52 protein-coding genes and 1 pseudogene (1 of these 53 running past the window's edge) are annotated in these 57,671 nt (G+C 68.9%); 38 read left to right on the forward strand and 15 right to left on the reverse strand.

The window, feature by feature from the left end:
- Positions 1–207: pseudogene (locus ON23_RS07215) on the reverse strand (hypothetical protein); the annotation flags it as partial.
- Positions 208–392: 185 nt separating this feature from the next.
- Between ON23_RS07215 and hsaA the strand changes: the two are divergent.
- Together hsaA and ON23_RS07225 are read left to right on the forward strand one after the other, a co-directional pair.
- Positions 393–1,556 (forward strand): 3-hydroxy-9,10-secoandrosta-1,3,5(10)-triene-9,17-dione monooxygenase oxygenase subunit, encoded by a 1,164-nt coding sequence (gene hsaA / locus ON23_RS07220; RefSeq protein WP_039777073.1) that lies wholly within the window; start codon positions 393–395, stop codon positions 1,554–1,556.
- The gene (locus ON23_RS07225) at positions 1,556–2,410 is read left to right on the forward strand and encodes an alpha/beta fold hydrolase (RefSeq protein ID WP_039777074.1); all 855 of its coding nucleotides are present in this window, start codon (positions 1,556–1,558) and stop codon (positions 2,408–2,410) included. Before hsaA ends, ON23_RS07225 begins: the two co-directional genes overlap by 1 nt.
- A 105-nt stretch (positions 2,411–2,515) precedes the next feature.
- Here ON23_RS07225 and ON23_RS07230 read toward each other — a convergent pair whose 3' ends face one another.
- Entirely contained in the window at positions 2,516–4,798 is a 2,283-nt protein-coding gene (locus ON23_RS07230) for a LuxR C-terminal-related transcriptional regulator (RefSeq protein ID WP_039777075.1), read from the reverse strand.
- Positions 4,799–4,967: 169 nt separating this feature from the next.
- Here ON23_RS07230 and ON23_RS07235 point away from each other — a divergent pair, with 169 nt between their 5' ends.
- Positions 4,968–5,879, forward strand: a complete 912-nt coding sequence (locus ON23_RS07235; protein ID WP_039777076.1) for a TIGR03564 family F420-dependent LLM class oxidoreductase — start codon at positions 4,968–4,970, stop codon at positions 5,877–5,879.
- A 54-nt stretch (positions 5,880–5,933) separates the two neighbouring features.
- Positions 5,934–6,296 carry an MmcQ/YjbR family DNA-binding protein gene (locus tag ON23_RS07240; protein WP_051042200.1) on the forward strand — a complete coding sequence of 121 codons (363 nt, stop codon included), beginning with the start codon at positions 5,934–5,936 and terminating at the stop codon, positions 6,294–6,296.
- 32 nt (positions 6,297–6,328) lie between these two features.
- Here ON23_RS07240 and ON23_RS07245 read toward each other — a convergent pair whose 3' ends face one another.
- Positions 6,329–7,570 (reverse strand): bifunctional 3,4-dihydroxy-2-butanone-4-phosphate synthase/GTP cyclohydrolase II, encoded by a 1,242-nt coding sequence (locus ON23_RS07245; protein ID WP_039777077.1) that lies wholly within the window; start codon positions 7,568–7,570, stop codon positions 6,329–6,331.
- Positions 7,571–7,717: 147 nt separating this feature from the next.
- Here ON23_RS07245 and ON23_RS07250 point away from each other — a divergent pair, with 147 nt between their 5' ends.
- Complete coding sequence (locus ON23_RS07250) at positions 7,718–8,380, forward strand: class I SAM-dependent methyltransferase (RefSeq protein ID WP_039777078.1); 663 nt, start codon at positions 7,718–7,720, stop codon at positions 8,378–8,380.
- 31 nt (positions 8,381–8,411) lie between these two features.
- Here the strand turns inward: ON23_RS07250 and ON23_RS07255 are convergent, their stop codons facing one another.
- Together ON23_RS07255 and ON23_RS07260 are read right to left on the reverse strand one after the other, a co-directional pair.
- Entirely contained in the window at positions 8,412–9,038 is a 627-nt protein-coding gene (locus tag ON23_RS07255; RefSeq protein ID WP_063821230.1) for a PadR family transcriptional regulator, read from the reverse strand.
- A 38-nt stretch (positions 9,039–9,076) separates the two neighbouring features.
- A complete protein-coding gene (locus tag ON23_RS07260; RefSeq protein ID WP_039777079.1) occupies positions 9,077–9,919 on the reverse strand; it encodes an IclR family transcriptional regulator in 843 nt (280 codons plus the stop codon).
- A 233-nt stretch (positions 9,920–10,152) separates the two neighbouring features.
- On the opposite strand from ON23_RS07260, the gene ON23_RS07265 reads away from it, so the two are divergent.
- The 5 genes from ON23_RS07265 (at position 10,153) to ON23_RS07285 (ending at position 14,446) form a co-directional block, all read left to right on the forward strand.
- A complete protein-coding gene (locus tag ON23_RS07265; RefSeq protein WP_086006855.1) occupies positions 10,153–10,653 on the forward strand; it encodes a flavin reductase family protein in 501 nt (166 codons plus the stop codon).
- A gap of 335 nt (positions 10,654–10,988) precedes the next feature.
- Positions 10,989–12,131 carry a 3-ketosteroid-9-alpha-monooxygenase, oxygenase component gene (locus ON23_RS07270; protein WP_039777081.1) on the forward strand — a complete coding sequence of 381 codons (1,143 nt, stop codon included), beginning with the start codon at positions 10,989–10,991 and terminating at the stop codon, positions 12,129–12,131.
- Between the two features lie 11 nt (positions 12,132–12,142).
- On the forward strand, positions 12,143–12,382 hold the full coding sequence (locus ON23_RS07275) for a hypothetical protein (protein ID WP_039777082.1): 240 nt from the start codon (positions 12,143–12,145) through the stop codon (positions 12,380–12,382).
- A gap of 53 nt (positions 12,383–12,435) precedes the next feature.
- Positions 12,436–13,539 (forward strand): ferredoxin--NADP reductase, encoded by a 1,104-nt coding sequence (locus ON23_RS07280; protein WP_083903758.1) that lies wholly within the window; start codon positions 12,436–12,438, stop codon positions 13,537–13,539.
- Positions 13,540–13,567: 28 nt separating this feature from the next.
- Positions 13,568–14,446: a VOC family protein gene (locus tag ON23_RS07285; RefSeq protein WP_039777083.1), complete on the forward strand. Its 879-nt coding sequence runs from the start codon at positions 13,568–13,570 to the stop codon at positions 14,444–14,446.
- Positions 14,447–14,473: 27 nt separating this feature from the next.
- Here the strand turns inward: ON23_RS07285 and ON23_RS07290 are convergent, their stop codons facing one another.
- Positions 14,474–16,162 carry a nitroreductase family deazaflavin-dependent oxidoreductase gene (locus ON23_RS07290; RefSeq protein ID WP_039777084.1) on the reverse strand — a complete coding sequence of 563 codons (1,689 nt, stop codon included), beginning with the start codon at positions 16,160–16,162 and terminating at the stop codon, positions 14,474–14,476.
- 129 nt (positions 16,163–16,291) lie between these two features.
- Here ON23_RS07290 and ON23_RS07295 point away from each other — a divergent pair, with 129 nt between their 5' ends.
- Positions 16,292–16,855 (forward strand): TetR/AcrR family transcriptional regulator, encoded by a 564-nt coding sequence (locus ON23_RS07295; RefSeq protein ID WP_039777085.1) that lies wholly within the window; start codon positions 16,292–16,294, stop codon positions 16,853–16,855.
- Positions 16,856–16,981: 126 nt separating this feature from the next.
- On the opposite strand, the gene ON23_RS07300 is transcribed toward ON23_RS07295, so the two are convergent.
- The 3 genes from ON23_RS07300 to ON23_RS07310 all read right to left on the reverse strand — a co-directional run bounded on the left by ON23_RS07300 (position 16,982) and on the right by ON23_RS07310 (position 20,023).
- Entirely contained in the window at positions 16,982–17,836 is an 855-nt protein-coding gene (locus tag ON23_RS07300) for a ribokinase (protein WP_039777086.1), read from the reverse strand.
- A gap of 50 nt (positions 17,837–17,886) precedes the next feature.
- A complete protein-coding gene (locus tag ON23_RS07305; protein WP_039777087.1) occupies positions 17,887–18,345 on the reverse strand; it encodes an SRPBCC family protein in 459 nt (152 codons plus the stop codon).
- 82 nt (positions 18,346–18,427) lie between these two features.
- Positions 18,428–20,023: an MFS transporter gene (locus tag ON23_RS07310; protein WP_039777125.1), complete on the reverse strand. Its 1,596-nt coding sequence runs from the start codon at positions 20,021–20,023 to the stop codon at positions 18,428–18,430.
- A 91-nt stretch (positions 20,024–20,114) separates the two neighbouring features.
- Between ON23_RS07310 and ON23_RS07315 the strand changes: the two genes are divergently transcribed.
- The 13 genes from ON23_RS07315 to holA all read left to right on the forward strand — a co-directional run bounded on the left by ON23_RS07315 (position 20,115) and on the right by holA (position 33,213).
- Positions 20,115–21,383, forward strand: a complete 1,269-nt coding sequence (locus ON23_RS07315) for a glutamate-5-semialdehyde dehydrogenase (RefSeq protein ID WP_039777088.1) — start codon at positions 20,115–20,117, stop codon at positions 21,381–21,383.
- 147 nt (positions 21,384–21,530) lie between these two features.
- Positions 21,531–22,424, forward strand: a complete 894-nt coding sequence (locus ON23_RS07320) for an AAA family ATPase (protein ID WP_036499607.1) — start codon at positions 21,531–21,533, stop codon at positions 22,422–22,424.
- Positions 22,425–22,472: 48 nt separating this feature from the next.
- Complete coding sequence (locus tag ON23_RS07325; RefSeq protein ID WP_039777126.1) at positions 22,473–23,918, forward strand: vWA domain-containing protein; 1,446 nt, start codon at positions 22,473–22,475, stop codon at positions 23,916–23,918.
- A 15-nt stretch (positions 23,919–23,933) separates the two neighbouring features.
- Complete coding sequence (locus tag ON23_RS07330) at positions 23,934–24,269, forward strand: MmcQ/YjbR family DNA-binding protein (protein WP_039777089.1); 336 nt, start codon at positions 23,934–23,936, stop codon at positions 24,267–24,269.
- 69 nt (positions 24,270–24,338) lie between these two features.
- Positions 24,339–25,145: a hypothetical protein gene (locus tag ON23_RS07335; RefSeq protein ID WP_157170182.1), complete on the forward strand. Its 807-nt coding sequence runs from the start codon at positions 24,339–24,341 to the stop codon at positions 25,143–25,145.
- Positions 25,146–25,190: 45 nt separating this feature from the next.
- On the forward strand, positions 25,191–25,835 hold the full coding sequence (nadD, locus tag ON23_RS07340) for a nicotinate-nucleotide adenylyltransferase (RefSeq protein ID WP_083903759.1): 645 nt from the start codon (positions 25,191–25,193) through the stop codon (positions 25,833–25,835).
- A gap of 70 nt (positions 25,836–25,905) precedes the next feature.
- Entirely contained in the window at positions 25,906–26,310 is a 405-nt protein-coding gene (rsfS, locus tag ON23_RS07345; RefSeq protein WP_039777092.1) for a ribosome silencing factor, read from the forward strand.
- A gap of 131 nt (positions 26,311–26,441) precedes the next feature.
- On the forward strand, positions 26,442–27,083 hold the full coding sequence (locus ON23_RS07350; RefSeq protein WP_039777127.1) for a histidine phosphatase family protein: 642 nt from the start codon (positions 26,442–26,444) through the stop codon (positions 27,081–27,083).
- Between the two features lie 475 nt (positions 27,084–27,558).
- Positions 27,559–28,314, forward strand: coding sequence for a diglucosylglycerate octanoyltransferase (gene octT / locus ON23_RS39150; protein WP_051042204.1), 756 nt, complete (start codon positions 27,559–27,561; stop codon positions 28,312–28,314).
- Positions 28,315–28,331: 17 nt separating this feature from the next.
- On the forward strand, positions 28,332–29,174 hold the full coding sequence (locus ON23_RS07360; protein WP_039777093.1) for a DegV family protein: 843 nt from the start codon (positions 28,332–28,334) through the stop codon (positions 29,172–29,174).
- A gap of 135 nt (positions 29,175–29,309) precedes the next feature.
- The gene (locus ON23_RS07365; RefSeq protein WP_244969918.1) at positions 29,310–30,578 is read left to right on the forward strand and encodes a ComEA family DNA-binding protein; all 1,269 of its coding nucleotides are present in this window, start codon (positions 29,310–29,312) and stop codon (positions 30,576–30,578) included.
- A 77-nt stretch (positions 30,579–30,655) separates the two neighbouring features.
- The gene (locus tag ON23_RS07370) at positions 30,656–32,242 is read left to right on the forward strand and encodes a ComEC/Rec2 family competence protein (RefSeq protein ID WP_039777130.1); all 1,587 of its coding nucleotides are present in this window, start codon (positions 30,656–30,658) and stop codon (positions 32,240–32,242) included.
- On the forward strand, positions 32,239–33,213 hold the full coding sequence (gene holA, locus ON23_RS07375; protein WP_039777094.1) for a DNA polymerase III subunit delta: 975 nt from the start codon (positions 32,239–32,241) through the stop codon (positions 33,211–33,213). Before ON23_RS07370 ends, holA begins: the two co-directional genes overlap by 4 nt.
- A 105-nt stretch (positions 33,214–33,318) precedes the next feature.
- On the opposite strand, the gene ON23_RS07380 is transcribed toward holA, so the two are convergent.
- The 3 genes from ON23_RS07380 to ON23_RS07390 all read right to left on the reverse strand — a co-directional run bounded on the left by ON23_RS07380 (position 33,319) and on the right by ON23_RS07390 (position 35,568).
- A complete protein-coding gene (locus ON23_RS07380; protein ID WP_039777095.1) occupies positions 33,319–34,341 on the reverse strand; it encodes a phosphatidylinositol-specific phospholipase C in 1,023 nt (340 codons plus the stop codon).
- Positions 34,342–34,534: 193 nt separating this feature from the next.
- Entirely contained in the window at positions 34,535–34,798 is a 264-nt protein-coding gene (gene rpsT / locus ON23_RS07385) for a 30S ribosomal protein S20 (protein ID WP_039777096.1), read from the reverse strand.
- A gap of 176 nt (positions 34,799–34,974) precedes the next feature.
- Positions 34,975–35,568 carry a type II toxin-antitoxin system PemK/MazF family toxin gene (locus tag ON23_RS07390; protein WP_039777097.1) on the reverse strand — a complete coding sequence of 198 codons (594 nt, stop codon included), beginning with the start codon at positions 35,566–35,568 and terminating at the stop codon, positions 34,975–34,977.
- Positions 35,569–35,792: 224 nt separating this feature from the next.
- On the opposite strand from ON23_RS07390, the gene lepA reads away from it, so the two are divergent.
- The 3 genes from lepA to ON23_RS07405 all read left to right on the forward strand — a co-directional run bounded on the left by lepA (position 35,793) and on the right by ON23_RS07405 (position 42,053).
- Positions 35,793–37,634, forward strand: coding sequence for a translation elongation factor 4 (gene lepA / locus ON23_RS07395; RefSeq protein ID WP_083870661.1), 1,842 nt, complete (start codon positions 35,793–35,795; stop codon positions 37,632–37,634).
- 244 nt (positions 37,635–37,878) lie between these two features.
- Positions 37,879–40,272 (forward strand): hypothetical protein, encoded by a 2,394-nt coding sequence (locus ON23_RS07400; protein WP_039777098.1) that lies wholly within the window; start codon positions 37,879–37,881, stop codon positions 40,270–40,272.
- The gene (locus ON23_RS07405; protein ID WP_223273181.1) at positions 40,269–42,053 is read left to right on the forward strand and encodes a P-loop NTPase family protein; all 1,785 of its coding nucleotides are present in this window, start codon (positions 40,269–40,271) and stop codon (positions 42,051–42,053) included. Before ON23_RS07400 ends, ON23_RS07405 begins: the two co-directional genes overlap by 4 nt.
- A 62-nt stretch (positions 42,054–42,115) precedes the next feature.
- Here ON23_RS07405 and ON23_RS07410 read toward each other — a convergent pair whose 3' ends face one another.
- Positions 42,116–44,164 carry a glycoside hydrolase family 15 protein gene (locus ON23_RS07410; RefSeq protein ID WP_039777099.1) on the reverse strand — a complete coding sequence of 683 codons (2,049 nt, stop codon included), beginning with the start codon at positions 44,162–44,164 and terminating at the stop codon, positions 42,116–42,118.
- A gap of 111 nt (positions 44,165–44,275) precedes the next feature.
- Here ON23_RS07410 and ON23_RS38685 point away from each other — a divergent pair, with 111 nt between their 5' ends.
- The 8 genes from ON23_RS38685 to ON23_RS07450 all read left to right on the forward strand — a co-directional run bounded on the left by ON23_RS38685 (position 44,276) and on the right by ON23_RS07450 (position 50,929).
- The gene (locus ON23_RS38685; protein WP_157170184.1) at positions 44,276–44,590 is read left to right on the forward strand and encodes a hypothetical protein; all 315 of its coding nucleotides are present in this window, start codon (positions 44,276–44,278) and stop codon (positions 44,588–44,590) included.
- Positions 44,591–44,704: 114 nt separating this feature from the next.
- Positions 44,705–44,962, forward strand: a complete 258-nt coding sequence (locus tag ON23_RS07420) for a hypothetical protein (protein ID WP_051042185.1) — start codon at positions 44,705–44,707, stop codon at positions 44,960–44,962.
- A 236-nt stretch (positions 44,963–45,198) separates the two neighbouring features.
- The gene (locus ON23_RS39765) at positions 45,199–45,291 is read left to right on the forward strand and encodes an Ms4533A family Cys-rich leader peptide (RefSeq protein ID WP_310400397.1); all 93 of its coding nucleotides are present in this window, start codon (positions 45,199–45,201) and stop codon (positions 45,289–45,291) included.
- 191 nt (positions 45,292–45,482) lie between these two features.
- Complete coding sequence (locus ON23_RS07425) at positions 45,483–46,541, forward strand: sulfate ABC transporter substrate-binding protein (protein ID WP_051042187.1); 1,059 nt, start codon at positions 45,483–45,485, stop codon at positions 46,539–46,541.
- A 30-nt stretch (positions 46,542–46,571) separates the two neighbouring features.
- A complete protein-coding gene (gene cysT, locus ON23_RS07430) occupies positions 46,572–47,492 on the forward strand; it encodes a sulfate ABC transporter permease subunit CysT (protein ID WP_039777102.1) in 921 nt (306 codons plus the stop codon).
- A complete protein-coding gene (gene cysW / locus ON23_RS07435) occupies positions 47,489–48,298 on the forward strand; it encodes a sulfate ABC transporter permease subunit CysW (protein WP_039777103.1) in 810 nt (269 codons plus the stop codon). The genes cysT and cysW overlap by 4 nt, the downstream gene beginning before the upstream one ends.
- Positions 48,295–49,290 carry a sulfate/molybdate ABC transporter ATP-binding protein gene (locus tag ON23_RS07440; protein ID WP_039777104.1) on the forward strand — a complete coding sequence of 332 codons (996 nt, stop codon included), beginning with the start codon at positions 48,295–48,297 and terminating at the stop codon, positions 49,288–49,290. Before cysW ends, ON23_RS07440 begins: the two co-directional genes overlap by 4 nt.
- Positions 49,291–49,744: 454 nt before the next feature.
- The gene (locus tag ON23_RS07450) at positions 49,745–50,929 is read left to right on the forward strand and encodes an Hsp70 family protein (protein ID WP_176569429.1); all 1,185 of its coding nucleotides are present in this window, start codon (positions 49,745–49,747) and stop codon (positions 50,927–50,929) included.
- A gap of 195 nt (positions 50,930–51,124) precedes the next feature.
- Here ON23_RS07450 and ON23_RS07455 read toward each other — a convergent pair whose 3' ends face one another.
- Positions 51,125–52,390 (reverse strand): MFS transporter, encoded by a 1,266-nt coding sequence (locus ON23_RS07455; protein WP_051042190.1) that lies wholly within the window; start codon positions 52,388–52,390, stop codon positions 51,125–51,127.
- Entirely contained in the window at positions 52,390–53,049 is a 660-nt protein-coding gene (locus ON23_RS07460; RefSeq protein WP_039777107.1) for a GntR family transcriptional regulator, read from the reverse strand. The genes ON23_RS07455 and ON23_RS07460 overlap by 1 nt, the downstream gene beginning before the upstream one ends.
- Positions 53,050–53,332: 283 nt before the next feature.
- Between ON23_RS07460 and ON23_RS07465 the strand changes: the two genes are divergently transcribed.
- From ON23_RS07465 to ON23_RS35825, 3 genes are all read left to right on the forward strand, one after another.
- Positions 53,333–54,340 carry an AurF N-oxygenase family protein gene (locus tag ON23_RS07465; protein WP_086006852.1) on the forward strand — a complete coding sequence of 336 codons (1,008 nt, stop codon included), beginning with the start codon at positions 53,333–53,335 and terminating at the stop codon, positions 54,338–54,340.
- A gap of 14 nt (positions 54,341–54,354) precedes the next feature.
- Positions 54,355–55,938 (forward strand): FAD-dependent oxidoreductase, encoded by a 1,584-nt coding sequence (locus ON23_RS07470; protein WP_039777109.1) that lies wholly within the window; start codon positions 54,355–54,357, stop codon positions 55,936–55,938.
- Between the two features lie 422 nt (positions 55,939–56,360).
- Positions 56,361–57,671, forward strand: partial view of an Hsp70 family protein gene (locus ON23_RS35825; protein ID WP_051042194.1) — the 5' portion only. The gene runs 1,113 nt beyond the window's last position; only the first 1,311 of its 2,424 coding nucleotides appear in the window; it begins with the start codon at positions 56,361–56,363; its stop codon lies beyond the right edge, outside the window.

A 57,671-nucleotide genomic window follows, 5' to 3' on the forward strand; every position in this document is an offset into this window, starting at 1 on the left:
GCCGGCGCTGCCGGGATCGGCGATGTGCACCTCGATCCGCGGATCCACATACCGGTGCCGAACCCGGTCGGCTCCGACGACGTCGTGCCCGGCGGCCGCCAGCATGCGCGCCACCGCGCGACCGGTGGGTGTGGTGACTCCGGTGATCAGGACCCGCATCGACTCTTCCTCCTCGCGTGCGCCACCCACGAACGTGACGCCGTTCACACACCATGACGAGTGGATCGCGAGGTGCCTGCGCGAAGTCCCGGTCAGCGGTCGCGGCGTTTCGCTGAGTGAGCGGTAATCATTCCGATGATCGGGACTTCTCGGGCCCGGTCCTCGCACCCGCCCCTACCGTCGAGGCATCGACCCAGTGCGTGACAGCGCAGAGGCAGGGAGGAACACCGGTAATGGCGAACAAGGTGCTCGATCGGGTGCGGGACCTGCTCCCGGCGATCGGGGAACGGGCGGTGACGGCCGAGCAGGAGCGGCGGGTGCCCGCCGAGACGATCCGCGAGCTGACCGAGGCGGGCGTGTTCCGGATGTTGCAGCCGAGCCGCTTCGGTGGTGCGGAGGAGTCGCCGGTCGCCTTCTACGAGGTGATTCGCACGATCGCGACCGTCTGCCCGTCGACGGCGTGGGTGTCCTCCGTGCTGGGTGCGCATCCGTGGCAGCTGGCGTTGTTCGACCCGCGGGCCCAGCAGGATGTGTGGGGTGAGGACCCCGACACCCTGGTCTCCTCGTCGTACGCACCCACCGGCAAGCTGACTCCCGTCGACGGCGGCTTCGAGATGAGTGGCCGGTGGAGCTTCTCCTCCGGCTGCGACCACGCCGACTGGGCGTTCCTCGGCGCTGTGGTGCCGAACGACAAGGGCGGAGCCGATTACCTGACGGTGCTGGTTCCGCGCGCCGACTACCGCATCGAGGATGTCTGGCACGTGTCGGGCCTGTCGGGCACCGGAAGTAACGACATCATCGTCGAGAAGGCGTTCATCCCCGCCTATCGCACGTACAGCGCCGCCGATCAGTCCGCGCTGGTGGGTCCCGGTCAGGAGGTGAACACCGCCGCGCTGTACCGGATCTCGTTCGCCAGCGTGTTCTCCAACACCATCACCGCGCCGATCATCGGTGCCGCGCAGGGCGCCTACGAATCGCATCTGCGGCGCCAGCGCGAGCGCGTCCGGCTGTCCTACGGCGGGCAGAAGGTGGCCGATGATCCGTTCGCGCAGGTGCGGATCGCGCGTGCGGCCTCGGAGATCGACGCCGCCATCCTGCAGCAGGAACGCAATATCAGCGAGCAGTTGCGCTACGCCGAAGCGGGCGAGGAAATTCCGTACGAGCTGCGCTTGCGGACCCGTCGCGACCAGGTACGCGGTACCGAACGCGCGATCTACGCGATCGATCTGCTGTTCGAGAACTCCGGCGGCCACTCGATCCGCAAACCCAATGTGATCGAACGCAACTGGCGTGACGCCCACGCCGGCAACGCGCATGTGATCAACGACGTCGAGCGCGCGCTGGCGATGTACGGTCAGGGTGAGATGGGCGTCGAGGTCACAGAACGGATGGTCTGATGGGTTTCACGGTCGAGGACACCACCCGCTGGGTCACCGTCGACGGCGTGAAACTGCGCTATCACGAGGCGGGTTCCGGTGCGCCGCTGGTGCTCCTGCACGGTTCCGGCGCCGGCGTCTCGGGCTGGGCCAATTTCGGCGCCAACCTCGAAGCGCTGGCTCCGCACTTCCGCTGCCTGGTCCTCGACCAGCCCGGGTTCGGCGCCAGCGAACGGCCCGAAACCTACGACCGCAACTATCTGCGGATCGCCGTCGACGCGGTCCTGGGCCTGCTGGACGAGCTCGGCATCGGCAGCGCTCATCTGCTCGGCAATTCGATGGGCGGCGCGGTGGCGACCCTGCTGGCCGCCGAACATCCCGATCGCGCGGACCGGCTGGTGCTGATGGCGCCGGGCGGTGTGGGCGTCAACATTCTGGGACCCGAACCGTCGGAAGGGATTCGGCGTCTGCTGGACTTCAACGCCGACCCCACTCCGGAGCGGGCGGTCGACTGGTTGAAGACGATGGTCTTCGATCAGGCGGTACTCACCGAGGAGCTGATCGCGGCCCGTACCGCCGCGGCCTCGGATCCGCGCCGGACCAAGGCGCTCGCCGACGCCTACGCGACCTTCTACAACCCGGCCTTCGCCGACCCGGTTCCGCTGTGGGCGCGTTTGCGGGCGATCCAGCACGAGGTGCTGATGCTGTGGGGCCGCGACGACCGGGTGACCCCGGTGGAAGGCGCACTGCTGCCCGCCCGCCAGCTGCCGCGCGCCGATCTGCGGATCTTCTCCCGCTGCGGGCATTGGGTTCAGGTCGAGCGCAAGGATGCGTTCGAACGCGCCGTGATCGACTTCCTGCACAACGGATCGTGAACGCGCGCTGATCTTTTCGCGCGGACCACGCGGTGGCCGCCGCACCTCACGAGGGTGCGGCGGCCACCGCCGTTTCCGGCCCGTGCCTGCTCGAGCCCGTGTTCGTCACAGTCCGTGGTCGCGGGCCCATCCCGCGATCTGGGTCCGCGAGGTGAAGCCGAGTTTGGTCAGGATGTGCTCGACATGGGTCTCGGCCGTGCGCACCGAGATCACAAGATCGGCCGCGATGCGTTTGTTGCTGTGCCCGGCGGCGACCAGCCGGGCCACATCCTTCTCCCGGCGGGTGAGCAGCGACAGTGCCGCGGTGTCGACGGGCGTGGGGCGCGCGGACGGGGCCGACGGTTCCTCGGGGGCGGGGCCGCGGCCCAGCGCGTAATCGATCGCCGCGGGCAGCGTCATCGCCGCACCGGTGTCGTAGGCGGTGCGGAAACCGCCGTCGCCCAGCGCGTTGCGGACCTCGTCGCGCACCTTCTCACCCACCGCGCTGGTGATCGTATGGGCCAGCCGCACCGTACTGCGCTGCAGCGTCTCGGCCGCACCCATCAGCCGGGCCGACCGCTCCATATCACCGCGGGCGGCGGCCGACCACGCCATGCCGTCGAAGCCCGACGCGAGCCAGACACATCGGTCGAACAGCGCGAACTCCTCGATCGCGCGTCCGAGGTAGTCGTCGGCGGCGTCCTGATCACCCAGCCGCCACTGATCGATACCGAGTGTCCACAGCGCCAGCCCGCCCAGCATATGCGGCCCGTAGCGCTGCGTGAGCGCATGGAACTCCTGGGCCATCTCGGTGGCGCGCGGGTCCTCCAGCAGGATTGCGCACATGAAACCGAAAGCGAGACTGTCCATTTCGGTGGCATGATGGCCGTCGGCCCGCGCCTGCCGGATGGCCTCCTCGGAGCGGCGCAGCGCACCGGCGGTATCGGCATCGGTGAAATCGATCAGTGCCGCATCCAATTCCGCCTCGGCGAGGATGTCGGTGGCGCCCAGATCGGTGGCCACGGTGACGCATTCGCTCGCCAGCCGGGCCGCCGACTCCCGATCCGACAGCAGTGCCGCCAGCGAGGCCGCCGACGACAGCGCCCGCGCCCGCTCCCAGCTCGGTTCCAGGTTCCGGGCCAGCGCGTCGGTCAGCCACCGATACCCCTCGGACAGGAACCGGTAATGCTCCCAGAACGGCCGCAGCACGGTCGCGGTCTCCAGCGCCAGCTGCGGTGCGTCGAGCATCGAGAACTGCAGGGCCGAACGCAGATTGGCGTGTTCGCGAGCCAGTTCGCGAAACCACGCGAGATCGTCGGAACTCCAGTACGCGGTCTGTCCGCGCAATGCCAGCCCGCGGTAGTGGTCGCGGTGGCGGGCCCGCACCCGGCGTTCGTCACCGTGTTCGACGAGGCGGTCGTGACCGAATTGCCGGATCGGCTCCAGCATCGAATAGCGCGGCGCCACAGCGTCGTATCGCAACCGCAGCACCGACTTGTCGACCAGGCCGGTCAGCGCGTCGAGCAGTCCCTGCGGCCCCGGTGGCAGCCGGCACACCGCCTCGGCGGCCTCGATGTCGAACCCGCCGGCGAAGACCGACAGCTGTTGCCACAGCCGCTGTTCCGCGGGGGTGCACAGTTCGTAGCTCCAGCGGATCGCGCCCTCGATGGTCTGCTGACGCTGCGGTGCGGTGCGCGGTCCGGCGCTGAGCAGGTCCATGGTGTCGTCGAGCCGGTCGCGGATCTGCTCGGGTGTGAACACCCGGAACCGCAACGCCGCCAGTTCCAGCGCCAGCGGAATGCCGTCGAGGCGCTGGCAGATCGCGGCGAGGGTGTCGCGGTTGGCGGGGGTGTAGGTGAAATCCGGATTCGCCGCGGTGGCCCGCTCCACCAGCAGCAGCAGCGCGTCGCTGTCGTGTTCGGCGACCGGAAGCGGTGGAATCGGCATCACCTGTTCACCGGGGATGCCCAGCACCTCGCGGCTGGTCGCCAGCACCCGTACCTCCGGGGTGGCGGCGACGAGATGGGCGACCAGCGCCGCGCACGCGTCGATGAGATGTTCGCAGTTGTCCAGGATCAGCAGGAGCCGTTTGCTGGCGAGGAACTCGGTGAGCCGGTCGAGCGGCGCGGTGGTGTCGTCGCGCAGATTCAACGCCTCGGCGACGCTGAGGGTGACCAGATCGGGATCGTGCACATCGGCCAGTTCGACCAGCCACACCCCGTCCGGGAAGGCGCGCGCCATCGCCGCGCCGACCTGCCGCGACAGCCGCGTCTTGCCCACGCCGCCCGGGCCGAGCAGAGTCAGCACCCGGGTCGCGGGCAGCAGCCGTTTCGCGGTGGCCAGTTCGTCGCGGCGGCCGACGAAACTGGTGACCTCGGCGGGAAGATTCCCGGTGACACGCCGCGCCATGATCGCCAACCCTATCGTGATCGAAACGCGTTCGGACCACATCGGCGATGTCGGTCCCGCGTGCCCGCGGACGGTGAGAACGGGAATAGGCTGAGACCGCGAACCGAGACTCGCGCCGCGGTCCCGCGGGGCCGCGTACCCCCAGACCCCTCGTCCCCAGGAGGCCCCCGTGCGGATCGGCATCATGCTCAGCGAACAGACCGGACCGGATGCGCTGGTGCGCCTGACCGACGAACTGCAGCAGGTGGCCGGCGAGGGTTTCGAGTCGGCGTGGCTGTCGCACATCTTCGGTCTCGACGCGCTGACCGCGCTCGCCGTCGCCGGCAGCAAGGTGCCGAACATCGAACTCGGCACGGCCGTGGTGCCGACCTATCCGCGACACCCGGGCGCCCTGGCCCAGCAGGCGGCCACCACCGCGCTCGCCGTCGGACGCGGCCGGCTCACCCTGGGGATCGGACTGTCGCACCAGATCGTCATCGAGAACATGTTCGGCTACGACTTCGGCCGCCCGGCCCGGCACATGAAGGAGTACCTGTCGATTCTCGGGCCGCTGCTCGACGGGCAGCCGGTGTCGTATCAGGGCGAGACCCTGAGTGCGAACCTCGGCTTGACCGCGGGGGAGACCGGCCGGATCCCGGTGCTCGTGGCCGCGATGGGAACCCAGATGCTGAAACTGGCGGCGCGGCGCACCGACGGCACCGTGCTGTGGATGACCGGCCCCGCCACCATCGCCGACCACATCGCACCCACCATCACCGCCGCGGCCGCCGAGGCCGGCCGGCCCGCGCCGCGGGTGGTCTGCTCGCTGCCGGTGCTGGTCACCGACGATGTGGATCGCGGCCGGGAGCGGGCCGCCACCGTCTTCGCCGCCTACGGTTCGCTGCCCTCGTATCGGGCCATGATGGATCGCGAGGGCGCCGAAGGACCGGCCGATCTGGCGATCATCGGCACCGAGGAGCAGGTCGCCGCCCGCATCGAGAAGGTGTTCGCCGCCGGCGCCACGGAATTCGTGGCCGCCCCGTTCGTCGGCGGGCAGGCCGCCGAGCGCACCCGCAAGCTGCTCACCCAGCTGGCGGACTGAGCGACCGTGGCGCGCCGGGCGCGGATCGAGGACGTGGAAGAACTCGCCCTCGCGATGCCGCACGTCACGGTGGTGCGGGGGTCGAGCGGCAATCCGGTCTATCAGGTCGGGGGCAAGTCGTTCATCTTCTTCCGCACCCCGCGCCCGGACGCCGTCGACCCGGACACCGGCGAACGGTATCCCGATGTGATCGTCTTCTGGGTGCCGTCGGAATCGGACAAGCGTGCGCTCGTTCAGGATCCGGATTCGCCGTTCTTCACCACCGCTCATTTCGACGGGCATCTATCGGTACTGCTGCGTGGGGCCCACATCGGTGAACTCGATCTCGATGAACTGCGCGAGGTCGTCCAGGACGCCTGGCTCTCGCGCGCCTCGGCGACGCGGGCCCGGCGCTGGCTGGCCGAGCATCGGCTCTGAATCTCGTTGATTCTGTTGCGGCACAAAGAGTTTCAGTTCGCCGCGGCGGAGGCGACGTCGAGCCCGGCCAGTTGGTGACGCATCCGCTCCCGCTTGGTGCGCAGATAGCGGACGTTGTGCTCGGTCGGGTCGGTCTGCAGCGGAATCCGGCGCGTGACCGCGATGCCGTGTGCCTGCAGGCCCGCCTGCTTATCCGGATTGTTGCTGAGCAACCGCACCGATTCGACACCCAGATCGCTCAGGATCTGCGCGCCCGCGCCGTAGCGGCGGGCATCGATCGGCAGCCCGAGGCGCAGATTCGCGTCCACGGTGTCGGCGCCGGCGTCCTGTAGTTCGTAGGCGCGCAATTTGTTCAGCAGGCCGATGCCGCGCCCCTCCTGCCCCCGCAGATACACCACGACACCGCGGCCCTCGGCGGCCACCGCGCGCAGTGCGGCGTCGAGCTGTTCACCGCAGTCGCAGCGCAGCGAGCCGAACGCGTCGCCGGTCAGGCATTCCGAATGCAGGCGGGCCAGAACGTCGGTTCCGGACGGATCGCCGAAGACCAGCGCGAGATGTTCGACCGGCTCGGCGCCGGAGTCGGCGTCGCGGTAGCCGAAGACCTGGAAATCGCCGTAGCGCGTCGGCAGCCGGGTCTGCGCGAGGCGGGTGACGGTGTGCTCGCGATGCTTTCGGTATTCGATGAGGTCGGCGATGGAGATGATCGGCAGTCCGTGCTCGCGTGCGAAGACCAGCAGCTGCGGCAACCGTGCCATCGACCCGTCGTCGTTGACGACTTCCGCGATCACTCCCGCCGGCCGCAATCCGGCCGCGCGCAGCAGGTCGACGGTCGCCTCGGTGTGCCCGGCCCGGCCCAGTACGCCGCGCGGATGCGCCCGCAGCGGGAAGACGTGCCCGGGTCGGGTGAGGTCGGCCGGAGTGGTGCGCGGATCGGCCAGCAGTCGCATGGTGTGGGCGCGGTCGGCCGCCGAGATACCCGTGCTGACGCCGGCGGCCGCGTCGACCGATACGGTGTAGGCGGTGCCCTTGGGGTCCTCGTTGATCGCCGTCATCGGGGGCAGCGAGAGCCGGTCGAGGTCGGCGCCGGGCATCGGCACGCACAGCACGCCGCTGGTGTGGCGGATCAGGAATCCGATGGTCTGCGCGGTCGCGAATTCCGCGGCCAGGACGAGATCGCCTTCGTTCTCCCGATCCTCGTCGTCGACCACCACGACGGGCCGGCCGGCGGCCAGGGCGTCGAGTGCGTTCTGGATGGAATCGAGTTCACCGGTCATCGTGCACCTCCTGTATGCCTAATAGAAATATTCCGAAACGCTCCTCGCTAGGAAGGGTTCCGCTCAGTGAGATTCTGGGGACGACGAATTCCGGGGGCCCGGCGCCGGCGTTGACCTCGAGTGCGGTTGAGGATGCACGCTGGGGTCATGACACAGGCCGCAGAGTTCTGGAACACCGTCTACGACGACGACACCGCCCCCTGGGTGATCGGTGAGCCGCAGCCGGCGATCGTGGAGGTGGAGCGCCAGGGGCTGATTCGAGGACGGGTGCTCGACGTCGGAACGGGTGCGGGGGAGCACACCATCGCGCTCACCGCCCTCGGCTACGACGTGCTGGGTATCGACCTGTCGCCGAGCGCCGTCGAGTACGCACGGCGCAACGCCGACGCGAAGGGGGTGCCCGCGGCGCGCTTCCGGGTCGCCGACGCGGTCCGGCTCGGTGCCGATCCCGCGGCGGCCGCCGAACTCGGCGTCTTCGACACGATCGTCGACAGCGCCCTGTTCCACATCTTCCGCGAGGACCCCGGCAACCGCGCCGACTACGTCCGGTCGCTGCACACCCTGTGTGCTCCGGGTGGTCTGGTGCATGTGCTGGCACTCTCCGATGCCGATCCGGGTTTCGGGCCGCGCATCAGTGATCGGCTGTTGCGTGAATCATTCGACGCGGGTTGGGAATTGGAGGATCTGCGACCCGCGTCCTATCGCGGCCGGGTCACCCCGGTGGTCGCCGATCAGGTCGCCGGGCTGGACGTGGCCGAGGACGGGACCGTGGATACCGCCGCCTGGCTGGCCCGGATCCGGCGAGTGTAGCGACGGATCCGGTGCGTGCCGATCCTGTGCTCTAGCGCGGAGGAGCCTTCGACTTCGGTGGTGCGAGCGGCGCCTCGCGATTGCGGGGCAGCCGCCCGCGCTTGTTCAATGCCTCCAGGTCGTCGAGCAGATCCTCGGCCAGTTGCCGCTCCGCCTCGTAGTGCCGGATGCACCAGCGCAGCACCGCGCTGGGGAAGGCCCAATCCGGGTTGGCGTCGGACCCCTCGGCGTCGGCGGCGGCGCGGCGGCGCATCTTCTCCGCGTAATCGATATGCGCGGTGAGGATTTCGCGCAACCGCTCCGGCTCGGCCAGATGTCCGAGCCATGCCCGCAGCAGCACACTGTGTTTCAGCACCGGCGCCTCGACCGGTGAGTGATTGACCCAGTGCGCCACGGCATCCCGGCCGCTGGTGGTGATCGCGTACATGCGCTTGCCGCGAACGCCGTCCTCGGAGGTCACGGTGCGCGAGGTGACGTACCCGTGCTTCTCGAGGCGTTTGAGTTCGGCGTAGATCTGACTGAACGACGGGCTCCAGTAGAAGAACTGCAAACTCCAGTCCGCCCACTTCTTCAGGTCGTAGCCGGACAATTCGTCCGCATGCGAAAGCATCCCGAGCACGGCCCACGAGGTGGTCGGCAGATCGGTGCCAGATGTCATCGCCGAACTATACCGCCCAGTCATATGCTGATCCGAAATCAGCGCCAGCGGGTGCGGTGTGGGAACAGTGCCCGCCCGGCCTCGTGCACGACCTCGAGGACGACCCGGGCCAGCCGGTCGTAGCTCATCGCCTCGGCACGTCCCGACAGCGAGAGCGCGGCCGGCGGGGCGCCGCGGCCACGCAGCGGCGCGGCCACACAGGCAATGCCGACCATGGCCTCCTCGCGGTCGATCGCCACGCCTTGGCGCAACCGGATCTGCCCGAGTTCACGATGCAGCGCATCGGGGTCGGCCAGGGTGCGCGGAGTGAGCCGGGGCAGCCGGCCGCGGAACGCGGCCTCGGCGATGGTCGGTTCCAGCGCCGCCAGCATCGCCTTGCCCAAAGCCGTTGCGTGCGCGGGCATCCGGCCGCCGAGCCGGGTCGGCAGCGCCGCGCCGAACCGGCCGCCGGCCTTGTCCAGGTAGACGACCTCGCGGCCGTCGAGCACCGCCAGGTGGCCCACCATGCCCGTCCGCTGCGACAACTCGTGCAGCAGCGGGCTCACCGCGTCGCGAATCTCGTTGTGGTCCGCCGTCAGTCCGCCCAGTTCCAGCGTGCGCATGCCGAGGCGGTAGCCGCCGGCTGAATGTGCCAGCCAGCGCAGCCGGATCATCTGATCCAGGATGCGATGGACCGTCGAGCGCGGAAGTCCGGTCCGCTCGACCAGTTCCAGCAGTGTCAGCGTCGGGGTGTTCGCGTCGAAGGCGTCCAGGATCAGCGTCATTCGCTCGATCATCGACACCGGAATCGGCGCGCCGGCTCGATGAGCCCTGGCGCCCGTCGTCGCGTGATGCGCGGCCGTGGTGGTGCGTTCCGCGGAGGGCAGCACGGTGACGGTCATATGTACCTCCGTTGGCTCATATGCAGTCTAGAAGTATTTCGACTAGGCATGTTCGGATTCGGCATTTGTGTCACCTATCACAGTGGCTGCCACCACACCGATCGCGAATCGGTGGAACTACGTAAGTGCTACCGAAATCTCTCCCGTTCACCGGACCTGGCTGTTGACGGGGGTTCCCCTCGACCTGGTGTCATGACTTACAGCTATATGTCTGTCCGAAACAAGGAGTGGCCGTGGAGCCGGTAGTACAGGTGGACGAGATCTCGGAGGCGACCTTCAAATCCGTGCTGAGCAGGTTCTGCTCCGGGGTCACGGTGATCACCGCCCTGTCCGGCGACGAGCCGGTCGGATTCAGCTGCCAGTCCTTCTCGTCGCTGTCCCTCGACCCGCCCCGGGTCTGTTTCTTCCCCGCGCGGACCTCGACCTCGTGGCCCCGCATCCGGGAGGTGGGGCGATTCTGCGTGAACATCCTGGCCCACGACCAGGACGAGATCTGCCGCGCGCTGGCCCGCCGCGGCACCGACAAATTCGCGGGCGTGGACTGGGAGTTGTCCGGAAACGGATCGCCGCGGCTGAGCGGCGCGCTGGCCAGTATCGACTGCGAGCTGGATCGCGAGGTCGACGGCGGCGATCACACCATCGTGATCGCCCGGGTCACCGCGCTCGCCGAACACTCCGACCAGGCGCCACTGCTGTTCTACCGCTCCTCGTTCGAGCGTCTGCGGGGGTACTGACGCGAGCGTCTGCGGGGGTACTGACGCGAGCGTCTGCGGGGGTACTGACGCGAGCGTCTGCGGGGGTACTGACGCGAGCGTCTGCGGGGGTACTGACGCGAGCGTCTGCGGGGGTACTGACGCGAGCGTCTGCAGGGCCATTGACGCGAGCGTCTGCGTGCGTACCCGCCCACACCGCCGAGGCGTCCCATCGCTGCCGATAAGCGGAGCGAATCTCCCGGCCAGTGGGACTTCGCATGCCGGGCCCCCGTTCCGATGGCGAGCATCGAGTCATCACCCGGGGCGGGTCCGGCCGGCGGGTAGTCGAGGCCGAACGCAATCGAGACGGAGGAATCATGAACAGCGACAGCGAAGTGCGGGTCATCGACGCCGGCGCACCGCCCACCCGGTTCGCCCGCGGCTGGCACTGCCTGGGCCTGGCGGACTCCTTCCGCGACGGCAAGCCGCACACCGTCGCCGCCTTCGGCACCGAACTGGTCGTCTTCGCCGGCGAGGACGGCACGCTCAACGTCCTCAACGCCTACTGCCCGCACATGGGCGGCAATCTCGCCGACGGCACCGTCAAGGGCGATTCGCTGGCCTGCCCCTTCCACGACTGGCGGTGGAACGGCAAGGGCAAGTGCACCGGAATCCCGTACGCGCGCAGGGTGCCGCCGCTGGCGCGCACCAAGGCGTGGCCGACGCTGGAGCAGAACAAGCAGCTGTTCGTCTGGAACGATCCGGAGGGCAAGCAACCGCCCGCCGACATCACCATCCCGCGCGTCGACGCCGCCTTCGACGACGGCTGGACCGACTGGACCTGGAACTCGATGATCGTCGAGGCCAACTGCCGCGAGGTGGTCGACAACGTCGTGGACATGGCGCACTTCTTCTACGTGCACTACGGCTTCCCGACCTTCTTCAAGAACGTGTTCGAGGGGCATATCGCCAGCCAGTACATGACGTCGATCTCGCGCGAGGACATGATGGGCGCGACCGCGAAGGCGTTGGGCGGCAAGAACACACTGCATTCGGAGGCGTCGTACTACGGCCCCTCCTACATGATCGACTATCTGCGCAGCGAGAGTGCCGGACTCACGGTCGAGGGTTATCTGATCAACTGCCACTATCCGATCACCGAGAACCGCTTCGTCCTGCAGTACGGCGCCATCGCGAAGAAGCCGGAAGGCGTGTCGCCGGAGCGGGCCGAGCAGATCGCGGCGGCCTTCGTCGGCGGTCTCGGCAAGGGGTTCGAACAGGATGCGGCGATCTGGAAACGCAAGTCACGCATCAACAATCCGCTGCTGTGCGAGGAGGACGGGCCGGTCTATCAGCTGCGTCGCTGGTACGAGCAGTTCTACACCGACGTCGCCGACATCTCCGAGGAGATGACCGCGCGCTTCGAATTCGAGGTCGACACCACCCGCGCGGTCACCGCCTGGGAGGCCGAGGTCGCGGAGAACCTCGCCAAGCGGGCCGAGCAGGCCGTGGCGGGCTGAGAGTCATCGCGATGGACGAGGTTTCGTGCCGATCCTGCGGAACATGCGTGCTGGTGGAGAAGTTCAGCCCGCAGCATACGAGCGTGCAGTGGAGCCGGTCGGCGATGCGCGCATGCACCGAACTGTCCGGGCCGGGCGCGCACACCTGCGCCGCCCTGCGCGCCAGCATCGACGCGGCGGTGGAGTCGGGGCAGGTCAGCGTGAGTACCCGCGATGTCGATGTGCGCACCCGCGGCCGGACCGTGGCCTGACGGCGGGGCAGGAAGCTGAATGAACGGCACAGGAATGGATGTGGTGGTGCTGCATGGATACGGCGATCGAACTCGACGTGCGTGAGCCGGGCGATGCGCCCGAGGACACCGGCCCGCGCGACTCGGCGGCCGATCCGGTCGTCGTCGAGATCGTGCGCGTGGTGCGCGAGACCGCGGACGCGGTGTCGCTGGAGCTGGCTCCGCGCCCCGAACACGCGCAGCGGTTCGGCTACCGGCCCGGACAGTTTCTCACCCTGCGCATCCCCAGCGATCGCACCGGTTCGGTGAGCCGGTGCTATTCGCTGTCGAGCGCACCGCACGAGGACGGCCCGCTGAAGGTCACCGTCAAGCGAACGGCGCAGGGATACGCGTCGAACTGGTTGTGCGACAACGCCGTCGCCGGGGAGAGTTTGCAGGTGCTGCCGCCCGCCGGACTGTTCACCCCGGCCTCGCTGGACACGGATCTGCTGCTGTTCGCCGGCGGCAGCGGTATCACCCCGGTGTTGTCGATCCTGAAATCGGCGCTGGCACAGGGCAGCGGGCACTGCACGCTCGTCTACGCCAATCGCGACGAATCGTCGGTGATCTTCGCCGCGGAACTCGCCGAACTCGCCGCGGCGCATCCGGATCGGCTGCAGGTGCTGCACTGGCTGGAATCGGTGCAGGGCCTGCCGAGCGTGGCGCAACTGTCCGCGCTGGCGCGGCACTGGGCCGACCGCGAGACGTTCGTCTGCGGTCCGGGGCCGTTCATGGATGCCGTCGGTGCCGCCATGGCCGCGCACGGCGCCGACCGCCGGCGCGTGCACATGGAGAAGTTCGTTTCCTTGACCGGCAATCCGTTCGAGGCGGCGACTCCGGTAGTCGACCCCGCCGATCCCGCCGACTCGGCGCACGTCGAGGTCGAATTGGACGGCGAGAATCACCGGATGGCCTGGCCGCGACGCCAGGTCCTGCTGGACACCTTGCTGGCCGCGGGCCTCGAGGCACCGTATTCCTGCCGCGAGGGCGCATGCAGCGCCTGCGTGTGCCGGGTGGTGTCCGGCGAGGTGTCCATGCGCCGCAACGAGGTCCTCGAGGAGGAGGATGTCGCTGAAGGCTATGTGCTGGCCTGCCAGGCGGTACCGGTCACCGACGACGTTTCGATCAGTTATTCCTGAACCACCCGACCCCTTGCAAGGAGTGCAAATGGCCGCCGTCAGCTCGCTCGGTTATGTCCGGGCGCAGATCGCCGATGTCGCCGCATGGCGTGAATTCGCCTTCGACACCATCGGATTCGCCGAAGGGTCGGGCCCGAATCCGGCGTCGATCTACCTGCGGATGGATGAGCACACCTACCGCCTGGAATTGGTTCCGGGCGAGCGCGACGAGGTGATCGCCGTCGGCTGGCAGGTCGCCGACCGGCGCTCGCTGACGCTGGTGCGCGAAACCCTCGCCGCGGCCGGGATCGAGGTCACCGAGCTGACCCTGGCCGAAGCCGCCGCGCGCCACGTCGAGGAGGCGATCAGCTTCACCGATCCCGCCGGATTCACCGTCGAGGTCTTCCACGGCCCCCTGCTCGACCACAGTCCGGTGGTCGGCAAGTACGGAAATCGTTTCGTCTCCGGCGATCTGGGGCTCGGCCACGTCGTGCTGCCGGTGCCCGATATCGAGGCGGCGCGGCAGTTCTACACCGAGGTGCTGGACTTCGCCTCGCGCGGCTCGTTCCGGGTCGGTCCGCCCGACCATCCGATCTGGATCCGGTTCATGGGTGTCAATCCCCGCCACCACAGCCTGGCGCTGATTCCCGGCGGCCGCGGCGACGGTCCCGGCATCGTGCACGTGATGGTGGAGGTCGACGCGCTCGACGATGTCGGGCGGGCGCTCGACCGGGTGACCAAGGCGGGCTACCACCTGTCCTCGTCGCTCGGCCGCCACACCAACGACAAGATGATCTCCTTCTACGTCCGCACCCCGGGCGGCTGGGACCTCGAATTCGGTTGCGAGGGAATGCTCGTGGGCGAGGACTACGTCGCGGAGGAGATGACGGCCGACAGCTACTGGGGCCACGAATGGGCGCGCGGCTGAGCGGCCGTCAGCACCGCCGCGGGGTTCCTAGTCGGTGAAGGTGACCCGCACGGAGATCGGATCGGTCTGCAGGGCGGCGAATCCGGCCGCGGTCAGCGGTGCGAGCGCCGGATGCGGGGCGAAGGCGCGGGCCCGCGCGACCACATCGTCGTCGGGGCGCAGCTCGGCCGTGGCCGCGCGCCAGGTTCCGTTGTGCCGCAATCGGACCGAGGGGTTGGCGCGTACATTGTTGCCCCAGCCCGACCGCATGCCGTGCTGGCAGATGATCCAGGCGCCATCGTCGTCGAACAGCACCGATACCGGAACCCGCCGTGGCTGACCGGATTTGCGGCCGACGGTCTCCAGTTCGGTCGCGAAGGTGGATCGCACACCGATCCGGTCCAGTGCGGCGAATCCGGGATTGACCAGGTAGCGGCCGACGGCGCGCTCGACCCGGAACTTCGTCGACTTCCGATCGCCACCGGCCGTTCCGCGCCGGGACCGGAAGGCGTCGAACCCGTTGCGACGCAGCATGGTCAGCGCCGTCGACCACGGCGAGCGAGCCGGATCCGGATCGAGCCCGGCGCCGAGGCGATGCAGCTGATCGGTATGCCATTGCAGATCCAGGGCGCCGTCGACGGCCCGCAGGGTGCCGCTGCGGGCGATGCGGCCGCGCAGGCCGAGTGAAATCGACGGCGGCCGAAGCTCTTCCGTACCACCGGTGAGCAGATCGGCGGCGGCGGTGGGGTACACCGTGGTGGGACGGCCCAGTCCGGCCACATCGCAGGCGCCGGAATCGACCGCACCGGCCATCGCCGTGCGGCTGCGGAAGCCGCCGGTGACCGCCAGCGGCACCGCGGCCGCGAGCTGCCGCACCGTCTCCGCGTACTCGAGGAAATAGGCCTCCCGTGCCCGGGTACTCGCCGCCGCGTCACGGGACCGGCCCATCATCGCCGGGGATTCGTAACTGCCGCCGCTGATTTCGATCAGATCCAGCGGTTGCCGGGCCAATTGCCGCACCACCGCCCGCGATTCGTCCTCCGTGAAACCGCCGCGCTGGAAATCCGCCGAATTCAGTTTGACGGCCACCGCGAAACCCGGCTGGACCGCCGCGCGAATCGCGCCGACCACCTCGAGCAGGAAGCGCGCCCGGCGTGGCGCGTCACCGCCCCAGTCGTCGGTGCGCTGATTGGCCAGCGGCGACAGGAACTGCGACACCAGGTAGCCGTGGGCGCCGTGGATCTGCACTCCGTCGAAGCCGGCCGATTCCGCGATTCGCGCCGCGTCGGCGAAGCGCCGGATCAGATCGTGGATGTCGGCTTCGGTGAGCGCCCGCGGCGTGGGCAGCCCCGGCACTCCCGGCGCGATCGCCGACGGCGCCACCGGCCGGTGCCGGGTGGCCAGCGGATTGGCTTGGCGGCCGGGATGATTCAGCTGCATCCAGATCGGGGAGCCGCCGTCCTTGGCGGCCTTCGCCCACCGGGTCAGAGCCGCGAGATCGCGATCGTCGTCGATGACGACATTGCCCGGCTCGCCGAGCTGGGTGCGATCGATCATCACGTTGCCGGTGACGATCAGGCCGAAGCCGCCGGCTCCCCAGCGGCGATACAGCCGGACCAGCCGGTCGTCGGGAGCATGCCCCGCGGTGCCGAGCCCCTCGCTGAGCGCCGACTTCATGATCCGGTTGGGCAGCACCTGGCCACAGGGCAGGGGTAGGGGGTCGTGCAGTCCGGTCATGCCTATCCTCCAGGGCGCGGATCGGAAATGAGGTATACCGATCGGTATAGTCGGCAGCGTAGTACACCGATCGGTCTAGGGCAACGGTAGGCTGGACCGGACAAGGTGCGTGAGGAAAGGGGTCGCATCATGGGAGCCCGCGACCGGCTCATCGACAGCGCCGTGGATCTGATGCGCAGCAACGGTGTGGCCGGCACCGGTATCGCGCAGCTGCTCGACCACAGCGGCATCTCGCGCCGCTCGGTGTATCTCAACTTTCCCGGCGGTAAATCGGAACTGATCGCCGAGGCCACCCGTGCGGCCGGCGCCGCCTACAGCACCCTGCTGCGCACGATCACCGCGGGCGCCGACGTGGCGTCGTGTGTCGGCGCCTTCCCGGCCCTGTGGCGCGAGAAACTCGCCACCAGCGACTTCACCGCCGGATGTCCGATCGTCGCGGCCGCCCTGGGCCGGTCGGAGGCGCCCGAGGCGGCCGATGCGGCCGGAGCGACCTTCACCGAATGGGAGGCCATTCTCGCCGAACGCCTCGAAACCGAGGACGTCGCACCGGAACTCGCGATATCGCTGGCCACCACGGTGGTCGCGGCACTCGAGGGGGCGGTGATCCTGTCCCTGGCGACCCGTTCGATGGCGCCGCTGGAACGGGTGGGCGCCCAGATGTCGGAACTCATCGCTCGCCATACCGCGAAGTAGTCCGACACGGGTACCGGCTGCGCGCCTGGGCAGCGGTGGTTGCGACGTCGTGAGCCGGATGTGTGGCGCGGGCAGGCCGGACCGGCGCCGACCTCGGACTCGCACCAGCCCTGCCGCCCGCGCGCGTTATCCGGCGAGTGCCCGCTCGATCGCCGCGGCGGTGGGAATGGACGCGGAGGCACCCACGACGGTGGTGGCCAGGGCGCCGGCGGTGCACGCCCAGGCCAGAGCGGTGGCCGGGCCCTCGTGCCAGTGTGCGGCCAGTGCGCCGGTGAACGTGTCCCCGGCGCCGGTCGTATCGACCACCTCGACCCGCACCCCCGGATGGGCGAGCTCGCCCTCGGGTCCGCGATAACCGGCCCCGGCGCCGCCGCGGGTGGTCAGCACGTGGGGAACAGTCCGGAGTTCCGCATCCAGTTGCGCCGCTTCGCCCTCGTTGACCACCGCGATGTCGACCGCCTCCCACAGCTCCGGTGGCAGTGATCGGGCGGGGGAGGGATTAAGCAGTACGAGAGTGCCGTGGTCGCGGGCGCAGCGGGCGGCCTCGAGCACGGTGTCGACCGGAATCTCCAACTGGCACAGCATGATATCCGCGTCGGCGATGAGGGCGCGGTCCCCGTCGGTGAGATCCGAGAGCTCCGCGTTGGCTCCGCCGACCACGATGATCGTATTCTCGCCGGTCTCGTCGACCACGATGGTGGCAGTTCCGCTGGACCCCTCGACGGTGCGCAGTCCGGCGGTCCCGACCTCGTTGTCCTCGAGCACTTTCCGCAGTTCGGCGCCGAAGACGTCGGTGCCGATCGCGCCGACGACATCGACCGCCGCGCCCGCGCGCCGGGCGGCGATCGCCTGGTTCGCGCCCTTTCCGCCGGGCACCGTGGCGAAGGCGGTGCCGAGGACCGTCTCACCGGCCTGCGGCCGCCGCGGCGTGCGCGTCACCAGATCCATATTGATGCTGCCGACCACTGCGATCCGTGCCATGCACGCACCGTAACCCGCGGCGGTCCGGACGCATCCGAACGTCGCCGCGGTCAGGCGCGGTCGGCCGCCGATGCCAGCGCGGCCAGCCGGTCGATGGACCCGAGAAGTTTGTCGGACGTCGTCGCGCGGGCCCGGGGCAGCCGGACCTCGTCGGTCAGCCGGGTCCAGTCGTAGGTGTGCCGCACGAGCGTCCGGCTCTCGTCGACGGGCTCCAGTTCCCAACGCCACAGATGTCCCGGCGGGCGCTGCCCGGATTCCGCGGGCAGCCAGGCGATCCGGCGCCCCTCCTCGAACTCCACCACGTGGTTCTCGCGCACGCTCCCGTTGGTGAGTGTCATCGCGAAAACCTCGCCCACACTCCGCACGCGCTGTCCGGTCTCCGCCCGGTCGAGATTGTCGTTCCCGTCCCATCGCGGCTGCTGCGCCGGATCGGCGATCAATTCGAAGATGTGCCCGGCCGGCGCGGCGACTTCGCGCTCCGCCGACACCACCCTGTCGATATCTGCCATGCGACCATCGAATCATTCACCGGCGGCGTCGACAACGCGACCACGACTATCGTTCGGACACAGCGCTTTCGGTGTGCGCGTCTTATTCGTGGTCGCCGGCCGGGCCGGAGGTCGCTTCGGCGTGCCGGGGCTCCAGGGGCGGGCCGGCCACCGCGCAGTTGATCTTGCATTGCGGTGTGGCCTCGGGACTCGCGTCCCGCAGCGCGTCGTCGCGGACGGTGACCACGGTCAGCGCCGCGGCCGCGGCCATGACGATCGCACAGATGAGCATGGCCTCGCGGAATCCCTGTTCGAAGGCGGCCGGGTCGGTGTAGGCGGCGCCGGTGAGTCCGGTGAGCGGCGGGATCGCCGCCACCGCGAGCAATCCGGCCGCCCGGGCGACGGCGTTGTTGACGCCGCTGGCCACCCCCGCGTGCCGTTCGTCGGCCGTCGCCAGCACGGTCGCGGTCAGCGGTGCGACGGCCAGGGTGAGACCCAGGCCGAAGACGAGCGCGGCGGGCAGCACATCGGTGACATAGGAGGCGTCGGGGCCGATCCGCATCATCAGCAGCATCCCGGCGGCCGCCAGCAGCACACCCGCGGTGATGGGGATGCGCGGTCCGATGCGCTGCGCCAGATCACCCGAGCGCGCGGAGAACAGCAGCATCAGCACGGTGGACGGCAACATCGCGGTCCCGGCCGCCATCGGGCTGAAACCGGCCACCACCTGCAGGGTCAGCACGAGCAGGAAGAACACCACGCCCATCGCGCCGTACATCACGAAGGTGACGGCGTTGATCGCGCTGAACTGGCGCGAGGCGAAGATCTCGACCGGCAGCATCGGCGGCGGCCCGCCGTGGTGGCCGGGCGCCTCGTACCGTGCCGAGCGCCGCCGCTCGACGACGACGAAGGCCACCCCGGCGAGTACGCCGATCACCGCCGTCGCCACCACGGCCGTCCGGCTGCTTCCGTGTTCGGGCGCCATGGTCAGTGCATAGGTGATGCCTGCCAGGCACAGTGCCGCGAGGAACGCACCCAGCACGTCGAACCCCTCGTGTGCCGGGCGGCCGGATTCGGGAGCCGGACGGGCCGAGGCCGAGCCGTCGGCCGCGCCGGAACCGTAGGTTTCCGGCACGTGCCGCACCGCCACCAGCACCACCACCGCGGCCAGCGGAATGTTCAGCAGGAACACCCAGCGCCACCCGGCCGCGCCGACCAGCCATCCGCCCAGGAAGGGTCCGATCGCGCCGGCGACCCCGCCGAGGCCGGACCACGCACCCACCGCGCGGGCGCGATCGGATTTCGCGAACGACGCCTGGATGATCGCCAGCGAACCGGGCGTCAGCAGCGCACCGCCCACCCCCTGCAGCGCGCGGGCGGCGATGAGCATCGGAATGCCCTGTGCCGCACCGCAGAGCGCCGAGGCGAGCGCGAACCACACCACGCCGACGACGAAGATCCGCCGTCGCCCGAACCGGTCACCCAGCGATCCGCCGAGCAGAATCAACCCGGCCAGCGTGAGTGTGTACGCGTTCACGGTCCACTGCAGACCCGCCATCGAGGCACCGAATTCCGCGCCGATGCGGGGGAGTGCCACATTGACCACGGTCGCGTCCAGCATCGCCATTCCCGAGCCCAGCACCGTGGCCAGCAGCACCCAGCGACCCGAACCCGAGGACAACCGGATGGTGGCGACCATGAGGACACGGTAGCGGTGGGCGTCGCCGGAAGCGGGCGTTCGGCGGTTATCCGGCGGCGGCGGCCGCGGCCCGGTCAGTAGGCTGTTCACCATGACTGCTGGAACTGTCGGCGAAGTGGATACCGTGCGCGAAGCGGTGCACGAGGCGGCGCGGCGGGCTCGGGTGGCGTCGCGGACGCTGGCACAGCTGACGACCGCGCAGAAGGACGCGGCCCTGCACGCCGCGGCCGATGCGCTGCTCGCGCACAAGGATGCCGTCCTGGCCGCCAATGCCGAAGACATCGCGACCGCGGAGGCGGGCGGAACCGCGGCCTCGCTGCTGGATCGCCTGCGACTGACCGAGCCGCGCATCGACGGCATCGCCTCCGGATTGCGTCAGGTCGCCGGCCTGCCGGATCCGGTCGGAGCGGTGCTGCGCGGTTCGACGCTGGCCAACGGACTCGAGATCCGGCAGGTGCGCGTGCCGCTGGGCGTCGTCGGCATGGTCTACGAGGCCCGCCCGAACGTCACCGTCGACGCCTTCGGCCTGGCGTTGAAGTCCGGTAACGCGGCCCTGCTGCGCGGGTCGTCCTCGGCGGCCCGGTCGAACGCGGCCCTGGTCGAGGTCATGCGGGAAGCCCTTGTGGCCCAGGGTCTTCCGGCCGACGCGGTGCAACTGCTGCCGAGCGAGGATCGCTCCAGCGTCACCCATCTGATCCAGGCCCGCGGCCTCGTGGACGTGGTCATCCCGCGCGGCGGCGCCGGACTGATCAACGCCGTGGTGCGCGACGCGCAGGTTCCGACCATCGAAACCGGCACCGGCAACTGCCACGTCTACGTGCACGCCGCCGCCGACCTCGAGATGGCGGAATCGATCCTGCTGAACTCCAAGACCCGCCGGCCCAGCGTCTGCAACACCGCCGAGACGGTGCTCATCGATCGCGCGATCGCCGAGACCGCGGTTCCGCGCCTGATCGGCGCGCTGGAACAGGCGCAGGTCACCATCCACGGCGATCTGCCCGGCCTGGTTCCCGCGACCGACGAGGACTGGGCCGACGAATATCTGTCGCTGGATATCGCGCTCAAGGTCGTCGACGATCTCGACGCCGCGGTCGACCACATCAACGAGTGGGGCACCGGCCACACCGAGGCCATCGTGACCGCCGATCTGAAGGCGGCTCGCGAATTCACCGCCCGGGTGGACGCGGCCGCCGTGATGGTGAACGCCTCCACCGCTTTCACCGACGGTGAGCAGTTCGGATTCGGCGCGGAGATCGGCATCTCCACGCAGAAGTTGCACGCCCGCGGTCCGATGGCGCTGCCGGAACTGACATCCACCAAGTGGATCGTCTGGGGTGACGGCCAGATTCGGCCGAGCTGAAGCGTCCCGGCCGAACCCATCCCGGCCTGTGGTCTCGCCGACACCGGAGTATCGAACCCGGCCCGCGGGTGTGTACCGTCGTGATCAGCTGTTCTTTACGGTGCATACCTGCAGTGGGCTGCGCTGTTCCCGAAGGAGGGCCCAACTGTGCAGACGACTGTGCACGAGCCGATTTTCGCCTCGGTCGACGATGTGATCGACCGGCTGGCCACCACCGGCTACCTGGCCGACAAGGCCACCGCCACCTCGGTGTTCCTGGCCGACCGGCTCGGCAAGCCGTTGCTGATCGAGGGACCCGCCGGCGTCGGCAAGACCGAATTGTCGCGCGCGGTCGCCCAGGTCGCCGATGCCGAACTGGTTCGCCTGCAGTGCTACGAGGGGATCGACGAGGCGCGCGCGCTGTACGAGTGGAATCACGCCAAGCAGATTCTGCGCATCCAGTCGGCGACCTCCGGCGGGTCGGATTCGGGTAACGCCTGGGCCGACACCAAAGCCGATGTGTTCAGCGAGGAATTCCTGCTGCAGCGCCCGCTGCTGACCGCGATCCGGCGCACCGATCCGACCGTGCTGCTGATCGACGAGGCGGACAAGGCGGACGTCGAGATCGAGGGCCTGATGTTGGAGGTGCTGAGCGACTTCGCCGTCACCGTCCCGGAACTCGGCACGATCACCGCCACCCGCCGCCCGTTCGTGGTACTCACCTCGAACGCGACCCGCGAACTGTCGGAGGCGTTGAAGCGCCGCTGCCTCTACCTGCACATCGACTTCCCGGACGAGGAACTCGAGCGCCGCATCCTCGCCAGCCGGGTGCCGGAGCTGAAACCGGCCGTGGCCGCCCAACTGGTCCGTGTGGTGCATGTGCTGCGCGGGATGCAGTTGAAGAAGTTGCCGTCGGTCGCCGAATCCATCGACTGGGCCCGGACGCTGCTGGCGCTGGGGCTGAAGGATCTCGACGACAAGACCGTGCGCGCGACGCTCGGTGTGGTACTCAAACACCAGAGCGACCATCAGCGCGCCCTGGCCGAGCTGAAATTGGCCTGAGCCGTGTCCGGTAAGCGCACCACCCCCCGCGCACTGGTCTCCGCGGCGTTGCGCGGCGGGTCCGCGTCCGCGGCGCAGGGTGCGCCGCCACCCGGGCAGACCGCGCCGCACGGGCTCTCCGGACATGTGGTCGGCTTCGTGGAGGCCCTGCGCGCCAGGGGAATTCCGGTCGGGCCGTCGGAAACAGTGGATGCCGGCCGGGTGCTCACCGTGGTCGATCTGATGGATCGCGAGATGCTGCGCGAGGGCCTGGCCTGTGCGCTGCTGCGCCGGCCCACGCAGCGCGCCACCTTCGACGGATTGTTCGAGCTGTGGTTCCCGGCGGCGCTGGGGGAGCGTGCGGGCGCCGACGACATCGAACTGCCGCGGCGCGACGACGGTGAAATCGACCTGTTCGAATTGCGGCGGATGCTGGCCGAGATGCTGGCCGCCGAACCGACGGGTGACCAGACCCGGCAGTTGCAGAACCTGGCCGCGCAGATGGTCGAGCAGATGGGGCAGTACCAGTCGGCGAACGGGCCGTCCTTCTCGGCGTATCAAACGCTGAAAGATGTGCAGCCCGAGGTGCTGATCAGCAGAATCCTCGCGGGATTGGCCGCCGGGCAGAACAATTCGGAGTTCGACACCGAAGTCGCCCGCCGCGCCGCCCGCGAACGGGTCAAGGCCTTCCGCGGCACCGTCGAGGCCGAGACCCGGCGACGGGTGGCCGAGCGACTGGGCCGCGAGCGCGTCGCGACCTACGGTGTCCAGCGCCAAGCCGAGGATGCCGACTTCCTGCGCATCTCGGAGAACGAACTGGCCGAACTGCGGCGCGGTTCGCAACGGCTGGCGCGCGTCCTGGCATCCCGCTTGGCCGCTCGCCGTCGCCGATCCCGGCGCGGTGAAATCGATCTGCGCAAGACGCTGCGCAAGTCCATGTCGACCGGCGGGGTGCCGATCACGCTGCAAACCCGCAAACCGCGGCCCGGCCGCCCGGATCTGGTGCTGCTGTGCGACATCTCGGGATCGGTGGCCGGATTCTCCAGTTTCACCATGCTGCTGGTGGATTCGCTGCGTGAGCAATTCTCGCGGGTGCGGATCTTCGCGTTCGTCGACCAGGTGGACGAGGTGACCCACATCTTCGATCAGGTCACGCCGCTGGACCAGGTGACCCGGCGCATCTTCACCGAGACCGAGGTGGTCGGATTCGAGGGGCACTCGGATTACGGTGCGGCACTGCGTGGTTTCGCGCAGGACTGGCCCGACGTGGTGACCAGCCGCACCTCCCTGCTGATTCTCGGCGACGCCCGCACCAACTATCGGGATCCGGCGCTGAATACGCTGCACGAACTCGTCCAGGTGGCCAAGCACGCGCACTGGTTGAATCCGGAGGCCGAAAAGATGTGGGGCACCGGTGATTCGGCCGCCAACCGCTACGCCGAGGTCGTCGAGATGCACGAATGCCGGTCGGCGCGCCAGCTGACCGGTGTGGTGAGCAGGCTACTTCCGGTCTAGTCATCGAGGACGGACATGAGCGATCTGCTGCGATACTGCCTCCGCAAGCCGGGAGCCTGGCGCGACGAACCCTGGGAGGGTGACGTCGTCGCGAAGGTCGGCGACAAGATCTTCGCCTTCGTCAGCCCGGAGACGGTGACGCTGAAATGTGGTCGCAACCGCCTCGAAGCCGACGAACTGGTGCATATCCATCCCGAGGATGTCACCGCCTCCGCCTATATCGGGCGATACGGCTGGAACACCGTCCGGCTGGGTGGGTCGGTGTCGGATGCGGAAGTGCGTGAACTGATCGATCAGTCCTACGCCGAGGTCGTCGCGAAACTGCCGAAATCCAAGCGGCCGACGGGATAGCGTGCCGTTCGCCCGGCATCATCAGCGGCTGTTAAGCGCTTTCCAAGCAGGGCCGTCGATCATTCGCGCGTGCCGTGCCCATCGGGGGAGTTCGCCGACGAAATCCCCGCCGACCAGCCGAGCGCCCCTGCGGCGCAACGGGTTTCCCGCCACGGGGAGGCCGAACGCCTCGGCCCCGAGCCCCGCGACTCCGGGCCGCCGCACGACTCGGAGCGCTCCGGCTACGAACCGCCCGCCGTCGAATGCCCGGCACCGACGCGCGCGACGGATGAACCGAGGCGAGGCGACATGCGGCTGCGAGCGCAAGAACTGGCAGAGGCCGCGACCGCCCTGCTCGCTACCAGCCCAGCCGCCGCCGAACGAATGTTGCGGCAGGCTGTGGACTCTGGCAGCGGTGTGCTGTCCGGTGAACAACTCGCACGGCTGTCCTCGCTGGTGGTGACGGCGGTCGCCAACCAGCCGGGCCGGGAGCACGACCTGGCGGCCGCGGCGGTCGCGGCGGCCGAGAGCTGGGCCGGTATCTCCGCCGCCGACGCGGCCCATCACACGCTGCTCGCCGCCCGCGTCCACTATCGCAGCGGTCACCATCGTTTCGCGGCCACCCTGTTCGCCGCTGCCCTCGGCTGCGATGCGCTGCCCTATCCGCCGGAAGAGATCGCGGTGCTGTACGAGCAGTTCGGACGATGTCTGGCACAGTGCCACCGCCACCGTGCCGCGGCACGGGCATACGCAGTGGGTGCGGCCGCCGTCGCCGGCCGGCCCCAGTGGGACGAACTGCACGGCGACCTGATCGAGGCGGCGACCCGGTCCCGGCGCGCGGCGCGCAACCCGGCCGCGATGGTGCAGGCGTATCTGTCGGCGCGGCGGGCGCGGTGAGCACCGGCGTTCCCCGCTCGGGCCCGCCCAGTAAGCTCGGCATTCGTGCAAAACACAGGCCGGCGCAAACTGGGCGTGATGGGCGGTACGTTCGATCCGATCCATCACGGGCATCTGGTTGCCGCCAGTGAGGTCGCCAACCGCTTCGACCTCGATGAAGTGATCTTCGTACCCACCGGGCAGCCGTGGCAGAAGTCCACGCGGCAGGTTTCACCGGCGGAGGACCGCTATCTGATGACGGTCATCGCCACCGCGTCCAATCCGCGGTTCTCGGTCAGCCGTGCCGACATCGACCGGGAGAAGGCCACCTATACTGTCGATACCCTTCGTGACCTGCAGAATCAGCATCCGGACGCGGATCTGTACTTCATCACGGGTGCGGACGCGCTGGCCAGCATCCTGACATGGCAGGATTGGGCGGAACTGTTCGAGCTGGCGAAGTTCGTCGGGGTGAGCCGTCCGGGGTACGAATTGAATGTCGACCACCTCGAGGGACATCTGCGGAATCAACCGGCCGATGCGGTCACCGTCATCGAGATCCCGGCCCTGGCGATCTCGTCGAGCGAATGCCGTCGCCGTGCCGCCGAGGGGCGCCCGGTGTGGTACCTCGTTCCCGACGGCGTCGTGCAGTACATATCGAAACGGCACCTGTACGTGCCGGGAGGGAACGGAAGGGTGAGTCCAGCATGAGCGGTCAGGCGCGCAGGAGGCAGCGGAGCGTAATCACGGAGCGCCCCGCTCATGCTCGAGGAGAGAACGCATGACGGCATCGGCACAGGCGGTGGAGATGGCGCGGGTCGCCGCGCGGGCCGCCGACGAGAAGCTGGCGACCGACGTCGTCGTCCTCGATGTCTCCGATCAGCTGGTGATCACCGACTGCTTCGTCATCGCCTCCGCGCCGAACGAGCGTCAGGTCAACGCGATCGTCGACAACGTCGAGGAGAAGTTGCGGCTCGCCGGGCACAAGCCGGTCCGCCGCGAGGGCACTCGCGAAGGTCGCTGGGTGCTGCTGGACTACGTCGACGTCGTGGTGCACATCCAGCACAGCGACGAACGCAATTTCTATGCGCTGGAACGGTTGTGGAAGGACTGCCCGCAGGTCGAGGTGCCCGGTCTCGAGGCTCCCGCGCAGGCCCAGGCGAGTGGTAGCGGGGAGACCGAGTGAACCGCGGACCCGAAGGGGGGACCGCGCGTGATCCCGAGGTGTCCGGGGAACGCGCCGTCGACTCCGATGTGAGCGACGCGTCCGAAGGTGTTGCGCCGGCAGCGGGTTCGCGGGCGTCGAAATATCCGGGCGTGCGCCGGCTGATCCTGCTGCGACACGGGCAGACGGAATGGAATGCCGCCGACCGCATGCAAGGCCAGATCGACACCGAGCTCAGCGAATTGGGCCGGCGCCAGGCGAAAGACGCTGCGCGCGAGCTGGTTTCCCAGGACGCCGTCGCGATCATCTCCTCGGATCTGCGCCGCGCCTACGACACCGCACTCGCACTGGCCGAACACAGCGGACTCGAGGTCGTGCGGGATGCGCGGCTGCGGGAGACCAGCCTCGGCGACTGGGAAGGTCTGGACCACCTCGAGGTGGACGCGCGGTATCCGGGCGCGCGCAAGGCGTGGCGACTCGATCCCACGGTCACCCCGCCGGGCGGGGAAAGCAAACTCGAGGTCGGCGCGCGGGCGCTGCCGGTGGTTCGCGAGCTGTTCGCCGAGCGTGCGGACTGGCCCGGCCGTACCATCATCCTGGTCGCGCACGGCGGGCTGATCGCAGCCCTGACCGCCGCGCTGCTGGAACTGCCCGAGCACAAATGGCCGATCCTGGGCGGATTGGCCAATACCAGTTGGGTGCAGCTGAGCAGCCACGGTCCGGGCATCGAGCAGCCGGGTTGGCGGCTGGATGTGTGGAATGCGGCGGCGAAGGTAGCACCTGATGTCCTCTGAACGCTCCTCCGACGACCGGGACGAACCGGTCCGGCAGGTATCCGACGAACTGTTGCGCAAGGCATCCGAAGGGCCGGTCCGGCGGCTGCCGGACGCGCTGTTCGGCGGTCCGGTCGCGCCGGTCGAACCGGCCGGGGAATCCGATGCCGCCGCCGAGTCGGGGGATGCGGACGACGACGGGGGATCGACCGGCCCGCCGGCCGTTCTCTCGGATGCGCCCGCGGCGGCAGAACAGAATGCGGAACCGGCCGAGGACGCGCGGGAAGACAGCGTGACCGGCGGTTCCGAGACGACACCCTCCACCGCTACGCACGCCGTATCCGGCGATGCGACCGTAGCCGGTGACGACGACGCGCACCGGAAGTCCGACGCCGGTTCCGGCGCGGCGACTCCCGGGGAGCCGACCGTGTCGAGCGTGGCCGTCGACGCCGTATCGGGGATCGACGACGCGGTCTCCGCGGATGCGCTGCCGAGTATCGGCGACGCGGCCGGCGCACCCGAGGGTTCGGCGCGACCGGTGCTGGTCGTGATCGCGGATTCGCTGTCGTACTTCGGCCCGAAGGGCGGCCTGCCCGCCGACCATCCGCGCATCTGGCCGAATCTGGTTGCCGCGGAACTCGATTGGGATGTCGAATTGGTGGCGCGGATCGGCTGGACCTGCCGCGACGCCTATTGGGCGCTCATCGGCGATCCGCGCGTATGGGCCGCGGTGCCGCGCGCGGGAGCGGTGGTGCTGGCCACGGGCGGCATGGACACGCTGCCCTCGCCGTTGCCCACGGCGCTGCGCGAAATGATCCGGTATCTGCGCCCACCGGTGCTGCGCCGGCAGGTGCGCACCGGATATCAGTGGCTGCAACCGCGACTGTCGAAACTCGGTCGCCCCGTGGCACTTCCGCCGCACGTGAGCATCGACTACCTGGAACAGTCCCGGCATGCGCTGGCCCAGTTGCGGCCCGATCTGCCGGTGGTCTCGGTGCTGCCCTCCGTCCACGACTGCGAGGCCTACGGCAAGGTGCACTCCGGGCGTGCCCCGGCGGTGCGTGCGCTGCAGGAATGGTCGGCGAAAACCGGTGTGCCGCTGGTGGACCTGGGTGAGGCCGTGCGTGACGACATCTTCTCGGGCGAGGCGAATCCGGACGGGATCCACTGGGGCTGGGAAGGGCATGCGGCGGTGGCGCGAGCCATGGTGAAGGTGCTGTCGGAGGTGCGTTCGGTCGAGGCCGGTGCATGAATCGGTTCGGATAGCCGATGACCGTCGTGGTGGTCACGGATTCGGCGGCGAGCGTACCCGCCGCACTGGTATCGGAATTGGGCATCGTGGTGGTGCCGCTGCATGTGCTGGTCGACGATCGGGCGATCGCCGAGGGAGTCGACGACTGCGACATCGACTACGGCGCGTCCACGGTGACGACCTCGTCCGCCTCCCCGGGTGAATTGCGCGCCGCCTACGAGCGCGCATTGGAGCTCAGCGCGGGCGATGGTGTCGTGGCCGTGCATATTTCGCGGCAGCTGTCGGCGACCTGGGAAGCCGGTCGCCAGGCCGTGCAGGATATGGATGCCGCCGACCGGGTGCGCCTGGTGGATTCACTGAGCGCGGGTCTGGGCACCGGGCTGCCCGTACTCGCCGCCGCCCGTCGCGCGCGGTCGGGTGCGGCGCTGGACGTCGTCTACGACACCGCGGTCACCGCCGCCGGTCGATCGCGCACGTTCATCGTCGTCAATCGGACCGAGCAGCTGCGTCGCGGCGGGCGGCTCAGCACCGCGGCCATGTTCTTCGGCGCCGAACTGGTGACCAAGCCGATACTCCAGATCGTCGACGGCAAATTGGAGCTGCGGGAGAAGGCGCGCACCCGGTCCAAGGCATACGCGAAACTCGTTGCGGCAGCGGTCGATGCGGCCGGTGACGACGGGGCGGCGGTGGCCGTGCAGCATCTCGGCGCCGCCTCCGCGGCGGCCACCATCGCCGGACAGCTCGGCGAACTCATCCCCGGCATGCGCGAGCTCGTGACCGCCGAATTCGGTCCCACGCTCGGCGTACACGTGGGCACCGGGGCGGTCGGCGTTCTGGTGGTGCCCGGCGGCTGCGGCTGAGCCCCTACCATCACCGGCCGACGAACTCCGTCGCCGCGCCGGCGGTTGTCCACAGCTCAGCCGCTGTCCCCAGACATTCCGAAACCCCAGTTCGCGCACCGAGTCACGCCCCGCCGCGCACATACGGTCACCGTCATGGCGCGACACGAGGATCGGACCCTACTGCGGCAGCGACTGCACGACGTATCACCCGCAACGGCAACGCTCGGCACCCTGGCTCCCGGCCCGGGCGACCCGGCCCACGACGGGCTGTGGGACCTCGCCCGATCACCCGCGGACTCGGCCGAGCAGCGCCGCGATCCCTCGGGCAACTCCTCCGGAAGCCGGGAATCCGGGATGCGCGGTGGCGAACCGGATCCGCCCGCCGAACCGGTGAGCGGCTTCGACGGCGGCCGAACCGCCGTCGCGATGCGACCTGGTGTGGATGCCGGCGTGGACGAAGCCGCCGGCGTTCGGGCCGGCGACTACGGCGGGACTCGGCCGAGGCGGCCGTCTTCGCCGAGCCGTATCCGGCAGAGGCGCGACGATGCCGCGTCGCATCCTGCGAGTACGGGAGCCCTCGACCGACGCGACGGTGACGGCCGGGATGGAGACGAAGGTCCCGCGGCGGTGACGTTCCCCGAGGCGCCGGAGAGTCCGCGAATTCCGCAGTGGCTCAGCGAACCGGTGGGATCGGTGACGATCTGGCAGCGGCTCGTTCCGGAGCGATTCCGGGGAGTACGCGTGGATCCCGGGCGCAAAGGAGTGTGGGTGCTGGCCGGTGCCGGCGTGGCGGCGGTGATCGTGGCGGCGGCCGCCGCGCACCGAGACGATCCGGTGGCAGCGCCGGTGGCGCCGCTACCGGCGGTGCGCACGGACGCCGCCGAACCCTCGGTGGTTTCCGCGCCGGTGGACGGCCCCGGACTGGCCGTGCGGTCGGATCCGCCGGGCCGGGCGACGCCGCCGGCTCCCGGCGGCGATCTGGTGGTCAGCGTCATCGGTTTGGTCGAACATCCGGGTCTGCTGCGTCTCGCACCCGGAACACGGGTCGCCGACGCCGTCGCGCGGGAGGGCGCGGACCTCGCCGGGCTGAATCTCGCCCAGCGACTCGCCGACGGCGACCAGATCGTCGTCGGCGAGCCAGGACCCGCGAGCGGCCCGCGCCTCGGCAGCATGGTCGTTCCGGGCGCCCCGCATACGGCCGCGACGTCGGGCGCCGCCTCGCCACCCGGGCACAAGATCAACCTCAACACCGCCACGGAACAGGATCTCGACTCCCTCACCGGAGTGGGCCCCACCACCGCCGCGGCGATCATCGGCTGGCGCAACCGGCACGGCCGCTTCACCAGCATCGACCAGCTCGCCGAAGTCACCGGCATCGGCCCCGCCAAGCTCAACCGGCTCCGGGACCAGGTCACCCTGTGAACCCCGGCGAATCGAAGCATGCTCGGCGTCGGAACGAACCCGTCGCGAACTCCGCCCACGATGGCGTCGAACGCGTAATGGCCGGTGCGAGTGGCACTCCGTTGGACGTGCGGCTGCTTCCCGCCGCGCTGGGGTGCTGGGGCGTGACCATCGCGGGGATCACGCTGGGGTGGCGAGCCGGACTGTGGGTGTGCGCGGGGCTGGGGCTCTCGGTGGCCGGAGCGGGAATCATTCTGGCGCGGAGTCGTTTCCGTGCTCCGCATCGAGCGGCATGGTGGGTGGTGCTGGCCGCGCTGCTGGCGTCGGCGGGATTCGGGGTGGCGGCATCGTGGCAGGCCTACCGGGTGAGCGCCCATCCCCTGGGACGGCTGGCGACGGGCAGCGTGGTGACGGCCGAGATGGTGGCCGGAGATCCGAAACCCCTCCCGGCCCACTCCTTCGGTGGGCGGCAATGGACCATGCGCGCGACGGTTCGCGAATTCCGTTACGGCGCAACATCCGTCCACGGCGATGCGGCGGTGACGGTGATCATGCCGGAGCGGATCTGGTCGGGTCTGGTGCCGGGGCAGCACGTCACCGTCCGGGCTCGGCTCGAACATCCGTGGCGACGTGATCTGACGGTCGCCGTGCTGCGGGCGCAGGGACCGCCGATCCGGGTCGGGACGCGGCCGTGGTGGCAATCGGCGGCCGCGGCGGTGCGAGGGAATCTGTCCGAGGCGGCCGAACGCGCGTTGCCCCCGGACGCGGCCGGAGTGCTACCGGGGCTGATCGACGGCGATATCTCCGGGCTGCCCGATCATGTCCGCGAGGACTTCCGGGCGGTCGATCTCACCCATCTGGTCGCCGTATCCGGGACGAACGTCTCGATCGTGCTCGCCGGTGTGCTGCTCGCGACCCGAGCTCTGACGCTCGACCCGCGCTGGGGTGCGGTACTCGCCGCGCTGGCGCTCATCGGATTCGTCGTTCTGGCGCGGCCGTCGCCGTCGGTACTGCGGGCGGCCGTGATGGGCGCGATCGCGGTGCTGGCGATGGTGACGGGGCGCCGGAAACAGGCACTACCGGCCCTGTGTGCCGCGGTGGTCGTGTTGATCGCGCTCGCACCGCAACTGGCGGTCGATATCGGCTTCGCTCTCTCGGTGCTGGCGACCGCAGGCCTGATCCTGCTGGCGCCGAGCTGGTCGCGGTGGCTCGAACAGCGTGGCTGGCCACCACTGGCGGCCGAGGCGTTCGGTGTCGCGGCGGCCGCCTTCGCGGTCACCACGCCGATCATCGCCGCGCTCACCGGACATGTCAGCGGGGTGGCGATCGTGGCGAATGTGCTGGTCGAACCCGTCGTCGCGCCGATCACGCTGCTCGGGGTCGGCGCCGCCGCTCTGTCGTGCTGCTGGCAACCGGCGGCGATCTGGGTGCTGAACCTGGCCGAGCCGCCGATGTGGTGGTTGCTCTTCGTCGCCGAACATGCGGCGGCACTGGGTATTTCGCTGCCGACGCCCGCCGGAGTTCGGGGTGCGGTACTCGCCGGAGCGCTCATCGGGGGCGGTGTCGCGGTGCTCGGGCGCCTGGGCGCGCGCCGCACACGCCCGCCCCCGGGTTCGGCACCGCCGCCGGCACCCGGCGACGGGTCGGTGAACCTGTCACCGCCCACCCGTAGGATCGTGCCGTGACCGATCACCTGGCTGCCCTACATCTGGTACTCGGTGAGGAGGAACTGCTCATCGAACGGGCGGTCGCCTCGATCGTGGCGCAGGCGCGGGCCGCGACCAACGATCCCGACGCGATGCCGGTGGATCGGCTGCGGGCGGGCGATGCGAGCTCCGCCGAACTGGCCGAACTGCTGAGTCCCTCGCTGTTCGCGGAGGATCGGGTGATCGTCCTCGAGGCCGCCGCGGAGGCCGGTAAGGATGCGGTGGCGCTGATCACCGCGGCCGCCGGTGATCTGCCCGAGGGAGTCGTGCTCGTGGTCCTGCACTCGGGCGGCGGCCGGGCCAAGGCACTGGCGCCGGCACTGCAGAAGCAGGGTGCCGAGGTGCACACCTGCGCCAAGATCAGCAAGGCGAACGAGCGAAACGAATTCGTACGCAACGAATTTCGCACAGCAGGCGTCCGCGTCTCCGGTGATGTGGTGCAGGCGGTGGTGGAGGCCATCGGATCCGATCTGCGTGAGCTGGCCGCGGCCTGTTCCCAGCTGGCCGCCGATACCGGCGGCAAGGTGGATGTCGACGCGGTGCGCCGGTACTACTCCGGTCGCGCCGAGGTCACCGGATTCGAGGTCGCCGATCTGGCGGTCGCCGGTGACCGCCCCGCGGCCATGGAGGCATTGCGCTGGGCGACCGACCGCGGCGTCCCGGCCGTTCTGCTCGCCGACGCGCTCGCCGATTCCGTGCACACCATCGCGCGGGTCGGATCCGCCGGTCGCGGTGACCCGTTCGCGCTGGCCTCCCAGCTCGGTATGCCGCCCTGGAAGGTGAAGAAGGCGCAGACGCAGGCACGTGGCTGGACCGCCGCCACGATCGGCAGCGCCCTGCAGGTGGTGGCCGCACTCAACGCCGACGTCAAAGGCGGTGCGGCCGATACGGATTACGCGCTCGAACACGCCCTGGCCGGCATCCTGGACCTGCACGCCGCCTCGCACTGAGCCGCCGGCCGACAGGTCACCGGGCCGAGCGGGCGAGGCGCCGACCGGCCCCGCGTGGTGATTGCTCGCCGCGCCGCATCGACCGATCCGAGGGTGCGGCCGGAGTCAGCGGTCGTTGTGCGCGATGATCTCGCCGACGAGCGCGGGACCCGGGAAGTCGGCCATCACGACGCCGGTCGCCGCGCCCGGCCGGGAGCGGAGGTAGTCGAGTGCGTGCTGGTTCTCGTATTCGGCGTAGCGGTGGGGGAATTTCGCCGGGTCGGGCACCCCGGAGGCCGACAGGAAGTCCATCGACAATGCGCGGGTGCCGATGGCCGGGGCCCGCGCGAGGTGGGTGGCGGCAGCCGCCCATTTGTCCTCGCGAGTGGGTTTGTCCCACAGATCCTGCGCGTCGACCGGCAGGCCCCGGTCGTCTATCCCGTCGGCGCGGATGACGACGAGGGTGCCGCGCACGTCACCCAGCCGGGGAATCGCGACGGGGCCGCTCGCCGCCGGTCGCCACACCCGCGGATGCGCGTTCAGGTACCGGTCCAGCAGTGGCGGGTCGGGCGGTAGCCCGCCCGCGTCCTCGCAGTGGAAGGTCTTGTCCTCGTTCGTGCATTCGGCCTTCACCCGCATCAGGATCGTCTCGCGCGGGTGCCGGTCCAGGAATTGTTCGGTGATCCGCAGCACGTCGTCGAGGCCCGCCTGCTGGTAGAAGCTGCCGTGCTGTACGCCGAGATTGCCGGCCTCGTCGCGCCGGACCCGGATGTCGAACGCCCGGATACCGGCCTCGAGCTGGGTGCTCGCGGTCCGTTCCGACGCACAGGCGGGCTCGGTGCAGCCGGTATCGAACTTCTCCTGGGTGACCACGGCCGGCCCGGCCTTACCGCCGTGGATCGACATGGTGTCGTGAGTGCCGGGGATGGACATCGCGCTGAGCGGGGTGCTGTCGGGCAGCGCGCCCATCCAGTCCGGATTGCTCGCGGAATCGAGATGATCGATCGCGCCGACGGCGGCGGCCTTGGGCATACCGGCCGACTCGGTGCCGGATGCGGCCGACGCCGGCGCCGATTGCGCCGCGGCGACCGGTCGCGCGACCGGGACCGACTGCCCGCAGCCGGACGACAGCGCGCACGACACCGCCACTATCGCAAGAACAAGGCCCGTACGTCCGCGAATCTCCCCACCCCACACCCGGACAACGGTAGCCGACGTGAATCAACGACAAAAGCCGCCGTGGTCATCTGCGATGCAGATCCTCTGCCACGGCGGCGTTGCGAATGCTGTTGTGCGGCAGAACATGCCGCGTCGGTTCCGGCGACGGCCGGAACCCGGGAAATCAGCCCAGCTTGTTGAAGGCCAGCGAGAGGGCGGACTTCTTGTTGGCGGCCTGGTTGGCGTGGATGACGCCCTTCGAGGCGGCCTTGTCCAGGCTGCGGCTCGCCGAACGCATCAGCTCGAGCGCCTTGTCCTTCTCGCCCGCCGCGGCGGCCTCGCGGAACTTGCGGATCGAGGTGCGCAGCGCGGACTTCACCGACTGGTTGCGCACCCGCGCCGCCTCGTTGGTGCGGATCCGCTTCATCTGGGACTTGATGTTGGCCACGCCTGTTCCTCTGATTCCTTCTCGTCAGTTGATGTGCTCTTGATGTTCGTGAAAAGTCTCTGGGCGCACTACACGGAAACAGGTAGCGCCGCGCCGACGATCGAGGTTACCAGCTGGGGTGGTGTGAAGTGAAATCGCTGTGCCCGCGCCCGGTCAGCGCGCCGGTTGCCAGCTGCTCAACCCCAGTGGTACTCCGCGCACAGCCGGTGGGCGACGAGATCGAAGGTCTTGCGCGGAAGGATAGCCCCCTCGCGCCGGATACCGGCCTCGGGCACATCGAGGACGCGGTCCAGCCGCACCCAGCTTTCGCGTCCCTCGTAATCCCATGGGCCGGAGCCGATTCCGATCCAGTTGTGTTCGGCGCCGCGGGCCGGGTTCGACGACAGCATCAGACCCAGCAAGGTCTTGCGTTCGCGTCCCACGACCAGCACCGGGCGGTCCTTGCCGTTGGCCGGATCCTCCTCGAACGGCACCCAGGTCCACACGATCTCGCCCGGATCGGCGCGGCCGTCGAGCTGCGGGCAGTAGACGATCTGGCGGGCACGTTCCCGGGTGGGCACCGGAGTCGAGGCCGCCGGCCGCACCGCGACCGTGTCCTTGGGCCGCGCCGCGACCGTGTCCTTGCGGCGGCCGCCGAGGGCGCGATCCCACATCGAGGAGCGCTGCATCCGGTCGACGAGTTTCGGCGCCTGCTTCTTGACGATCCTGGGCCCCTGCTCCTTGGCAATGGTCCCCAACTGCTTGCCCAGAGAGCTCCATGTGCTGGCCATATCGGCAGAGCTTAACGGCGAACCGCGCTCGGCTCATCCGGTGCCGGATTCGCTTGTGCCGGGCGGTGAATCGGGTGTGCCGCCGCTCACACCGAGGTCGCCGGCCCCCGGAACTGCGTCGTTGCCGCCGATGCCGGCCCGCCGGTGCGTGCACGACCACGCGGTATGCGCACGTAGACTGCCGCATGGCGACTTATCGACTTGTTCACGGGTAGGAGTGTCCCATCAGCACGTTTGCCGACACGACGTTCACCGATCCCTCGCGGATCCGGAACTTCTGCATCATCGCGCATATCGACCACGGCAAGTCCACGCTGGCCGACCGCATGCTGCAGTTGACCGGGGTGGTCGAGGAACGGCAGATGCGTGCGCAGTATCTGGACCGGATGGATATCGAGCGTGAGCGCGGTATCACCATCAAGGCCCAGAATGTGCGGCTGCCCTGGAATGTCGACGGCACGGACTACGTGCTGCATCTGATCGACACGCCCGGTCACGTCGACTTCACCTACGAGGTCTCGCGGGCGCTCGAGGCGTGTGAGGGTGCGATCCTGCTGGTCGACGCCGCCCAGGGCATCGAGGCGCAGACGCTGGCGAATCTGTATCTGGCACTGGACAAGGATCTCGAGGTCATCCCGGTGCTGAACAAGATCGACCTGCCGGCCGCCGATCCGGACCGCTATGCCGCCGAACTCGCCCATATCGTCGGCTGCGAGCCCGAGGATGTGCTGCGCGTATCCGGCAAGACCGGCGTCGGCGTGCCCGAACTGCTCAACAAGGTGATCGAGACGGTCCCGCCGCCGGTCGGCGAGGGCGATGCCCCGGCCCGCGCGCTGATCTTCGACTCGGTCTACGACACCTATCGCGGTGTCGTCACCTACGTGCGTGTGGTGGACGGCAAGCTCACCCCGCGTCAGAAGATCAAGATGATGTCCACCGGCGCCACCCACGAGCTGCTGGAGATCGGCATCGTCTCGCCCGAGCCCAAGCCCACCCAGGGCCTCGGCGTGGGCGAGGTGGGCTATCTCATCACCGGTGTGAAGGACGTCCGTCAGTCGAAGGTCGGTGACACCGTCACGACCGCCCGCGACGGCGCCACCGAGGCGCTGACCGGCTATCGCGAGCCGCGTCCGATGGTCTACTCCGGCCTCTATCCGGTCGACGGTTCCGACTATCCGGATCTGCGGGACGCGCTGGACAAACTGCAGCTCAACGATGCCGCGCTCACCTACGTCCCGGAGACCTCGGTCGCGCTGGGCTTCGGTTTCCGCTGTGGCTTCCTCGGACTGCTGCACATGGAGATCACCCGCGAGCGGTTGCAGCGCGAATTCAACCTCGACCTGATCTCGACCGCGCCCAACGTGATCTATCGCGTGATCATGGAGGACGGCACCGAACAGGTCGTCACCAACCCGTCGTTCTGGCCCGAGGGCAAGGTTCGCCAGATCTTCGAACCGGTGACCAAGTGCACGATCATCGCGCCGAGCGAGTTCGTCGGCACCATCATGGAGCTGTGCCAGTCGCGCCGCGGTGAACTGCTCGGCATGGACTATCTGTCCGAGACCCGCGTCGAGATGCGGTACACGCTGCCGATGGCGGAGATCATCTTCGACTTCTTCGATTCGCTGAAGTCGCGCACGCGCGGTTACGCCTCGCTGGATTACGAGGAGGCGGGCGAGCAGGAGGCCGCGCTGGTCAAGGTCGACATCCTGCTGCAGGGCGAGGCCGTCGACGCGTTCTCGGCCATCGTGCACAAGGATGCGGCCCAGGCCTACGGCCACAAGATGACCACCAAACTGCGCGAACTCATTCCGCGCCAGCAGTTCGAGGTGCCGATCCAGGCGGCCATCGGCTCGAAGGTCATCGCGCGCGAGAACATCCGCGCGATCCGCAAGGACGTGCTGGCCAAGTGCTACGGCGGCGACATCTCGCGTAAGCGGAAGCTGCTCGAGAAGCAGAAGGAGGGCAAGAAGCGGATGAAGACCATCGGCCGGGTCGATGTTCCGCAGGAGGCCTTCGTGGCCGCGCTCTCCACCGATTCGTCGTCGGACAAGCCGAAGAGGTAGTCTTCGAGGTTCCGTGAGATTAGTTGGACCGTTGACCGAGTCGGCGGCCGGTTGATCTTGGGGCTTTCCGGAGACGGCCTCCGGTGGCAAGCTCGGAAGATGCCGCTGTGACCTGTCATCTGTCCACCTGAAAGAAACCTGAAGGATGTGACAGTCAAGTTTTCCGGAAATAAGGTGTAAAAAGACCCGGATTCGGTAACACCCCGTTCGGTTTCGCCAGCCGAACGCTGAGAGCGGAGTTTGTATGACGCGTGAGCTGCCCTTCGACGATGATGCGGACGCGGGCGATCATGCGAACGATGCCGCATATCGCGTGGCGACCGGTGTCGCGCGGGTGGCTCGAGCCGGTGCGTACGTCACCGGCGGTGCGCTGATCGCCTCCAACGGGTCGCCCGCGCCGGAGAACGAATCGCACAACAGCCACATCACCGGCTGGTCCACCGCCGATCCGCATCCCGATGTGCCGAGCCCGGTGGTGACCTATCCGGACCCGTCGCCGGACTCTGTCCCGCCCGATCTCGGGACCTCCACGCCGCGGCACACCCCGGCCGCACCGGCGCCGGGGCTCGCGCTGCCCGAACACCACGGCACGGATGCGTTTCCGGGCCTGCAGTTCCCGCAGGGCAGCCAGTCGCCGCTGACGTTCGGTGAGTTCCCCGGGACGACCGGCGGCGAATCTCCCGACTCCCATTTCCCGTTCCCCGAATCGAACCACGGGTTCGGCGGCAACGGTGTCTTCGATTCGCCGGGATTCGGTGGCGGACACGGGCTTTCGATGCCCGGCTTGCACACCTCGAGTGCTCCGTTCGGCTTCGGCGCCGAGGGTTCGGGACCGGCGTCGAGTGCGAGCGGACTCGACCTGCCCGGTGCCGCCCGCACGACCGACGAGCAGCGCGACGATTCCGACCTGTCGGGTCCCGACCCGCATCCCACTACGCCGTTGCTCGGCCACGGCCTCGGGCTTCCCGGCACCAATGGTCTGCACCTGCCGGGTATGAACGGTCTCGGCGCGGGTGGTTTCGGCTCCGGCAACGGACTTCAGGACGGACACGGCGCCTTCGACGGAATCGGGGACGGTGGTGGCCCGGGCATCTTCCTGGGTACCGAGATGAAGGTGGACGCCCACATCGGCTTCGACGGCGTCTGGGTCACGACCGAGACGAAGGTCGACTTCGCCGTCGGTGACGTCGGACATCAACTCGACGACTACGGCAACTGGCTGGGCAACAGCGCCCACCAATTCCCCGGCTTCACCCCGCAATCCGACGCCACGGCCGCGGCGGGGCAGAGCGTCGGCGCGGCCGATGTCACCCGGGCTGCGGGAACCTCCGCCGACGGCATGACTGTGCCCGCACCAGGGGCGACCGCATCGGCCACACAGTCGGGGGCCGCGCATCCCGCTTCCGCGGCGGGCTCTGCCGGCACCGCGGCCAATGGCGCCGCGGCACCCGGATCGCCGGCCTTCGCGCCGCAATCCGGACCGATGGCGGCGTCGGCCGCTCCCGGCCCGGCGTCCTTCTCGACCGCGCAGGCGTCCGCGCCGGTGACGAATGCCACGGCGCCGCAACCGGTTTCGATCGCACCGGTCGTCGCGGCACCGGCTCCGGTCGCGCCCGCTCCGGCTCCGGCGTTCGTCCAGCCGGTCGCGGCGACGCCGCTGCAGACCACGATTCAGCCCGAGGCCGCCACCCACCCGATCGCGAATGTGATCACCACGCACGCGGGACCGTCCCCGCTGACCGCACCCGCGGTGGCCGTTCCGGCGCTCTTCGACGACCGGCCCCGCCATACCGATGCCGGACTGCCGGGCGGCGGTGCGAACGATCCCTCGGACGGCGCCGGGCGGAGCACCACCCACACGCCGACCACCACGTCGCACGGCACCACCACGACCCACGGCACCGATGCGTCGAAGACGCCGGCCGTGCCGAGCACGTCGCATGCGCCGGGGACCACTCCCGGCGGTGAGCACACCACCACCCGTCCGGGCACCTCGACCGGCCGGGATTCGGCCGATCACGATTCCACCGACCGGCCGACGCCGACCGTGACGGTGCCCCGCGACACCGATTCCGGTCATCCCACCCGCACCCCCGGTACGACACCGTCCGATCCCGGCAGCGATTCCGGGCCGTCGACCTCCGCCGGTGCGGACGCGTCGACGCCGGGGCATACCGCGACGCATACGCCGGGCACCTCCTCGGGCGCGGACACCTCCGCGTCCGGCGACGCCGACGGTTCGACCGCACCGACCCACGGTTCCCAGCTGCCGACCCATGATCCGGATTCGGTTCCGACGCAGCAGATTCCGACGCAGCAGTCGATGCCGCCGAGCCACGACCAGACCATTCCGACACACGAACCGACCGTGCCGACCGCGCAGCACACCGCACCCGTGGAGCCGCCGACCGTGATCAAACCGCCGACCACCATCGATCCCGCGCCGAACGCGCACGTTCCGGTGAAACCGGTTGCGGCCGTGACGGATTCGTACGACACCTCGCTGTGGTCCGATTCCGCTCACGGTCTGGCGACCGTGTCCGCCGCCGGACTGTCCGGCGGTCTGCACGAGACCACCTTCGCCGAGACGCATTACCCGGTGGACCATCCCGTCGATTTCCACGTGCTTCCGCTGTGACGGCGGTGGAGTCGCCGGGTGCCAAACATCCCGACGAGATGGCGCCGCTGCTCGCGCAGCTCGACGAACTGCTCGAGCTGACCCGCGCCGCGGGCCGGGCCGACCTCACCGCGCGACTGGGGATGTCGCGGGCCCGGGTGGCCGACCCGCGCGTGCGGCTGGTGGTCGTCGGCGAACCCAAGAACGGGATGAGCACGCTGGTCAACGGACTGGTGGGCAGTGCGGTCAGCGCGACCGGCAGTCAGGTCAGCGTTCCGGTGATCGCCGAATACGGTCCGGAGGCGACCGCCACACTCGTGCGCTCGCTGCCCGGCGGTCGCACCGAACGCCAGCCCGTCGACCCGCTGAACCCCGGCCCGGCCCTGAGCGCGGCCGGCGTGATCCGGGCCGAGTTCACCGATCCGAGCCCGCTGCTGGCCGAGGGGTTCGTGGTGATGGACGCGCCCGGCGCCCCCGCCGACGCGCCGACGACCTGGTCGCTGATCGCCGCGGCCGACGCCGTGCTCTACGTCAGCGACGCGGCCGCGGAATACACCCCCGAGCAGATCGCTCTACTGCAGCGGATCCGGCAGGTGTGCCCGACCGTGGTGTGCGTGCTCAACAAGATCGACCGCTACGGCCACTGGAGCCAGGTACAGCAGCGCAACCGCGACCTGCTCGACGCCGCCGGCCTGGGTTTCGCGGTCGCCCCGATCTCCGCCGACCTGCATCTGCGTGCCGGTAACGATCACCGCCGCGATATCGAATCCGGTGTGCCGCAGCTGATCGACCATCTGCGCGGATATGTCCTCGCTCGCGCCGACGCGGTCGCCCGGGAGGCGGCGCTGCGCGACATCCGGACCATCACCGACCATCTGGGGCTGGCCTTGCGCAGTGAGGCCGAAACCCTGCGGGACCCGCGGCGCTACACCGCGATCACCGATCAATTGCGCACCGCGCGCGCCGAGGCCGCCGACCTGCGCCACCGCAGCGCCAACTGGCAGGTCACCCTCGCCGACGGCTGTTCGGAACTGATGGCCGATATCGAACACGATCTGCGGCACCGGTTGCGTAGCCTGGTCCGCCACGCCGAAACGGAGATCACCAAGCGCGACCCGGCCCGCGGCTGGGACGAATTCGGCGCCGATCTGGACTCCCGGATCTGTGAGGCGGTCGAGGAGAATTTCGTCGTCGCCCACTATCGCGCGGTGGAACTGGCCGAGCAGGTGACCGCGAAATTCCCCGCCGACTCGCGCGATGTACCGCTGCCCGATCTGCGGCTCGAGGATCCGGGCGACGTGCTCGAGCCCGTGGCCTCGCTGGAGCCGCTCGACACCGCCAAGGTGAGTTTCACCTCGTCGCTGCTGAACGTGATGCGCGGTTCCTACGGTGGCCTGCTCATGGTCGGTCTGCTCACCAGCTTGCTGAAAATGCCGCTGGTGAACTGGTATTCGGGCGCGGCCGCCGCCCTGCTGGGCATCAACGCGCTGTGGGAGGACCGCAAGCTGCGCCGGGAGCGGCGCCAGTCCGAGGCCAAGGTGGCGGTCGCCCGCCTGATGGACGATGTGATCTTCCAGGTCGGCAAGGAATCGCGGCACCGGCTGCGCGCCATGCAGCGCATGCTGCGCGACCACTTCACCGATCTGGCGGACCAGACGCTGCGGTCGGTGGACGAATCGCTGCGCGCGGCCGAGGAGGCGGCGGCGGTCAATTCGCCGGAGAGCCGCGAACGGCGCCTTACCGAAATCGAGCGGTCGATGGTGCGGTTGCGGGAGATCCGCGAAAACGCGGACGTGCCCTAGCGTTCGCGGTGCGGTGACGTTCACAGCGGGTGGTCCGGGAGTACCGGACCACCCGCTGTCCATCAGCCCGCGGGATGCGCCGGATGGAATTCCCCGGCGCCGGTGGAATGTTCGGCCCGGATCACGTGCATCACCGCGTTGATCAACGCCAGATGGGTGAACGCCTGCGGGAAATTGCCCAGATGCCGCCCGGTGTAGGGGTCGATCTCCTCGGCGTAGAGCTTGAGGGGGCTGGCGTATCCGAGCAGTCGTTCCAGCAGATGCCGCGCCCGGCGCACCTCACCGATCTCCACCAGCGCCGACACCAGCCAGAACGAGCAGATGGTGAATGTGCCCTCCGCGCCGGACAATCCGTCGTCGGTGGTGTCGGTGCGGTAGCGCAGCACCAGACCGTGCTGGGTCAGATCGGAGGCGATGGCCAGCACCGTGGCGCGCACCCGCGGGTCGGTGGGCGGCAGGAAGCGCAGGAGTACGACGAGCAACAGCGAGGCGTCGAGGGTGTCGCCGCCGTAGGTCTGGGTGAAGATGCCCTTGTCGTTCACGCCGTGGGCGAGCACATCGGCGTGGATCTCCGCGGCGAGGGCGGCCCATTTCTCGGCGTAGTCGGCCTCGCCGTGCAATTCGGCGAGTTTCGCGCCGCGATCCAGCGCGACCCAGCACATCACCTTGGAGGAGGTGAAATGCTGCGGTTCGCCGCGCACCTCCCAGATCCCGCGGTCGGGTTTGCGCCAGTTCTCGATCGCCGCCTCGACCTGACGCTTCAGCATCGGCCACAACGTCTCCGGCACCTGCTGCCGCGATTTCACGTGCAGATATACCGAATCGAGGATGGTGCCCCAGATGTCGTGCTGCTGTTGCTGATACGCCCCGTTGCCGATGCGGACCGGCCTGGCGCCGTCGTAACCGTGCAGATGCGGGATCTCGGACTCGTCCAGATCGCGTTCGCCGCCGATGCCGTACATCACCTGAAGCGGTTGCGCCTCACCGTCTTTCGCGGTGGCGACATCGTGCAGGAAGGCGAAGAAGTCGTCGGCCTCCCGGTTCAGGCCCAGCGTGTAGAGGCCCCACAGCGCGAAGGTGGAGTCGCGCACCCAGCTGTAGCGGTAGTCCCAGTTGCGTTCGCCGCCCGGCGTTTCCGGAAGGGAGGTGGTGGCGGCGGCCATCAGGGCGCCGGTGGGGGAGTAGATCAGGCCCTTGAGTGTGAGCGCGCTGCGCTGCAGATAGCCGCGCCACGGATGATCCGGGAACTTGCCGAGAGTGATCCACTGCCGCCAGCATTCGGTGGTCTGCCACATCTTCTCCGCCGCCTCGGCGAAGGTGCGCGGAGCAGGCAGCGGCGACCAGGACAGCGCCACGAACAACTGATCGCCCTCGTGCATGCGGGTGCGGGCGCGCGCCTCGCGCCCCTCCAGGCCCAGCCGCATATCCGTGGTGAGAACCAGTTCCCCGCAGGGCAATTCGTCGTGGGAGCAGGTGGCGGTGGCGGTGGCCTGCTCGTAGACCTCGCCGGTGTATTCCCAGTTCGCGGGCGCCCGATGATAGTCGAAGGCCGGCTCGCAACTCATCTCCAGTTCGACTACGCCGCTGACACATTTCACGGTGCGCAGCAGGATGTGCTCGGCGTCCCAGTCCTCCGGTGTCCGGCGGTAGGTCCGGCTGCGCCGGTCGTTGTTGTGCCAGGGGCCCAGGACCAGCGCGTCGCGGACGATGATCCATCCGGTATCGGTCTGCCAGGTCGTCTCCACGATCATGCCGCCGGGCAGATAGCGCCGCGCCGCGGGCACGTTCACACCGTAGGGACCGAGCCGGAAGTGCCCGGCGCTGCGATCGAGCATGGCCCCGAACACGCTGGGCGAATCCGGTCGCGGCAGGCACATCCACTCGACCGCGCCGTTGCGTGCGATGAGGCAGCAGGTTTCGCAATCGGAGAGGAAGGCGTAGTCGTCGATCGGCGGATACGACGACTTGTGCACGACGCCCGCCGAGATGGGCAGGTAGTTCGCCCCTATCTCCGCATCGGAGATATCGGCCAGGGCATCGCGCGGCGGAGACATGTCGTCGAGCGTCTCGATGAGGGGTTGTTCGGTGATCGGTTCGTCGTAGGACGCCATACAGCCATCATGGTGGATTCCGGTCGCGTTCGCCGGGACTGCCGGCGCTCGATATCGGCCGGTCGGCATGCCCTGCGGCCGTCGCACCCGTGACCTACTAGGCTGGTGGACGTGCATCATGTCGCGGGCTGGTGGGACGGCTTCGAGTTGTGGGTGGCCGGATTGCCGTTCATCCCGCAGTTCGTCGTGGTTCTGGTCGGAGCGGTGCCGTTCAGTTTCCTGATCGCCTACCTGCTCGATCGTGGACTGCGGATCGTGCTGCGACTGCTCGGCCGGGACCGGTCGGCCGCCGCCGAGACCGACCTCGCGGCCGCCGACGCCGCATCCGAGATCGAGCCCGATGCGGCGGCCCTCGCACCGCCCGAGCCGGCGCTGGCCGGCGCCTCGATGCACACCGCGGGTCCGATGCCGAAGGAAGCGATCTGATGCCACGCTCACGGGTCCAGCTGGCGCTGATCGCGCTGCTCGTGCTGATCGTCGTCGCCTGGTTGCTGACGCGATAATCCCCCGCTGTCGGAGGTTGCAGGTACTGTGCAGCCCATGCCAACCGATGAGGAATTCGTCGACCTCGAGCAGCTCCTGGAGATCGAGGACGGCCCCCGACTGATCGCGACCCACTACACCACCGCCGACGAGGCGATCGAGATGGTGCGCGCCGCGCAACTGCTCGGTCTGGGCGTGCGGCTGCAGAACCGGCTCCGCGCCGACGAGCCCGACGAGGACGGTGAGGACGTCGCCGTCGAGGAGTGGGTGCTCGACCTCTACGAGAGCCCGCCCGAGTCCGCCGACGAGGAATAGGCCGGCCCGATCGGCTCGTGCCGGACGTGCCCATCCCGGGGTTCGCGCGACTGTGGTCTTCACCACCGTCGGCGCGGGCCCCGGGTCTCGTTTCCGGGGCCGTCGGGTGACCGCCCGGAATCCGAAACATGAATACTTCCCGCCGGTCATCGGCGGGTTTCGCGGACTCGCCGGGCCGGGCCGATTTCCTCTTCGACCGATTCGCGCGGTTCCGGGCGCTCTGTTAGAGTCTGCCCGTGTCATCGAGCGTTGTTCCGCAGGTCCGCCATGAATTGGCGTTGATCGCGGTCGGCTGTCTCGTCGTCGCGGACATTCACTGTCGTCGATAGCTGATCGGACACGCTGCGCCTTCTCCATCGGACCGGCGCACATCTCTTCCGCAGCGTCTCCGCTTCCCGCGGCTCTGCCGCACGCGCCACTGTCCGGTATCCACCGGGGCAAAGGTCTACCGCTCAATCACAGTTACATCCGCCCCGGCAGCCGTGTGCGTCGGCGGCGGGCGGCAGGAAAGGTCGCTTCCATGTCTCGCAGATCGTCCAGCAGATCCTGGTTCTCGGTGCGCCGAGGGCGCATCGCCGTCGCGCTCACCGCGCTGGCGGCCGTGGGACTGACCGCCGCCTGCAGTGGTGGTTCGAGCGACACCGCGGGTGGCAACGCCAGCAGCGGTGGCGGGCAGCTGACGCTGTTCGCCTACTCGGTCGCCAAGCCGGGCTACGACAAGGTGATCGGCGAATTCAACAAGACCGAGGCCGGCAAGGGCGCGCAGATCCAGCAGTCCTACGGTGCCTCGGGTGACCAGTCCCGCAAAGTGAAGGACGGGGCGCAGGCCGACGTCGTCAGCTTCTCGGTCGAGCCCGACATCACCCGGTTGGTGGACGCCGGACTGGTCGACTCGAGCTGGAATGCCGACGCCAACAAGGGCGTGCCGTTCGGTTCGGTCGTCGTGATCGCGGTCCGCAAGGGCAACCCCAAGGGCATTCACGACTGGAACGACCTGCTCAAGCCCGGCGTCGAGGTGGTGACCCCGAACCCGTTCAGCTCCGGCTCGGCCAAGTGGAACCTGCTGGCGCCCTATGCCGCGGAGAGCGACGGCGGCAAGAATCCGCAGGCGGGCCTGGACTACCTGGGCAAGCTGATCTCCAAGGACCACATCAAGGTGCAGCCGAAGTCCGGCCGGGAGGCGACCGAGACCTTCCTGCAGGGCACCGGTGACGTGCTGCTCAGCTACGAGAACGAGGCGATCTTCTCCGAGCGCAGCGGGGATCCGATCGAACACGTCATCCCGCCGACCACCTTCAAGATCGAGAATCCGGTGGCCGTGACGAAGAACGCCAAGAACCCGACCACGGCCGTGGCGTTCAAGGACTTCCTGTACTCGCAGGCCGGTCAGAAGGCATGGGCGGAGGCCGGTTTCCGTCCCGTCGATCCGAAGGTCGCCGCCCAGTACAGCAAGGATTTCCCGGCGCCGCAGAAGCTGTGGACGGTCGCCGATCTGGGCGGGTGGAAGCAGGTCGACAAGGATCTGTTCACCCCCAACACCGGCAGCGTCGCGGTGCTCTACGACAAAGCCACCAAGTAGACCGGTGGCCCGGAGCGCACGGAATACTGGATGACTGTGACTGACAGCAGTACGAAGGCCGATATCGGCAGTAGTACCGACGCCGGGACCCCTGGTCCCGGCGTTTCCGGGCAGCAGCAGAAGAAGCAGTCCGCCGGGCCGGCCTGGCGGTCGCGGCTCACCGGCTCGGCCGGCTCGCTCGGCCTCGCGATCACGGTGCTGTGGCTGAGCCTCATCGTCTTGTTGCCGCTGGCCGCACTGACGGTCCATTCCTTCGACGACGGGTGGTCCGGCTTCTGGGACGCGGTCACCGCCCCCGCGGCACTGGACGCGCTGCGGGTGACCGTCCTCGTGTCGGTGGTCGTCGCCGTGATCAACGTCGTCATGGGCACGGTGGTGGCGTGGGTGCTGGTGCGCGACGATTTCCCGGGCAAGAGCTTCGTCAACGCCCTGATCGATCTGCCGTTCGCGCTGCCGACGATCGTGGCGAGCATCGTGCTGCTGTCGCTGTACGGGCCGCAGAGCCCGGTCGGTATCCATCTGAACGCCACCCAGCCGGGACTGGTGGTGGCGCTGGCGTTCGTGACCTTGCCGTTCGTCGTGCGCTCCGTACAGCCGGTGCTGATCGAAGCGGACAAGGAAGTGGAGCAGGCCGCGGCCTCGCTGGGCGCGAACAACCTGACCATCTTCCGGCGCGTGGTGTTGCCGTCGCTCGCCCCGGCCATCATCTCCGGCGGTGGCCTCGCCTTCGCGCGCGCCATCGGTGAATACGGTTCGGTGGTGCTGATCGGCGGCAATATTCCGCGCCGGACCCAGGTGGCGTCGCAATACATCCAACAGCAGATCGAGGTGGACCGTCCGGTGAACGCGGCGGCCGTTTCGGTAGCGCTGCTGGCGATTTCCTTCGCCACCCTGCTGATCCTGCGCGTCTTCTCCGAACGCACCGCCCGCAAGGAACAGGCCAGCCGATGAAACTGTCCACCCCGTCCCGGATTTCGCTGCGCGTGATCGCGCTCGCGTATCTGATCGTGCTGCTGGTGGCTCCGCTGGTGATCATTCTCTGGCGCAGCTTCCAGCACGGAATCGGCGCCTTCCTCGATTCCATCACCACCCCCGCCGCGATCTCGGCGTTCGATCTCTCGCTGTTGATCGTCGCGATCGTGGTGCCGCTCAACGTGGTCTTCGGAGTCATCACCGCCATCGCGCTGGTGCGCGGAAACTTCCGGGGGCGCACCCTGATTCAGGGTGTGGTGGATCTGCCGTTCGCGGTGTCGCCGGTGGTGGTCGGCGTATCGCTGATCATGCTGTGGGGTGTCGGTGGCTGGTTCGGCGGCCTCGACAGTTTCGGTTTCCGGGTGATCTTCGGCCTGCCGGGCATGGTGATCGCCACCCTCTTCGTGACGTTGCCCTTCGTGGTCAGCGAGGTCGTCCCGGTCCTGCACGAGATCGGCGACGATCAGGAACAGGCGGCGGCGACCCTGGGCGCCAACCGCTGGCAGACCTTCTGGCGCATCACCCTGCCGGCCATCCGGTGGGGCCTGACCTACGGCATCGTGCTCACCGTCGCTCGCGCCCTCGGCGAATTCGGCGCGGTGATCATGGTGTCGTCCGGACTGCCCGGCATTTCCCAGACCCTGACGCTGCTGGTGCACGGTCGCTACATCAACGACCACAACACCTTCGGCGCCTACTGCGCGGCGACCCTGCTCATGGCCATGGCGCTCGTCACGCTCATCCTGATGACCCTCCTCGAACGCAAGCGGGGCACTGCCAAATGATTACCGTCACCGACGCGAACAAGCGTTACGGTTCGTTCGCCGCCCTCGACAACGTCAGCCTGGACATCCCCTCCGGTGAACTGACCGCACTGCTGGGGCCCTCCGGTTCCGGGAAGTCGACGTTGCTGCGCTCGATCGCCGGCCTGGAATCGCTGGATTCGGGCATCGTGACCATCGCCGACCGCGACGTCACCCGGGTCTCGCCGCAGAAGCGCGATATCGGCTTCGTGTTCCAGCACTACGCGGCGTTCAAACATATGACCGTGCGCGACAACGTGGCGTTCGGGCTGAAGATCCGCAAGCGGCCGAAGAACGAAATCCGCAAGCGCGTCGACGAACTGCTCGGCATCGTGGGCCTGGACGGTTTCCAGCATCGCTATCCGGCGCAGCTGTCGGGTGGTCAGCGGCAGCGGATGGCGCTGGCCCGGGCACTGGCCGTCGACCCGCAGGTGCTGCTGCTCGACGAACCGTTCGGCGCCCTCGACGCCAAGGTGCGCCACGATCTGCGCACCTGGTTGCGCCGCCTGCACGAGGAAGTACACGTCACGACCGTGCTGGTCACCCACGATCAGGAGGAGGCGCTCGACGTCGCCGACCGGATCGCGGTGATGAACGCCGGTCGCATCGAACAGGTGGGAACACCGGAGGACGTATACGACCGCCCCGCCAACGAATTCGTCATGTCGTTCCTCGGTGCGGTGGCCAAACTGAACGGCCATCTGGTGCGCCCGCACGATATTCGCATCGGCCGCGATCCCGGTATGGCCTTGGCCGAACACGAGGGCACCGCGGAATCGGCGGGGATCACCCGCGCGAGGGTCGAGCGGGTCGTCCGCCTGGGCTTCGAGGTTCGCCTCGAACTGCGCAACGCGGCCACCGGCGATCTGTTCACCGCGCAGGTCACCCGCGGTGATGCGGAGGCGTTGCGGCTGGCGGAGGGGGAGACCGTCTTCGCCCGCGCCACCCGCATCCCGGAACTGCCGGCGGCCTGATCTCGCCCTGCGGGCGCGCTTCCGGCTCGCGGTCGAGCGCTGACCCGTCTTCGGGTTCGCCGGAGCGCCGGCACATCTGGCTCGAGCCGACTCCTGTCCCCGGTTGGCCGATGCGCGTTCGTGTTCGTGCGGCGCTGGGAGAGTGAGTGTTTCGCCGGATGCGCCCACGGTTGCGGGTACGCCGGTATACGGTGTCCGAGGGTATTCGGACGTTTGCTGGCAAACCCGTACCGGTCGGTCGGTGTCGCGAAATGTCCACTGCGCGTATGAATTGCCTGATTTGTTACCGCAGGTGAATGGGTATATCTGCGGGATCGAGGGGTTCACCGCGAAGTGCGGCGGTTGAGCGGACAACTGATTGTCCGGTGCTTGGCAAGTTCTCAGCACAGTGATTGCCTGATGCCTGCTCGGGACATGTCAGCGAACCTACGCTCGTCGATCGAGGGGAATTGTGATGACGGTTGGGCTCGGAGTGAGTATCGGCACGGTCAACACGGTGTGCGCCATCGATACTGCTGAGAGCGGCAAGAACGCGCGCGGCCGCAAGCGCGGCGAATCCGGTAGGCGCACACGGGCCTCCGGCCCGAGATCCGCGCTGCCGCAGCGCACGGCGCCGGGAACCTGGCGCACGACACTCACTTTCGACAGCAGCGGCGCCGCGCGAGTCGGCCGGATCCCGCGACACGGCCGCGCGGTGACCGATTTCGCCGATCTGACCGAGCGTGGACGCACCGCGCGCGTGCGTCATCGTTCGCTGTCCGCGGCCGATCTGGTGGCGACCGTGGCGCGCACCGTGGTCGCGGACGTCTCCGCCCACGTCGTGGCCACCGCCGACGCTCACAGCCCGGAAACCGCTGTCGCCGTGACACATCCGGTGAGTTACGACGGCGACCGGGTGCGCGAACTGCGCGATGCCCTCGACGCGATCGGGTTGTCCCATGCCGCCCTGGTGGCCGAACCGGTGGCGGCCGCGGCCTGGCTCGCGGTGGCGCACGGGCCGCTGATGCCGGGCTTGGCGCTGGTCTACGACCTCGGCGGATCCGGGCTGACCGTGACCCTGGTGCGCATCGGCGCCGGCACTCCGGCCCGGCCGGTGGTCGGAGAACCGTTGCGGTCCACCGCCTTCGGTGGCCGCGCCTTCGGCGCGAAGATGGCCACCCAGGACAACTGGCGCGCCGGTGAGTCGTCGGCGGCCGACTCCGCGATCACGGCACTGCGCACCGCGCACGTCCGTGAGTCGCTCGATGTGGTGTACGAATGCCTCGGACGAGCCCGCGTCACGATGGCCGATGTCGACTGTGTACTGGTCGTCGGCGGCGCCGCCCGTCCGCCCGAAGTCGCCGCGGTCCTGGCCTCGGCGCTGGCGCGGCCGGTGATCGTCGCCCCGGATCCGGAACGCACGATCGCCGAGGGCGCGGCCGTTCTCGCGCGCCGCGCCGCCGAATCGGCCCGGGAGAGCGAGGTCGCCGAGGCACCCGAACGGCCCGAGCCGCCGCGCGTGCTGCGGCGCCGGTTGACCCGGGTCGCGGTCACCATCGCGGTCGCGGCCGGCGGCGCGCTGTTCGCGGCGACGGCTGTGGTGGGAGACGAAGCGGGAGCGCAATCGATGGGCGCCGGAGTCGTGCACGTGCAGCACTGACGGCGTGCCGCGCGGACGGAGGCCGGCCCCGCGACTGCACATGCCCGCAGCGGTGCAGTCGCGGGGCGCGTCGGATGCCCGGCCGCGATGTCGCGAGGTAGGTGACATATCGCGTGCGTATGTGAGGTGATGTGAGCGCGGGTGAGATGTGCGGGCGCAGAGCGGGCCGGGCCGGCAACGCCTGCTCGACCCTGACTATCGGCTGATCCGTCGCTCGACGGCGCACGCGGGGTCCGGATCGCGATAGTTGTTGAGCACCACCGCGAGACATCCGAGGGCGATGACCGCACCGGCCGCGAACATCACCGGATAGCCGATGTGCAGCGCGTTGTGCAGCAGCGACAGCAGGGCCGGCGAACCGAATCCGAGGTAGCTCACCGAGTAGAACACCGCGGTCAGCCCGGCGAGATCGTCCGGCCGGGCGATCCGCTCGATCTCCTGCAGTCCGGCGACCATGCCGATGCCGAATCCGAATCCGAGGACGGCCGCGGTCGCGATGACCGCCCACAAGTGCAGGGTCGCGGCCGCGTACACCGACGCGGCCATGCCGGCGGTGGTCAGCGCCAGCGACAGCGCCGCGATTCGCGCGGTACCCGGCAGGTCGATCCGCCGCGCCACCGACTGGATCGCGAAACCGCATCCGAGCGTGATCACCGTTATCAGCGCGGAGAACGCGATCGGCGTCCCGGCGACGCGGTCGGCGGCCAGTGTCGGCAGGATCGCATACGCGGCCGCGGCGGAGGTGAACAGCCACAGCGCCAGCGGTAGTGCGATGCGGCGGAACCGCCGATGGCCCGCTGCCGGAACCCGCAGATCGTCGCGCAGCGGCTTGCGAACCGGTTGCGGCGCCACGGTTTCCGGTGCGCGCAGCACCCAGACGGCCGCGATCAGGCACAGCGCGACATTGATCAGATAGGCCAGGGTGGCAGGCCACGGCGCCCACTGTGCCAGCATGCCGGCCACTCCGGCGCCGATGGCGAAACCGCCGGTGAGGCTCATCGCCGAGCGTCGCGCCCCGGTGCCGGGGGCCGACGCGGGCCCGAACGGCGGCTGCGAGAGTTCCTTCAACCAGCTGCTGCCCACGGCCATCGCCAGCCCGAGGCCGACTCCGCACAGGACGCGTCCGATCGACAGCATCGGCACCACGCCGGAACCGAAGGCCAGCAGCGTCGATCCCACCGCGGTGATCAGGGGTGCGGGCCGCATGAGCCGCCGCCTGCCGTAGCGATCCGAGAGCGGTCCGCCGATCAGCAGCGCCGGCACGATGCCCAGCACGTACTCGAACAGCAGCAGATTCACGGTGGTGACCGGCAGGCCGTCGTTCTTGTACATCACCAGCAGCGGGGTGAATTCGTTTCCGCCCCAGGCGATCGCGAAGATCGCCGCGGCCACGCCCCACCAGACGCGAGGGGCGGTGGCGACGCGGGCCGGGCGGAAATCGACGGCGGCCGGTGCGGTCATCACAGTCCTCTCAGTTCGAGCTGGTGCACACCCGACAGATGGTCGGCGAGTGCGGTATCGAAGGCGGCGGTATCTCCGGCGGCGATCAGATCCGTCAGCCGCGCATGCTGTTCCACGATGCGGGCGGTATTCATCGGCGCGCGGTGCAGGGCGACGCTGTTCATCCGCCGCTGGCGTTCGCGCAGTGAGTCGTAGAACCCGGTGAGCAGCGGGTTGCCCGCGGCGACCACATAGCCGCGATGGAAGTCGGTGTCCTCGGTGGCGAAGCGCGCCAGCGCCTGCCCGTCGGAGGCATCGAGTTTCGCGACGAGTTCGCGCTGGCGGGTGAGCGATTCACGCAGCGTGTCGAGCAGCGGCGGGCGGTCGGCGGCGGTGAGGGCGCGCACCGCCGCGGTCTCCACGACATAGCGGGCATGGGCGACGTGCTCAGCCTCGTGCGAGGGGATCGGGACCACCAGCGCGCCGCGTTTGGGGTACAGCCGCATCCAGCCCTCGGTCTCCAGCCGCAGGAATGCCTCCCGGACCGGAGTGCGGGAGGTACCCAGATCGTTCGCGATCTCGCCCTCGCTGATCAGTTCTCCGCCGGGCAGCGCGCCGGTCAGAATGCGCTCCTTGATCTCCCGGTAGGCGCGCTCAGCCGCTGAATACGTCTTAGACACAAGTTGTAGCTTAGTCCGGACATGGGATGAATTGCCATGTGGGTGCGGACACGTCCGGCCTGCCCTCGCGGTGCGTGGTGGCGGCGTCGCGGCCGATGTGACGCCCCGCACAGTACTGCCCGGTAATGCTGTTTGGGTTGCCGCTGAGCTGGGAATACGGCCGATTATCGGTGGGGTTGCGCGATCGTGTCCGGCAGGGCCGGGCGCCGGTGTTGACCTCCGCCGCTATAGGTGTAACTATGGGAAACAGTTACCCATGCGAGAGGGAGAGGCTGTGACGAGGATGTCCGTTGCCGCGACGCCGGAAGTAGACCCTGTGGTCGCCGAGGCCATGGAATACGCCCAGAAGCTGCTCCTGCTGTCCGAGGGTTCGGTCAACAAGCACTTCGATCCGTTCACCGACATCGACTGGGACAACCCCGACTTCGCCGCGACCGCCGGCGAGAAGCGGTGGATCCTTCCGGAATCCGCCGACCCGCTGGGCCGCCACCCCTGGTACAAGGCGCTGTCGGACGAGCAGAAGATCGCCCTCGGCAAGTACCGTCAGGCCAACGTCGCCAAGGTCGGCCTGCAGTTCGAGTCGATCCTGATCAGCGGCATGGTCACGCACAACTTCAGCCTGCCCAACGGCTCGCCCGAGTTCCGGTACTGCTCCCACGAGATGATCGAGGAGCACAACCACACCCTGATGTTCCAGGAGATGGTCAACCGGATCGGCATCGACGTGCCGGGGATGGGCCCGCTGGTCCGCAAGCTCCGCTATTTCGCCGCGCCGGTCGCCGCCCGGTTCCCCAACCTGTTCTTCATGGCGGTCCTCGCCGGTGAGGAGCCGATCGACCACATCCAGAAGCAGATCCTGCGCTCCGACGAGGAAGTGCATCCGATCATGCGCGGAGTCATGGCGATCCACGTCGCCGAGGAGGCGCGCCACATCTCCTTCGCGCACGAATTCCTGAAGAAGCATGTGCCGGAGTCGAATCCGGCCGCGAAGTTCGTGCTGTCGCTGGCCATGCCGATCGTGATGTGGATTCTCGGCCGGTCCATCGCGACCCCGCCGAAGTCCTTCTTCAAGGAGTTCGACATCCCGGAGGACGTCCGCAAGGAACTGTTCTACGGCTCCGCCGAGGCGCAGCAGACCTTCGCCGACTACTTCATCGACGTGCGGGCGCTGGCCAAGGAACTGGGCCTGCTGAACCCGATCTCGAAGAAGGTCTGGAAGCTGCTGAAGATCGACGGTCCGGCCAGCCGGTACCGCTCCGAGCCGCAGCGCGCCAAGACTAAAGCCGCCTGAAGGGTAGCCATACAGTGCCGTATGTAGTCACCCAGTCGTGCTGCAGTGACGCCTCCTGCGTCTACGCATGCCCGGTCAACTGCATTCATCCGACGCCCGACGAACCGGACTTTCTGACGGCGGAGATGTTGTACGTCGATCCCGCGGCATGCGTGGACTGCGGGGCCTGTGCCACGGCCTGCCCGGTGGACGCCATCACCTCCTCGAAGAAGCTCACCGCGGAGCAGAAGCCGTTCATCGAGATCAACGCCGATTTCTATCGTCAGGCGCGCCCGCGTCCCCTGTTGGCCAAGCCGGTGCCCGCCGCCGAGGTCGACACCGACCGGGGCGCGATGCGCGTCGCGATCGTGGGTTCGGGCCCCTCGGCGATGTATGCCGCCGACGAGTTGCTCACCCAGCCGGACGTGACGGTGACGGTGTTCGACCGGCTGCCGGTGCCCTACGGCCTGGCCCGCCACGGTGTCGCACCCGATCACACCCGGACCCGGCAGGTGAGCCGGTTGTTCGATGTGATCTCCGCACAGCCCGGATTCGGGTCGTACCTGAATGTGGCGGTGGGCGACGATATCTCGCACGCCGAACTGCTGGACCACTTCGACGCGGTGATCTACGCCGTGGGCGCCTCCTCCGACCGCAAGCTCGGAATTCCCGGCGAGGGGCTGCCCGGCAGCCTGTCCGCGACCGAGTTCGTGGCGTGGTACAACGGCCATCCCGACTACGCGCAGCGCAGTTTCGATCTGACGCAGCGGCGGGCGGTGATCGTGGGCAACGGCAACGTCGCGCTCGACGTTGCCCGGATTCTGACCATGGATCCCGAACTGCTCGATGCCACCGAGGTGTCGCCGGCGGCGCTGGACGCCCTGCGGCACAGCAAGATCGAGGAAGTGGTGATCGTGGGTCGCCGCGGCCCGGCCGAATCCGCCTTCACCGTCCCCGAATTCGTGGGGCTGCTCGGCTCCGATCTCGACATCGTCGTGGAAGGTGAGGTGCCGGAGCCGACTCCGGACATGCCGCAGAAGGTCGAGCAGAAACTGAAGTTGCTGCGCAGTGTGGCCGACCGTCCGGTGGGCGCCCGCAAGCGCATCGTCTTCCGCTATCTGTCCTCGCCGGTGGCGCTGGTCGGTACCGACCGGGTGACCGGGATCGAGCTGGTGCGCAACGACCTCGTCACCGACGAGGCCGGAATCACCCGGGCCGTCGCGACGGAGGAGACCGAGACCTTGGACACCGCACTGGTTCTCGCCTCGGTGGGTTACCGCGGCGTGGCCGTGCCGGGGGTGCCGTTCGACGAGCGCGCCGGTGTCATTCCGAACGCCGACGGCCGGGTGCTCGAATCCGCCGACGGCGCGGTGGTCCCGGGAACCTACGTGACCGGCTGGATCAAGCGCGGCCCGACGGGCTTCATCGGCACCAACAAGTCCTGCGCACAGCAGACGGTGCGGCAGCTGGTCGACGACTTCAATGCCGGCCGCCTGCGCCGGCCCACCGCCGACGCCGCCGATTTCGATCGGCTGGTCCAGCGCCGCCGCCCCGATGCGGTGCGCGGTGGTTCCACGGCCCAGCCGTGGTGGAAGCGCAAGCTGCTCGCCCGCTCCTGAGCCGGACGTCTCGACCGACCGACCGCCCCGATCCGTACGGATCGGGGCGGTTGTCGTTTCGGCAACCATCCAGTCATTCGGCACGGCGCCTCGAATTCGGTCTCATGAATGTCATTGCCGCAATTCCATAGAAAACCGGTCGGTATTCCGTGGGATCAACTGTGAAATGGCCAGTTTTGCCAGCTATTCTCCTGCGGTAGCTGAATTCGGCCTTTCGATCTTGTCGCCTACCACGTCCTATCAGGTCTTATGAGGGATCGACCGGGGGTCGTGAAAGCTTTTCCGCCCATTCGGTTTCCGTGATCGAGACCGACCAGCTAACCTGTGTTCGCTATTTGGTAAACGACCGCGACCACATGGTTGAACCACTGGGGCCGTGGTCTCGGTGCGTTGACGGGATGGCAATGACGGTTGGCTTCGGCATGAGCATCGGCACAGTGAATTCCGTGTGGGCGGCAACTGCCGGTGATCGCGATCGTCCGGCGGTCCGCGTGCGCCGCACGGCGGTCACCGTCGACCGATCCGGCGCGGTGCGGGTCGGGGGAATGCCTCGATTCGCGCCGGTGGCCACGGATTTCGCCGATCTCACCCAGGCGCGCGAGCCGGTGTCGCTGGGCGGCCGGATCCGATCCTCCGCCGATCTGGTCGCCGCGGCGGCCACCTCCCTGATCGATGCCAGCGATCCGGAGGCCGGGCCGGTTCTCACCTATCCCGCGTGCTACACCGACCGGCAGGTCGCGGCGCTGCAGTACGCGCTGCATCGCCGTGGCGCCTTCGATGTGATTCTGATGCCCGAACCGGTGGCCGCGGTGGAATGGCTCGACGACGAATACGGCGTCACCGCAAGCAGTTCCACGCTCGTCTACGATCTCGGCGCCAACAGTCTGGACGTCGCGGTGGTCCGGACCGAGGCCGAATGGAATCAGCGCGGGGTGCTCGGCTCGGCGCTGCGATCGGACGCCTTCGGCGGCCGGCCGCTGGGCGCCGTCCTGGCGCGCTACGCACGGACGCTGGCTCCGGACGTGCCGGCCCCGGTGTCGAAGGTGGTGCCGGCCGAGGACACCCGTCGCCTGCGCACGTGGCATGTGCGCAATTCCCTTGGGGTGGTGCGTGATTGCCTGAAAAGTGCGCGGGTGACCATCGACGACGTCGATCGGGTCTTGCTGGTCGGCGGTGCCGCGCGGCCGGTCGAGGTCGCGGAGGTGCTGGCCGAACTCGGACCTCCCGTGATCGTCCCGCCGGATCCGGCGCATACGGTCGCCACCGGTGCCGCCATCGCCTCGGCCCGATTCGCCACGAGCAACAGCAATGTCGGGCGGTATGCCCGGGGTGCCGCGGTCGTGTCGTCCGCCGCGGTCGTCTCCGCACTCGCGATGTCGGCGGCGACCATGATCGGCGGTGGCCCGGTCGGTACCGACGGGCCGGTCATGGAATTCGCCCCCGCGCTGGCGGGTCCGGCGGAGGCGTTGCGCGAGCAGGTCGGCGAGCTGCCGCAGACGCCGGGATTCGGCGCGGGATTCGCGGCGCTGGCGGCCCGCGCCGACACTCTGATGGGCACCTCGCTGTCCGGTTTGCGCGGCTACGCCGGTGCGGCGCACGACTTTTCGCGCAGCATGACCGATCGGGTGGAGAACGCGCTGCACGACTACGGTGCCGTGACACCCTGCGTGCCGCCCCGGGCGAGGACCTACTCCGACCCGGCGCGTTTCACCAACCCCATGCCGTTCGTGAAC

The organism is Nocardia cerradoensis NBRC 101014 (assembly GCF_000308535.1).
Lineage (GTDB): Bacteria > Actinomycetota > Actinomycetes > Mycobacteriales > Mycobacteriaceae > Nocardia > Nocardia cerradoensis.

Bases quoted from the DNA above. Each gene is read 5' to 3' on its own strand.
- hsaA (WP_039777073.1), top strand. From the start codon at position 393: ATGGCGAACAAGGTGCTCGATCGGGTGCGGGACCTGCTCCCGGCGATC.
- ON23_RS07225 (WP_039777074.1), top strand. From the start codon at position 1,556: ATGGGTTTCACGGTCGAGGACACCACCCGCTGGGTCACCGTCGACGGC.
- ON23_RS07230 (WP_039777075.1), bottom strand. From the start codon at position 4,798: ATGGCGCGGCGTGTCACCGGGAATCTTCCCGCCGAGGTCACCAGTTTC.
- ON23_RS07240 (WP_051042200.1), top strand. From the start codon at position 5,934: ATGCCGCACGTCACGGTGGTGCGGGGGTCGAGCGGCAATCCGGTCTAT.
- ON23_RS07245 (WP_039777077.1), bottom strand. From the start codon at position 7,570: ATGACCGGTGAACTCGATTCCATCCAGAACGCACTCGACGCCCTGGCC.
- ON23_RS07250 (WP_039777078.1), top strand. From the start codon at position 7,718: ATGACACAGGCCGCAGAGTTCTGGAACACCGTCTACGACGACGACACC.
- ON23_RS07255 (WP_063821230.1), bottom strand. From the start codon at position 9,038: ATGACATCTGGCACCGATCTGCCGACCACCTCGTGGGCCGTGCTCGGG.
- ON23_RS07260 (WP_039777079.1), bottom strand. From the start codon at position 9,919: ATGACCGTCACCGTGCTGCCCTCCGCGGAACGCACCACCACGGCCGCG.
- ON23_RS07270 (WP_039777081.1), top strand. From the start codon at position 10,989: ATGAACAGCGACAGCGAAGTGCGGGTCATCGACGCCGGCGCACCGCCC.
- ON23_RS07275 (WP_039777082.1), top strand. From the start codon at position 12,143: ATGGACGAGGTTTCGTGCCGATCCTGCGGAACATGCGTGCTGGTGGAG.
- ON23_RS07280 (WP_083903758.1), top strand. From the start codon at position 12,436: ATGGATACGGCGATCGAACTCGACGTGCGTGAGCCGGGCGATGCGCCC.
- ON23_RS07285 (WP_039777083.1), top strand. From the start codon at position 13,568: ATGGCCGCCGTCAGCTCGCTCGGTTATGTCCGGGCGCAGATCGCCGAT.
- ON23_RS07290 (WP_039777084.1), bottom strand. From the start codon at position 16,162: ATGACCGGACTGCACGACCCCCTACCCCTGCCCTGTGGCCAGGTGCTG.
- ON23_RS07295 (WP_039777085.1), top strand. From the start codon at position 16,292: ATGGGAGCCCGCGACCGGCTCATCGACAGCGCCGTGGATCTGATGCGC.
- ON23_RS07300 (WP_039777086.1), bottom strand. From the start codon at position 17,836: ATGGCACGGATCGCAGTGGTCGGCAGCATCAATATGGATCTGGTGACG.
- ON23_RS07305 (WP_039777087.1), bottom strand. From the start codon at position 18,345: ATGGCAGATATCGACAGGGTGGTGTCGGCGGAGCGCGAAGTCGCCGCG.
- ON23_RS07310 (WP_039777125.1), bottom strand. From the start codon at position 20,023: ATGGTCGCCACCATCCGGTTGTCCTCGGGTTCGGGTCGCTGGGTGCTG.
- ON23_RS07315 (WP_039777088.1), top strand. From the start codon at position 20,115: ATGACTGCTGGAACTGTCGGCGAAGTGGATACCGTGCGCGAAGCGGTG.
- ON23_RS07330 (WP_039777089.1), top strand. From the start codon at position 23,934: ATGAGCGATCTGCTGCGATACTGCCTCCGCAAGCCGGGAGCCTGGCGC.
- rsfS (WP_039777092.1), top strand. From the start codon at position 25,906: ATGACGGCATCGGCACAGGCGGTGGAGATGGCGCGGGTCGCCGCGCGG.
- ON23_RS07360 (WP_039777093.1), top strand. From the start codon at position 28,332: ATGACCGTCGTGGTGGTCACGGATTCGGCGGCGAGCGTACCCGCCGCA.
- ON23_RS07365 (WP_244969918.1), top strand. From the start codon at position 29,310: ATGGCGCGACACGAGGATCGGACCCTACTGCGGCAGCGACTGCACGAC.
- ON23_RS07370 (WP_039777130.1), top strand. From the start codon at position 30,656: ATGGCCGGTGCGAGTGGCACTCCGTTGGACGTGCGGCTGCTTCCCGCC.
- ON23_RS07390 (WP_039777097.1), bottom strand. From the start codon at position 35,568: ATGGCCAGCACATGGAGCTCTCTGGGCAAGCAGTTGGGGACCATTGCC.
- ON23_RS07400 (WP_039777098.1), top strand. From the start codon at position 37,879: ATGACGCGTGAGCTGCCCTTCGACGATGATGCGGACGCGGGCGATCAT.
- ON23_RS07410 (WP_039777099.1), bottom strand. From the start codon at position 44,164: ATGGCGTCCTACGACGAACCGATCACCGAACAACCCCTCATCGAGACG.
- ON23_RS07420 (WP_051042185.1), top strand. From the start codon at position 44,705: ATGCCAACCGATGAGGAATTCGTCGACCTCGAGCAGCTCCTGGAGATC.
- ON23_RS07425 (WP_051042187.1), top strand. From the start codon at position 45,483: ATGTCTCGCAGATCGTCCAGCAGATCCTGGTTCTCGGTGCGCCGAGGG.
- cysT (WP_039777102.1), top strand. From the start codon at position 46,572: ATGACTGTGACTGACAGCAGTACGAAGGCCGATATCGGCAGTAGTACC.
- cysW (WP_039777103.1), top strand. From the start codon at position 47,489: ATGAAACTGTCCACCCCGTCCCGGATTTCGCTGCGCGTGATCGCGCTC.
- ON23_RS07440 (WP_039777104.1), top strand. From the start codon at position 48,295: ATGATTACCGTCACCGACGCGAACAAGCGTTACGGTTCGTTCGCCGCC.
- ON23_RS07450 (WP_176569429.1), top strand. From the start codon at position 49,745: ATGACGGTTGGGCTCGGAGTGAGTATCGGCACGGTCAACACGGTGTGC.
- ON23_RS07455 (WP_051042190.1), bottom strand. From the start codon at position 52,390: ATGACCGCACCGGCCGCCGTCGATTTCCGCCCGGCCCGCGTCGCCACC.
- ON23_RS07465 (WP_086006852.1), top strand. From the start codon at position 53,333: ATGTCCGTTGCCGCGACGCCGGAAGTAGACCCTGTGGTCGCCGAGGCC.